General features: G+C 63.2%; 40 protein-coding genes and 2 pseudogenes. 21 read left to right on the plus strand and 21 right to left on the minus strand.

Going from position 1 to position 48949, the window contains the following annotated elements:
• Positions 1–582 precede the first annotated feature (582 nt).
• The 3 genes from PG892_RS09710 to PG892_RS09720 all read left to right on the plus strand — a co-directional run bounded on the left by PG892_RS09710 (position 583) and on the right by PG892_RS09720 (position 4540).
• The gene (locus PG892_RS09710) at positions 583–2124 is read left to right on the plus strand and encodes a TerC family protein (RefSeq protein WP_045524375.1); all 1542 of its coding nucleotides are present in this window, start codon (positions 583–585) and stop codon (positions 2122–2124) included.
• Between the two features lie 175 nt (positions 2125–2299).
• On the plus strand, positions 2300–3409 hold the full coding sequence (locus tag PG892_RS09715; RefSeq protein WP_043155144.1) for an alkene reductase: 1110 nt from the start codon (positions 2300–2302) through the stop codon (positions 3407–3409).
• A gap of 144 nt (positions 3410–3553) precedes the next feature.
• Positions 3554–4540 carry a zinc-binding dehydrogenase gene (locus tag PG892_RS09720; protein WP_043155141.1) on the plus strand — a complete coding sequence of 329 codons (987 nt, stop codon included), beginning with the start codon at positions 3554–3556 and terminating at the stop codon, positions 4538–4540.
• A gap of 74 nt (positions 4541–4614) precedes the next feature.
• On the opposite strand, the gene PG892_RS09725 is transcribed toward PG892_RS09720, so the two are convergent.
• Complete coding sequence (locus PG892_RS09725; RefSeq protein ID WP_124813362.1) at positions 4615–5634, minus strand: adenosine deaminase; 1020 nt, start codon at positions 5632–5634, stop codon at positions 4615–4617.
• Positions 5635–5835: 201 nt separating this feature from the next.
• Here PG892_RS09725 and PG892_RS09730 point away from each other — a divergent pair, with 201 nt between their 5' ends.
• The 5 genes from PG892_RS09730 to PG892_RS09750 all read left to right on the plus strand — a co-directional run bounded on the left by PG892_RS09730 (position 5836) and on the right by PG892_RS09750 (position 10385).
• Positions 5836–6585: an HAD-IIA family hydrolase gene (locus tag PG892_RS09730; protein ID WP_005337281.1), complete on the plus strand. Its 750-nt coding sequence runs from the start codon at positions 5836–5838 to the stop codon at positions 6583–6585.
• A 141-nt stretch (positions 6586–6726) separates the two neighbouring features.
• Positions 6727–7095, plus strand: a complete 369-nt coding sequence (locus tag PG892_RS09735; protein ID WP_119197600.1) for a cupin domain-containing protein — start codon at positions 6727–6729, stop codon at positions 7093–7095.
• Between the two features lie 205 nt (positions 7096–7300).
• The gene (gene asnB, locus PG892_RS09740) at positions 7301–8965 is read left to right on the plus strand and encodes an asparagine synthase B (RefSeq protein ID WP_010675117.1); all 1665 of its coding nucleotides are present in this window, start codon (positions 7301–7303) and stop codon (positions 8963–8965) included.
• A 167-nt stretch (positions 8966–9132) separates the two neighbouring features.
• The gene (locus PG892_RS09745) at positions 9133–9633 is read left to right on the plus strand and encodes a thioredoxin family protein (protein ID WP_010675118.1); all 501 of its coding nucleotides are present in this window, start codon (positions 9133–9135) and stop codon (positions 9631–9633) included.
• Positions 9634–9761: 128 nt separating this feature from the next.
• Entirely contained in the window at positions 9762–10385 is a 624-nt protein-coding gene (locus PG892_RS09750) for a glutathione S-transferase family protein (protein WP_010675119.1), read from the plus strand.
• 72 nt (positions 10386–10457) lie between these two features.
• Here PG892_RS09750 and maiA read toward each other — a convergent pair whose 3' ends face one another.
• The 6 genes from maiA to PG892_RS09780 form a co-directional block, all read right to left on the minus strand.
• Positions 10458–11096 (minus strand): maleylacetoacetate isomerase, encoded by a 639-nt coding sequence (maiA, locus tag PG892_RS09755; protein WP_010675120.1) that lies wholly within the window; start codon positions 11094–11096, stop codon positions 10458–10460.
• A gap of 69 nt (positions 11097–11165) precedes the next feature.
• Positions 11166–12164: a fumarylacetoacetate hydrolase family protein gene (locus PG892_RS09760; RefSeq protein WP_119197599.1), complete on the minus strand. Its 999-nt coding sequence runs from the start codon at positions 12162–12164 to the stop codon at positions 11166–11168.
• Positions 12165–12174: 10 nt separating this feature from the next.
• Positions 12175–13323, minus strand: coding sequence for a homogentisate 1,2-dioxygenase (locus PG892_RS09765; RefSeq protein ID WP_119197598.1), 1149 nt, complete (start codon positions 13321–13323; stop codon positions 12175–12177).
• Positions 13316–14470: a 4-hydroxyphenylpyruvate dioxygenase gene (hppD, locus tag PG892_RS09770; protein WP_052814552.1), complete on the minus strand. Its 1155-nt coding sequence runs from the start codon at positions 14468–14470 to the stop codon at positions 13316–13318. The genes PG892_RS09765 and hppD overlap by 8 nt, the downstream gene beginning before the upstream one ends.
• Before the next feature lie 239 nt (positions 14471–14709).
• A complete protein-coding gene (locus tag PG892_RS09775) occupies positions 14710–15363 on the minus strand; it encodes a haloacid dehalogenase-like hydrolase (protein WP_119197597.1) in 654 nt (217 codons plus the stop codon).
• Positions 15360–16004, minus strand: coding sequence for a TIGR01621 family pseudouridine synthase (locus PG892_RS09780; protein ID WP_119197596.1), 645 nt, complete (start codon positions 16002–16004; stop codon positions 15360–15362). Before PG892_RS09780 ends, PG892_RS09775 begins: the two co-directional genes overlap by 4 nt.
• Positions 16005–16092: 88 nt before the next feature.
• Here PG892_RS09780 and PG892_RS09785 point away from each other — a divergent pair, with 88 nt between their 5' ends.
• Positions 16093–17685, plus strand: coding sequence for a GGDEF domain-containing protein (locus PG892_RS09785; RefSeq protein WP_270825372.1), 1593 nt, complete (start codon positions 16093–16095; stop codon positions 17683–17685).
• 103 nt (positions 17686–17788) lie between these two features.
• Here the strand turns inward: PG892_RS09785 and PG892_RS09790 are convergent.
• Positions 17789–19341, minus strand: a pseudogene (locus PG892_RS09790) (methyl-accepting chemotaxis protein).
• Positions 19342–19723: 382 nt separating this feature from the next.
• On the opposite strand from PG892_RS09790, the gene prpB reads away from it, so the two are divergent.
• The 4 genes from prpB to prpF all read left to right on the plus strand — a co-directional run bounded on the left by prpB (position 19724) and on the right by prpF (position 25820).
• Positions 19724–20623 carry a methylisocitrate lyase gene (prpB, locus tag PG892_RS09795; RefSeq protein ID WP_119197595.1) on the plus strand — a complete coding sequence of 300 codons (900 nt, stop codon included), beginning with the start codon at positions 19724–19726 and terminating at the stop codon, positions 20621–20623.
• Positions 20624–20687: 64 nt separating this feature from the next.
• Positions 20688–21845 (plus strand): bifunctional 2-methylcitrate synthase/citrate synthase, encoded by a 1158-nt coding sequence (gene prpC / locus PG892_RS09800; RefSeq protein ID WP_010675128.1) that lies wholly within the window; start codon positions 20688–20690, stop codon positions 21843–21845.
• Positions 21845–24463, plus strand: coding sequence for a Fe/S-dependent 2-methylisocitrate dehydratase AcnD (acnD, locus tag PG892_RS09805; protein ID WP_258057330.1), 2619 nt, complete (start codon positions 21845–21847; stop codon positions 24461–24463). Before prpC ends, acnD begins: the two co-directional genes overlap by 1 nt.
• A gap of 157 nt (positions 24464–24620) precedes the next feature.
• A complete protein-coding gene (gene prpF / locus PG892_RS09810) occupies positions 24621–25820 on the plus strand; it encodes a 2-methylaconitate cis-trans isomerase PrpF (protein WP_043155113.1) in 1200 nt (399 codons plus the stop codon).
• A 104-nt stretch (positions 25821–25924) separates the two neighbouring features.
• Here the strand turns inward: prpF and PG892_RS22630 are convergent, their stop codons facing one another.
• The 3 genes from PG892_RS22630 to PG892_RS09820 all read right to left on the minus strand — a co-directional run bounded on the left by PG892_RS22630 (position 25925) and on the right by PG892_RS09820 (position 29622).
• A complete protein-coding gene (locus tag PG892_RS22630) occupies positions 25925–26185 on the minus strand; it encodes a DUF6719 family protein (protein ID WP_039038793.1) in 261 nt (86 codons plus the stop codon).
• A gap of 136 nt (positions 26186–26321) precedes the next feature.
• Positions 26322–27368, minus strand: coding sequence for an alpha/beta hydrolase (locus PG892_RS09815; RefSeq protein WP_043155111.1), 1047 nt, complete (start codon positions 27366–27368; stop codon positions 26322–26324).
• 97 nt (positions 27369–27465) lie between these two features.
• A complete protein-coding gene (locus PG892_RS09820) occupies positions 27466–29622 on the minus strand; it encodes a TonB-dependent siderophore receptor (RefSeq protein ID WP_043155109.1) in 2157 nt (718 codons plus the stop codon).
• Between the two features lie 130 nt (positions 29623–29752).
• On the opposite strand from PG892_RS09820, the gene PG892_RS09825 reads away from it, so the two are divergent.
• The 4 genes from PG892_RS09825 to PG892_RS09840 all read left to right on the plus strand — a co-directional run bounded on the left by PG892_RS09825 (position 29753) and on the right by PG892_RS09840 (position 34299).
• On the plus strand, positions 29753–30691 hold the full coding sequence (locus tag PG892_RS09825; protein ID WP_043155107.1) for a helix-turn-helix transcriptional regulator: 939 nt from the start codon (positions 29753–29755) through the stop codon (positions 30689–30691).
• Positions 30692–30854: 163 nt separating this feature from the next.
• Positions 30855–31511 (plus strand): Bax inhibitor-1/YccA family protein, encoded by a 657-nt coding sequence (locus PG892_RS09830; RefSeq protein ID WP_010675134.1) that lies wholly within the window; start codon positions 30855–30857, stop codon positions 31509–31511.
• Positions 31512–31690: 179 nt separating this feature from the next.
• Positions 31691–33832, plus strand: coding sequence for a YccS family putative transporter (gene yccS / locus PG892_RS09835; RefSeq protein WP_270825374.1), 2142 nt, complete (start codon positions 31691–31693; stop codon positions 33830–33832).
• A 122-nt stretch (positions 33833–33954) separates the two neighbouring features.
• Entirely contained in the window at positions 33955–34299 is a 345-nt protein-coding gene (locus tag PG892_RS09840) for a TusE/DsrC/DsvC family sulfur relay protein (protein WP_039038798.1), read from the plus strand.
• Between the two features lie 105 nt (positions 34300–34404).
• On the opposite strand, the gene dedD is transcribed toward PG892_RS09840, so the two are convergent.
• The 7 genes from dedD to PG892_RS09875 all read right to left on the minus strand — a co-directional run bounded on the left by dedD (position 34405) and on the right by PG892_RS09875 (position 43314).
• Positions 34405–35208, minus strand: a complete 804-nt coding sequence (dedD, locus tag PG892_RS09845; protein WP_270825375.1) for a cell division protein DedD — start codon at positions 35206–35208, stop codon at positions 34405–34407.
• A 179-nt stretch (positions 35209–35387) separates the two neighbouring features.
• Positions 35388–36647 (minus strand): bifunctional tetrahydrofolate synthase/dihydrofolate synthase, encoded by a 1260-nt coding sequence (gene folC / locus PG892_RS09850; RefSeq protein WP_199769646.1) that lies wholly within the window; start codon positions 36645–36647, stop codon positions 35388–35390.
• A 2-nt stretch (positions 36648–36649) separates the two neighbouring features.
• Entirely contained in the window at positions 36650–37513 is an 864-nt protein-coding gene (gene accD / locus PG892_RS09855; protein WP_010675139.1) for an acetyl-CoA carboxylase, carboxyltransferase subunit beta, read from the minus strand.
• Positions 37514–37632: 119 nt separating this feature from the next.
• Complete coding sequence (truA, locus tag PG892_RS09860; RefSeq protein WP_182721631.1) at positions 37633–38442, minus strand: tRNA pseudouridine(38-40) synthase TruA; 810 nt, start codon at positions 38440–38442, stop codon at positions 37633–37635.
• Positions 38443–38608: 166 nt separating this feature from the next.
• On the minus strand, positions 38609–40735 hold the full coding sequence (locus PG892_RS09865) for a FimV/HubP family polar landmark protein (protein ID WP_270825376.1): 2127 nt from the start codon (positions 40733–40735) through the stop codon (positions 38609–38611).
• Between the two features lie 293 nt (positions 40736–41028).
• Positions 41029–42045 (minus strand): aspartate-semialdehyde dehydrogenase, encoded by a 1017-nt coding sequence (locus PG892_RS09870; RefSeq protein WP_041214974.1) that lies wholly within the window; start codon positions 42043–42045, stop codon positions 41029–41031.
• 147 nt (positions 42046–42192) lie between these two features.
• Positions 42193–43314 carry a 4-phosphoerythronate dehydrogenase gene (locus PG892_RS09875; RefSeq protein ID WP_270825377.1) on the minus strand — a complete coding sequence of 374 codons (1122 nt, stop codon included), beginning with the start codon at positions 43312–43314 and terminating at the stop codon, positions 42193–42195.
• Positions 43315–43564: 250 nt separating this feature from the next.
• Here PG892_RS09875 and PG892_RS09880 point away from each other — a divergent pair, with 250 nt between their 5' ends.
• On the plus strand, positions 43565–44287 hold the full coding sequence (locus PG892_RS09880; protein ID WP_069651435.1) for a phosphatase PAP2 family protein: 723 nt from the start codon (positions 43565–43567) through the stop codon (positions 44285–44287).
• Positions 44288–44341: 54 nt separating this feature from the next.
• Here PG892_RS09880 and PG892_RS09885 read toward each other — a convergent pair whose 3' ends face one another.
• On the minus strand, positions 44342–45163 hold the full coding sequence (locus PG892_RS09885; RefSeq protein WP_041214971.1) for a MetQ/NlpA family ABC transporter substrate-binding protein: 822 nt from the start codon (positions 45161–45163) through the stop codon (positions 44342–44344).
• Positions 45164–45501: 338 nt separating this feature from the next.
• On the opposite strand from PG892_RS09885, the gene PG892_RS09890 reads away from it, so the two are divergent.
• From PG892_RS09890 to PG892_RS09900, 3 genes are all read left to right on the plus strand, one after another.
• Positions 45502–45888 carry a VOC family protein gene (locus tag PG892_RS09890; protein ID WP_109113224.1) on the plus strand — a complete coding sequence of 129 codons (387 nt, stop codon included), beginning with the start codon at positions 45502–45504 and terminating at the stop codon, positions 45886–45888.
• 69 nt (positions 45889–45957) lie between these two features.
• The gene (locus PG892_RS09895; RefSeq protein ID WP_270825378.1) at positions 45958–46497 is read left to right on the plus strand and encodes a hydrolase; all 540 of its coding nucleotides are present in this window, start codon (positions 45958–45960) and stop codon (positions 46495–46497) included.
• 5 nt (positions 46498–46502) lie between these two features.
• Positions 46503–46739: a hypothetical protein gene (locus tag PG892_RS09900; protein WP_270662248.1), complete on the plus strand. Its 237-nt coding sequence runs from the start codon at positions 46503–46505 to the stop codon at positions 46737–46739.
• On the opposite strand, the gene modF is transcribed toward PG892_RS09900, so the two are convergent.
• Entirely contained in the window at positions 46712–48166 is a 1455-nt protein-coding gene (gene modF, locus PG892_RS09905; protein WP_270825379.1) for a molybdate ABC transporter ATP-binding protein ModF, read from the minus strand. The genes PG892_RS09900 and modF overlap by 28 nt on opposite strands.
• A 118-nt stretch (positions 48167–48284) precedes the next feature.
• A pseudogene (locus PG892_RS09910) lies at positions 48285–48872 on the minus strand (putative PEP-binding protein); the annotation flags it as partial.
• Between the last annotated feature and the right edge of the window lie 77 nt (positions 48873–48949).

Here is a 48949-nt window from a genome sequence, read left to right on the forward strand (position 1 = left end):
ATCTGCTCCATGCGGGACAAGAAAATCTCTTTTCTGGTCTGACGGCGCTTACTGCTGAATTCACTGTCGGCGAAGGTGAGCTGATGACTCATGATGAACCCTTTTTCATGGCTCCAGATGACAAACATGATCTCATATCAGGGACTTGTTCGCACCTTCCCTAGATCTGTACAAATAATGGATATATATGAGCCTGATGAATCCGGTTGTTGGTATCAGATCGTTTATTTTCCTTGTTCAGCACCTATATTTGTGATCGTGTCAATGTGTCGCTCTTTTATCTCCAGTCAAACTTGGCTGCGCATCAATGCCCCTTTCCCTTGCCTCCCCCGTCGGCAATCCCCTCGTCGCGTCCCCCTGACAGCCCCCTTGCCAAATGGCGGCGAGTCGTTATCATCAGGGCTCACTTTTGACCCGAGGTTTTATTGCCCATCATGGACAATCCCCGAAGTAGCCCTTCGTCTTTTCCCATCAAAGCCTATCTGTACCTGCTCAACCAACGCCTCTGAAGCGATCGTCTCCGTCACCACGGCCACGCCGTGACCACGATTCACTGCATCTGTCTTCATTGAGGTCAATCACATGGAATTCTTGCTGGACCCGTCAATCTGGGTCGGTCTGCTTACCCTGATCATCCTGGAAATCGTTCTCGGGATAGACAACCTGGTCTTCATCGCCATCCTGGTGAAAAAACTGCCCCCCGCCCAGCGGGACAAGGCGCGCATCATCGGTCTCTCCCTGGCCCTGCTGATGCGCCTGGGACTGCTCACCATCATGTCATGGCTGGTCACCCTCACGGCTCCTCTGCTGCACATCTGGGATCACCCCTTCTCCGGTCGGGATCTCATCCTGATGGGAGGCGGCCTGTTCCTGTTGTTCAAGGCCACCTCCGAGCTGCATGAGCGACTCGAGGCCAAGCCCGAGGAACAAGGCGGCACCGGCGTCTATGCCGGGTTCGGGGTGGTGATCGCCCAGATCCTGGTGCTGGATGCGGTCTTCTCCCTGGACTCCATCATCACCGCCGTCGGCATGGTGGATCACCTCGGCGTCATGATGGCGGCCGTAACCATCGCCATGGTAGTGATGGTGCTCGCCTCCAAGCCCCTGACCCGCTTCGTCAACGCCCACCCCACTGTGGTGGTGCTCTGCCTGAGCTTCCTCTTGATGATCGGCTTCAGCCTGGTGGCGGAGGGCTTCGGCTTCCACATTCCGAAGGGCTACCTCTACGCGGCCATCGGCTTCTCGGTGCTCATCGAGTTCTTCAACCAGCTCGCCCAGCGCAGTGCCCTGCGCCATGAGGCGCGCCAGCCCCTGCGCGAGCGCACCACCGCCGCCATCTTCAAGCTGATGGGGGGGAACAAACGCTCAGCCCACCCGCAGGAGGACGAAGAAGAGGTGCAGGCTCAGCCCCTGCCCCCTGGTTTCGGTGAAGAGGAGCGTTACATGGTGAGCGGCGTGCTGTCGCTGGCCGAGCGTTCCATTCGCACCATCATGACCCCGCGCTCCGAGATGGAGTGGATCGACGTGAGCGACAGCGAGGACGAGATCCGCGCCCTGCTGCAACGGGCCCCCCACAGCCTGTTCCCGGTCTGTGACGGGGAGCTGGACGAGATCATCGGGGTGGTCAAGGCTCGGGATCTGCTGTTTGCCCTCAACGAGGGGCAATCCCTGGCAGCACTAGCCAGACAGAACGAGCCCGTCATCGTGCCCCAGACCATCAACGTGATCCGGCTGCTGGCGGAGCTGCGCCAGGCCAGGGGCAGCCTCATTCTGGTGGCGGACGAGTTTGGCGTCATCCAGGGGCTGGTCACCAACCACGATCTGCTGGAGGCCATCGTCGGCGAGCTGCCGGACGAGGACGAGACCCCCGATGTGGTGCGCGAGGGCGAGCATTGGCTCATCCACGGCACCACCAACATCCATCAGGTGGAGCAGGCACTGAACTGCGACGGGCTGGTGAGCGAGAGCGACGAGTACGTGACCCTGGCGGGCATGCTGCTCTCCCACTTCGGCAGCCTGCCAGACGTCGGTCAGCAGTTGCACCTCGGCCAGTTCCGCTTCGAGGTCATGGCCGTGAGCGAGCGGCGCATCGAGCGAGTACGGGTCACCCCACTCTCCCCCTGATCATCGGTGGCAATGCAGCAAAAGAGGGCCTTTGGCCCTCTTTTTTCTGGCGCGAGCCAGGCCCCTCCCGGGCCATTGTTGCGATAACGGCAATTCTCTTCTGCAATACCCCCTCTTTTTCACAATAACAATCCCCTCTAGAGTCACCTCACTCCCAAAGATTGAGGAATCCATCATGCACCACGATCCCCTGTTCTGCCCCCTTCGCCTCGGCCAGCTGCACCTTGCCAACCGCATCGTCATGCCCCCCATGACCCGCTCCCGCGCCAGCCAGCCCGGGGACGTGGCCAACGCCATGATGGCGACCTACTACGCCCAGCGTGCCGGGGCCGGCCTCATCATCAGCGAAGGCACCCAGATAGACCCCCTGGGCAAGGGCTACGCCTGGACGCCGGGCATCCACAGCGCCGAGCAGGTGGCAGGCTGGAAGCAGGTAACAGACGCGGTCCACGCCGAGGGGGGCATCATGTTCGCCCAGCTCTGGCACGTGGGCCGGGTCACCCATCCTGACAACATCGGCGGCGCCCAGCCCCTCTCCTCCTCCGCCATCCAGGCCAAGGGAGTGAAGGTGTTCGTCGACAACGGCAGCGATGCCCCGGGGTTTGTGGAGACCGTCACCCCGCGCGCCATGACCCAGGCCGACATCGACGCCGTGGTGGGGCAGTTTCGCCAGGCCGCCCGCAACGCCATGGAGGCGGGCTTTGACGGCATCGAGTTGCACGCCGCCAACGGCTACCTCATCAACCAGTTCCTCGACTCCGAGTCCAATACCCGCACCGACGGCTATGGCGGTTCGCTCGAAAACCGGCTGCGTTTCCTCAAAGAGGTGACCGAGGCGGTCTGTGACGAGATCGGTCCCGACCGGGTCGGGGTACGCCTTGCGCCGCTCACCACCCTCAACGGCACCGTGGATGCCAACCCCCAGGAGACCTATCTGGCCGCCGCGCGCCTGCTGGGCCAGCTCGGCGTGGTCTATCTGCACGTCGCCGAAGCGGACTGGGACGACGCCCCCCTGATGGCGGAGAGCTTCAAGCAGAGGCTGCGCGACGCCTTCCCCAACACCCTCATCTACGCCGGCAAGTACGATGGGGAACGCGCCCGCGCCGCCATCGAGGCGGGCTGGGCCGACATGATTGGCTTCGGTCGCCCCTTCGTGGCCAACCCCGACTTGCCGAACCGCCTGCGCCACGGCCATCCGTTCGCCCCCCATGATCCCGCCACCCTGTTTGGCGGCGGCGAGAAAGGGCTGACGGACTACCCCGTCTATGGGGCAGAGCGGGCATAAGGCGGCTGGCGCCGAACCTCTTCCAGGGCGGGCCCTCCAACAGGGGGCTCGCCTTGTTGTCTTGCCAGTGCAACAGTAATTCAAGGCATTGTTACGCCATGTAATTCAATCAAGGCACCCACCCCTCTCATCCAAGGAGTCACCATGACCCATACCCAGGCCTGGTGCTGGCACGCCCCCGGCGAACCGGACCAGCTCACCCTCACCCGGCAAGCGCTCCCCACCCCCGGGCCCGACGAGGTCCTCGTCGCCAACCGGATCATCGCCTTCAATCCGGTGGACTGGAAACTCATCGAACAGGGTCATCCCCACTGGCAGCCAGGCCATGTGCCTGGCGTCGATGGCATGGGCACCCTGGTGACACTGGGGGCCAACGTCACCCACCTGCGCCCCGGCACCCGGGTCGCCTATCACACCGACCTGCACCACGGCGGCAGCTTTGCCCGCCACACCCTGGTGCCGGCTCGCGCCCTGATGCCGGTGCCCGATGCCCTGAGCGACGAGGCGGCCGCCGCGCTCCCCTGCCCCGGCCTCACCGCCTGGCAGGCGCTGGCCAAGCTGCCGCACCTGCACGGGGAGGCCCTGCTCATCACGGGGGCTGGCAGCAGTGTCGGCCGCTTCGCGGTGCAACTTGCCCTCCAGAAGGGGGCCCGCGTCTTTGCCAGCGCCAGCCCGCGCCACCACCAGTGGCTCAAACAGCTAGGCGTGCAGGGGGTGGCGGACTATCGGGATCCCGACTGGCTGGCCCAGTTGCAGGCCGCCAACGGCGGTGAACCCTTCGAGGGGATCATCGATCTGGTCTCCAGCCAGCAGGCAGAAGCCTTGCTGCCTGCCCTTGGCTATTACGGCCACATGGTGACGGTGCTCGGGCGCATCGCGCGCAACCCGCTGCCCGCCTTTAGCCATTGCCACTCATTGCACGAGATTGCCCTCGGCGCCCAGCACGCCTTTGGCTCGGACAAACAGTGGAGCCGTCTGGTGGCGGCCGGTGTCGCCATGATGGCGCAGATGACGAGCGGCGAGCTGACCCTGCCGCCGCTGGTGGTGGGCGACTTCGACGCCCTGCCCTCCCTTCTCACTCGCGTCAAGCAGGAGGGACAAGGGGAAAAGTATCTGGTGAGAGTGGGTTGATACCCGCCCAACGATGGCACAAAGAGGCCCGCCATGGCGGGCCTCCTCCATTCAAGGTGTGCAAGGCGGCCTGCTCAGTGCAGGCTCACCCCGTGCAGGGCGGCATGGAGGCGAATGTCCCGGGTCAGACGCACCTTGTCCGCGAGGCTCAGCCAGCTCGCCTCCACGGCATTGAGACTGAGGCGGCACAGCTGCTCCTGGCTGGCGCCAAGCCCGTCGGCCAGGGCCTGAAAGTTGGCCCCCAGGTATCCCCCGAAATAGGCGGGATCGTCGGAGTTCACGGTGACGCAGAGCCCCTGCTCCAGCAGCCTCAGCACATTGTGATGGGCCATCTGGTCAAACACCCTGAGCCGCACGTTGGAGAGGGGGCAGACGGTGAGGGGCAGCCGGGTGTCGGCAAGATAGCTCAGCAGCGCGGGATCCTCGACGCAGCGCACCCCGTGATCGATGCGTTGCACTCCGAGCTCCCGGATCGCCTGCCAGATGTAGTCCGCAGGTCCCTCCTCCCCCGCGTGGGCCACCACCGGCAGCCCCAGCTCGCGGCAGCGAGCGAAGACCCGGGCGAACTTGCTGGGCGGGTTGCCCTGCTCCCCCGAATCGAGGCCGACCCCGTGCAGGCGCGCCAGGTACGGCGTGGCCTCTGCCAGGGTGGCGAATGCCGCCTCTTCACTCAGGTGGCGCAGGAAGCTCATGATAAGCCGCCAGCTGATGCCAAAGGCTGCTTCGCCAGCCTGCAACGCCCGCTCGATGCCCCCCAGCACGGTGGCAAAGGGCACGCCGCGGGCGGTGTGGGTCTGGGGGTCGAAAAAGATCTCCACGTGCACCACGTGATCGGCAACGCAGCGCTCGAGATAGGCCCAGGTGAGGTCGAAGAAATCCTGTTCGTGGATGAGCACGCTGGCACCGAGGTAGTAGAGATCGAGGAAGGATTGCAGGCCGTCGAACTCATAGGCGGCGCGCAGGCTGTCGACATCGGGCCAGGGCAGCGCCACCCCGTTGCGCTGACCGAGGGCGAACATCAGCTCGGGTTCGAGGGTCCCCTCGATATGCAGGTGCAGTTCCAGCTTGGGCAAGCCGGTAATAAAGTGCTCCATGATGACGGCTCCATCGTCAGACTCCGTGCGGACACCACCGGGGCGGCGCCCTCCCTTCGCCTTCATTGTGCACCCATCTGGCCCGCCGGAGGAGACTTGTCATCAAAGGGCCTTATAATGGCGGCACAAAAACCATAACCGATTGAAGAGACGAACAGAGGGATGCCCTGTCCCCGCTCTTGCGCCCTACAAGGAGAATTCATGAAGAAAAACGTCATCTGTGACATTGACGGCGTCATCCTGCACAACAACGATCTCATTCCCGGCGCCGACCGCTTCGTCCACCGCCTGCTGGAGCAGGGCAGCAAGCTCCTGTTCCTCACCAACTACCCGGCCCAGACCCAGAAAGATCTGCAAAACCGCTTCCGCTCCGCCGGAATAGAGGTGCCCGAGGAGTGCTTCTACACCTCCGCCATGGGCACCGCCGACTTTCTCAAGCGCCAGGATGGCAAGAAGGCCTATGTGATTGGCGAAGGGGCCCTGACCCACGAGCTCTACAAGGCCGGCTTCACCATCACCGATATCGACCCGGACTTCGTGGTGGTGGGGGAGACCCGCAACTACAACTGGACCATGATGCAGCAGGGCGCCAAGTTCGTGGATCAGGGGGCCCGCTTCATCGCCACCAACCCCGACACCCACGGCCCCATGATGCACCCGGCCTGCGGCGCCCTGTGTGCCCCCATCGAGCGGATGACCGGCAAGAAGCCCTTCTATGTCGGCAAGCCGAGCGCCTGGATCATTCGCGCGGCCCTCAACCGGATGGAGGCCCACTCCGACGACACCATCATCATCGGCGACAACCTGCGCACCGACATCCTGGCAGGCTTCCAGGCTGGTCTCGAGACGGTGCTGGTGCTCTCCGGGGTGAGCAAGGTGGCGGACATCGACCGCATGCCGTTTCGACCGAACCACATCTTTGACTCCGTGGTGGACATCGACATCGTCTGATCCCGGGTGCCGCCCTTCCGGTAGCCTTCAGCCTGTACGGGCCCCCTTGGCAAAGGGGGCCCGTTTCGTTTAACGTAAGCGCAATATCGTTAAACAAACTAAACGGGAGCAGGATGCTCCTTCGCCACTCAAGGACGCACCATGAAGAGCCTGAACGACTGGATCCTGCTGGACAAGCACACTGTCTCCCCCACCCCGATGATGCCAGCCCCCGAGCGCATCAGGACCGGAACGCCGAGCCAGACGGCATGGAACCACTACTCCGACCCTAGCCAGCAGTTTCACGTGGGCTTCTGGGCTTGCGAGCCGGGCTGCTGGGCCGTTCACTATACCGAACACGAATACTGCCAGATGCTGGAAGGGGAGGCGGTGATCCACGACGAGCAGGGCGGCTGGCTGCACCTCAAACCGGGGGATCAGTTCGTCATTCCCGCCGGTTTTGTCGGGCAGTGGGAGACCCTCACCCCTTGTCGCAAGCTCTATGTGATCTTCGAACCCGCCGCGACTTGACGCGCACGTCAACCCTGACCCTCTCTCTTCAGGCGGCCGGACGGCCGCCATCCCCTGCGCAACTTGACGCTTACGGCATGATTTTCTGCGGTTTTCCCGCTTGCAAAAGGGTTTTCCGCTAGGCATTGTGATTGGCGAGGAATGTAAATGGAATTTCGAGCCCAAACGTGGGGGGCTCATATAAAAATCAAGAGGATTACCGCCAATGTGTTCTATTTTCGGCATTCTGGACATCAAGACCGACGCCACTGCCCTGCGCAAATCGGCCCTGGAGATGTCCAAGCGACTGCGTCACCGCGGGCCTGACTGGTCCGGCGTCTACAGCTCCGACAAGGCCATCCTGGTGCACGAGCGCCTGGCCATCGTCGATCCGGGCAACGGCGCACAGCCTCTCTACAATCCCGAGCGCACGCACGTATTGGCCGTCAACGGCGAGATCTACAACCACAAGGAGCTGGAGAAGAACCTCAAGGTCGACTTCCAGTTCCAGACCCACTCCGACTGTGAAGTGCTGCTGGCCCTCTACAAGGAGAAGGGCCCGGCGTTCCTGGACGATCTGAACGGCATCTTCGCCTTCATCCTCTATGACGCCGAGCAGGATGCCTACCTGATTGGTCGCGACCACATGGGGATCATCCCCCTCTATACCGGCCGCGACGAACACGGCAACTTCTATGTCGCCTCCGAGATGAAGGCCCTGGTGCCGGTCTGCAAGAGCGTCGAGACCTTCCCGCCGGGACACTACCTGTGGAGCAAGGATGGCGAGCTTAAACAGTGGTATAAACGGGACTGGATGGAGTACGCGCCGGTCGAGCACAACGTCAGCGACAAGGCCGAGCTCAAAGCGGCCCTGGAAGCGGCGGTCAAGCGCCAGCTGATGTGCGACGTGCCCTACGGCGTGCTGCTCTCCGGTGGTCTGGATTCGTCCGTCATCTCCGCCATCACCAAGCTCTATGCCGCCCGCCGGGTGGAAGACGATGGCAAGAGCGAAGCCTGGTGGCCCCAGCTGCACTCCTTCGCCGTCGGCCTGGAAGGGTCGCCGGATCTCGCTGCCGCCCGCAAGGTGGCCGATCACCTCGGCACCATCCACCACCAGATCCACTTCACCGTGCAGGAAGGGCTGGATGCCCTGCGGGACGTCATCTATCACCTCGAGACCTATGACGTCACCACCATCCGCGCCTCCACGCCCATGTATCTGATGGCCCGCTACATCAAGGCGATGGGGATCAAGATGGTGCTCTCCGGCGAAGGCTCCGACGAGCTGTTCGGCGGCTACCTCTACTTCCACAAGGCCCCCAACGCCCGCGAGTTCCACGAAGAGAACGTGCGCAAGCTCGCCTCCCTGCACCTCTATGACTGCCTGCGGGCCAACAAGTCCATGGCCGCCTGGGGCGTGGAAGGCCGCGTGCCCTTCCTCGACAAGGAGTTCATGGACGTGGCGATGCGCCTCAATCCCGCCGACAAGATGTGCGGCAAGGGCAAGATCGAGAAGCACATCCTGCGGGAAGCCTTCGAGGATCTGCTCCCCCACGAAGTGGCGTGGCGCCAGAAGGAGCAGTTCTCCGACGGCGTAGGCTACTCCTGGATTGACAGCCTGAAAGCCATGGTCGAGGAAGAGGTGACGGATCAGATGTTCGAGGCGGCCGCCTTCCGCTTCCCCGTCAACACCCCGCTCACCAAGGAGGCGTACTACTACCGCGCCATCTTCGACGAGCACTTCCCGCTGGAGTCCGCCGCCCGCACCGTGCCCTACGGCAAGTCGGTCGCCTGCTCCACCCCGACCGCGCTCGAATGGGATGCCAAGTTCAAGGAGATGGCCGATCCCTCCGGTCGCGCCGTGATGGACGTCCACCAGCAGGGTTACTGATCGCCCCTGACCTGAATACAAAGCCCCTCTCGAGGGGCTTTGTTGTTTTCTGCCATTCCATTGCCGCTTTTTGCCTTCCCCTTCCCTGTTTGCGGCTTGGCGCAGGAAACGCCTCGTGTCACATTGTCTGCGCCTGGAAGCAAAGATAACGACACAAGGAAGAGACCATGAAACGACTGTTACTGCCCCTGATACTGGGCACCCTCCTTTTCAATGGCGCCGCCTGCGCGGGCGACCACCTCTGGAGTCAGAGCCTGCCCGATTACAGCCAGGGTTATGACGAGACGCGGGATCCGGCCCGCGATCTCGCCGCCGCTACCGCCAAGGCCAGTGCCGAGGGCAAGAAAGTCCTGTTGCTGGTGGGGGGCGAATGGTGCAGTTGGTGCCAGGAGATGAACCGCTTTCTGGACCGGGAACCCGATCTCGCCGGCCAGCTCAACCGCACCTTCGTGGTGGTCAAGGTGAACGTCAGCGAGCAGAACAAGAATGAATCCTTCCTGAAAGACTATCCCGAGTATCTGGGGGTCCCCCACTTCTACGTGCTGGATGCCAAAGGCAGGCTGCTCGAGTCCTTCAACACCGGGCTGCTGGAGAAGGGGAAGAGTTACGACGGGGAGAAACTCGGCAAATTTATCGCCTATTTCCAGCCCAGGACCACCCACGGCTGACTCGCCAGTCAATCAAACAGGGCCCCGCACGGTCAGTGACAGTACAGGGCCTTGATGGAAGCGCAAACAGGGAAGTGGCATGTCTGCGACAAACAGGCCATCCATCACCCCGGACAAGGACGAAAAAGATGTTGCGAATACTGGGCAAGGCGTCGTCAATCAATGTGCGCAAGGTACTGTGGACCTGTGCCGAGCTGACCCTCCCGTTCGAGCTGGAGGAGTGGGGATCCGGCTTCAAACCCACGGACACCCCGGCGTTTCTGGCGCTCAACCCCAATGCCATGGTGCCCGTCATTCAGGATGAGGATTTTACGCTGTGGGAGTCGAACACCATCATCCGCTACCTGGCGACGCGCCATGGTGCCAATGCACTCTATCCCGCCGAGGCGAGAGCCAGGGCTCGGGTCGATCAATGGATTGACTGGCAGGCATCGGACTTGAACAGCGCCTGGCGCTACGCCTTCCTGTCGCTGGTGAGGCGCTCCCCCCAGCATCAAGACCATCAGGCCCTTCACGCAGCTTGCCTGCAGTGGTCTCACTGCATGGAGATCCTGGAGAGACAGCTTCAAACAACCGGAGGATATGTGGCCGGTCCGCACTTCTCGCTGGCAGACATTCCCATCGGGCTGTCAGTCAACCGCTGGCTGGAGACGCCCTATGATCGCCCGTCGCTACCCGCCGTGGACGACTACTACCAGCGACTGAAAGAGCGGCCGGGGTTTCGACGCTATGGGGCCAATGGCACGCCCTGAGGCGAGCAAGATAACCCGGGCAAGGAAAGAGATGGCAGACCGGGCCAACGCGCTGGCCCGGTCTGCACAGCTTCAGGGCTGGGCATCCGGCTGATTGGCGGGGGCCGCCTTGATAAAGGCCTGCAACTGCTCGCAGTTGGCGACGATGCGCGCAATGGTGGGGTAGTCATCCAGGGTCATGTCGAAGCGGCGGGCGTTGTAGACCTGGGGCACCAGCATGCAGTCCGCCAGGGTGACCTCGTTGCCCACGCAATAGATGCCGGCGGTGGTCATGAGAAGCTGCTCCAGCGCGGTGAAGGTCTCGTCTATCCAGTGGCGATACCAGGCATCCCGCGCCATCTTGCTCTGCCCCAACTCCTGCTCCAGGTAGTGCAGCACGCGCAGGTTGTTGAGGGGGTGGGTGTCACAGGCGATCATGTTGACTATCTGGCGCACCCGGGCACGTTCGATGGGCGCGGAGGGCATCAGGGGGTAGGCGGGATAGGTCTCGTCGAGGTACTCCATGATGGCCACCGACTGACCCAGATGCACGTCATCGTCCACGAGAAACGGCACCAGTCCCTGGGGATTGACCCGGCGGTAGGCCTTCTCCTTCTGCTCACCCTGCCGCAAGTTGACCGGGTGCTGCTCATAATCGAGCCCCTTGAGTTGCAGTACCAAACGCACGCGAAAGCTGGCCGATGAGCGCCAATATCCAAACAACTGCAGCATAGTGTGTCCCTGTGGTGGCAGGTGTCTGCCACCTGCCGTGTCGCCCGCCCCTCCAGGGGTCGGGCTCTCCTAGCTCGCCCGCTCGGCCGTTGCTTGCGTGACCCGCTGCAAAATGGTGCCAAACAGACTCATCCCGTTGCGATCCTGCATCGCGATGGACACTGTATCACCAAAGCGCAGAAAGGGTGTAGTGGCTTGACCTGACTCGATAATTTCCAGCATCCGCCGCTCGGCAAGGCAGGAGGATCCCCGGCTTCTGTCGTAGTTGGAGACGGTGCCCGAGCCGATGATGCAACCCGCCCCAAGCGGCCTTGTCTTGGCGGCATGGGCAATCAGCTCATCAAAGTTGAAGGTCATGTCCACCCCGGCGTCGGGTTGCCCGAACAGGGCGCCGTTGAGGTGGGTCACCAGGGGCAGGTGGACCTTGCCATCGCGCCAGTCATCCCCCAGCTCGTCCGGGGTGATAGCCACCGGCGAGAAGCTGCTGGAGGGCTTGGACTGGAAGAAGCCAAAGCCCTTGGCAAGCTCCCCGGGAATGAGGTTGCGCAGGCTCACGTCGTTGACCAGCATCAAGAGCTTGATGTGGCTCGCCGCCCCCTGCGAACGGGTGCCCATGGGCACGTCGTCGGTGATGACGGCCACTTCAGACTCAAAATCGATGCCCCACTCCTCGGAGCCCATCACGATGGGGCCACGGGGCGGCAGGAAGCTGTCAGAGCCTCCCTGATACATCAGGGGATCGTGCCAGAAGCTTTCTGGCATGTCGGCGCCGCGGGCCTTGCGCACCAGCTCCACGTGATTGACGTAGGCACTGCCGTCAATCCACTGGTAGGCGCGAGGCAGCGGGGAGAGGCACGCCTCCTCATCGAAGGGGAAGGCGTCGGGGCAGGCGCACTCGTTGAGTCGCTGATAAACCTTCGCCAATTGCGGCGCCACTTCTCCCCACTGGTCGAGGGCCGACTGCAGGGTCGGGGCAATGGTCGTCACGTGGACGGCGCGCGCCAGATCGCGGCTCACCACCACCAGGGCGCCGTCGCGCTTGCCATTGTTCAGGGTTGCCAGTTTCATATCGAATTCCTTATTTGCCGAGCGTCTCTGGACGCTGCCAGCTGGTGACATAACCGGGGTGTTCGACCCCTTCGCAGATCGGGCCGACGGCCAGGGCATCACGGGTGTCGAGCATCACCGCCACCTCGTCGGTGAAGGTCTTGGCATGGGCCTGCCCCGCCGCAAAGGCCTTGGGATGGGGACCATGGGTGAAGCCGGCAGGGTGGAAGGTGACCATGCCCCGCTTGATGTTGTCCCGGCTGAAGAAGTCCCCGGCGTGGTAGAAGAGCACCTCGTCGAAGTCGTCGTTGCTGTGGTAGAAGGGCACCCGCAGGGCGCCTGGGTCGCTCTCGATGGGACGCGGCACGAAGGTGCAGACCACGAACCGGCTCGCAACGAAGGTGGAGTGAGCCGAGGGAGGCAGGTGGTAGCGGTGGCTCATCAGCGGGCGGATATCCCGCCAGTTGAGGCGCACCACGCACAAGTCCCCGTGCCACCCTTGTGCATCCAGCGGGTTGAACGGCCAGGTGACGACCGAGACCTGATCGTGGCGCTTGATCTGCAGCGACCAGGGGTTTTCATCCTGCTGGGCTAGGAAGCGCTCGTTGATGGCGGGCACGTCCAGGGCCGCCGGATCGAAGATGGCGTGATTGCCCACCAGTCCCTTGTCCGGCAGCTGATAACTGTCTTCCGTCGCCTCGATCATCAGGATGAAGAGGGGTGCGGTGGGCTCGATGCGCCACATGGTGCCACGGGGGATCACCACGTAGTCCCCCTCCCGCAGGGTCAGATGGCCGTAGTCGCAGAAGAAGTCGCCTCCCCCCTCGTGAATGAACAGGAGCTCGTCGCCATCGGCGTTGCGCACCAGAAACGGCATCCTCTCGCTCAGGCGCCAGATGCGGTAGCGGCAGTGGGGGTTGCTGAGCAGATCCGGCATCACCCAGGGGGAGAGGGAGCTCACCTCCTCCTGCAGATCGTTCAAGTCAAACGCCCGTGGCCGAAGCGGCCCTTCCCAGTTGACCCAGTCGGTGGGAGCGTGCTTGTGGTGCATGTGGGTGGCCGGACCGAAGAAGCCCAAGCGCCCCAGCTCGCGCTCATAGATGGCCTGCTCCGGCAGATCGGCATGGGCCTGGCGGGAGTGGGTTCCCTCCCGATGGGGGAAGCTTATCCAGTTACGCATCGCTCGGTTCTCCGTTTTTCTGGCCCTGCGCGGCACTGTTCACCTCCCCTTGCGTGGATCCGTCCAGCACGCCACGGCGGATCTGATCCAGCTCGATGGATTCGAACAATGCCTGGAAGTTGCCCTCACCAAAGCCCTCGTTGCCCTTGCGCTGGATGATCTCGAAGAACACGGGACCGATGACGGTGTCGGTGAAGATCTGCAGCAGGATGCCGTCCTTCGTCGGCGAGCCGTCGATGAGGATGCGCAGCGTCTTCAGCGCGGCCAGATCCTCCTGATGACCCGCGACCCGGCTGTCCACCTTCTCGTAGTAGGTGTCCGGCGTCGGCATGAAGCCGGTTCCCCGCCCTCTGAGCGTGCGGATGGTGTGATAGATGTCGGCAGAGGCGAGCGCGATGTGCTGGATCCCCTCCCCCTTGTACTGGCGCAGGTACTCCTCTATCTGGGACTTGTCGTCCGCCGACTCGTTGATGGGGATGCGAATTTTGCCGCAAGGGGCCGTCATGGCGCGCGAGTGCAGTCCTGTCAGCTTGCCCTCGATGTCGAAGTAGCGGATTTCCCGGAAGTTGCCGATCCGCTCGTAGAAATTCGACCAGAGGTTCATGTTGCCGCGATGGACATTGTGGGTCAGGTGGTCGATCTCATAGAGCCCCGCGTCCACCTCGGCCATGCGGGCCTGCCAGTCGGGGTAGAAGATAAAGTCCACGTCATAGATGGAGCCCCGCTCGCCATAGCGATCGACAAAGGAGAGGGTACTCTCGCCGATGCCGTAGATGGCGGGGATGTTGAGCTCCATGGGGCCGATTTTGCCCACAAACGGCTTGGCCCCCTGGCCAATGGCGTACTGCTGGGCACGGCCGGCATCGCTCACCCGAAACGCCATGCCGCACACGCTCGGACCATGGGCCCGCGCAAACTCCTCCGCCTGGGAGTGGGGCTCGGCATTGACCACGAAGTTGATGTCCCCCTGGCGATAGAGCCAGCACTGCTTGTGCCTGTGCTTGGCCACTTCGGCAAAGCCCAGTGAGACGAACAGCGCCTTGAGGGCCGCAATGCCCTTGAGATCCGGCGCCGTGTACTCGACAAACTCAAACCCGTCGGTGCCAAGGGGGTTGATGGTGTGAGTACGGGAAGAAGGGGTGGTCATAATGCGCTCCTTGCGATGAACTGATAACGAAACGGGTCACGCCGCAAGGGCTCGACAGGCAGCCCGCACGGCTTTGTTAACAACTTGTTTCATTAGAGTGGCGAGCGCAGGGAATGAGAAGGGGCGGCGTTCAGATAGTTTGGCGGGGATCCGCGCCAAAAAATGTAAATGAAATGTGACGTCACAGCCTCAACCTTGCACTGCGCTCGTTAGCGTCCCGCAAGGCTGTCAGCTTTGCCTTACAGAGACCAATAACGGGGTTCGATATGGGGCAGCACCGCCCTCGCTTTTAGCAATCGAGTCCTTTGCGGGTTGATGAGCCAGGCCTGCTCCCCCAACGCCAGCAGGGGCAGATCGTGCAAGCTGTCACTCAGGGTGAGTGCGGCCTCCAGGGTCAGGAGCTCGGGCAGCAGCTTGTGCCTGCCATGGCAATAGAAGCGCGGCACCAGGCCGCCGAAACGGTAACCCATCCGCGAGCCGATGATGCGGTGAGGGAGCCTTGGCAGTTGACGATGGATCTGGGCACGGACCAGGGAGCGGGGACTGGCGGAGATAACCCAGCAGCGGTGCCCCTCCCCCGTCAGGAGGGCTCGCGCCTCCCGATACAGACCGGGCCGGGTCAGGCTGTACTGCCGTACCAGGGCGCGCCAGGCCAGGGGGGATAGCCCGAGGGTGATGGCCCACCAGATGAGTGCAATGCCGCGACTGCGCTGACCTGGCAGCAGATAGATCACGGCACCGAACGCCATCAGTGGCCACAGCAGCAGCGGCCAGATACGGCGGCGCAAGATGAAACGCAGCAACCCTGCATGGCTGTCATCCGGCGCCAGGGTGTCATCGAAGTCGGCCAGGATCCAGCCGCGGGCTGAGACACTCGCAGTTGCAGCGCTCATTCGGTGAGTTCTGCGATGGCGGCATGCAACTCGGGCAGGAGGAACAGTGTCCCCTCATCGGGCGGACAGACGAGATCGAAACTCTCACCTGCCAGGGTGAAGGCGAGGCGCCAGGCGTGCAGATAACCGCGATCCGCCGCCGTGCCGCCGTAACGCTCATCTCCGAGGATGGGGGCTCCCACGCTCTTCAAGGCCACCCGGATCTGGTGGGTCTTGCCGGTCCGGGGCTTGATGCGATAAAGGCGCAGCCCCTCGCGCACCGAAACGGAGTCGAACCAGCTGATGGCCGGGTTATCCTGGGTGCGGCTCAGCATCCAGCTGCCGCCTCGCCCTTTCTCCATGTCACCCTTCACCCAGCCCTGCTTCTTCTTCGGCTTGCGATCGGAGAGTGCCAGATACTGCTTGCTCACTTCCCGCGCCGCGAAAGCCATGCTGAGGGCGCGATTCGCTTCGGCGGTGCGGGCCAGCAGCACCAGCCCAGAGGTCATCTTGTCCAGTCGATGGACCGGATAGAGGTCAAGACCGGTATCCATTCTGACCCGATTGACGAGACCCGGCTCGCCCGCATCATCGTGCATGCCAATGCCCGGACGCTTGTTGATCACCATGAAATCTTTGTGCTGCAATTGTATCCGGTACATGTATAACCCTTTAGAATGTTATTTGTTAACCACTTGAATGCAGGCCTGCAGGCCATCTTCATGGACCCTCAGCACAAGAATCGCACGAATGAAAAAATGCCTGTTTTGGCTGTTGTTGCTTGGCATCACTTGCTTCTCGCCCCTCCAGGCCAGTGAACGGACACGTGATCTGCCGGAGAAGGTGGTATTGCAGTTGCGCTGGCTGCATCAGCCCCAGTTTGTGGGCTATCACATGGCCAAGGCCAAGGGGTATTACGCCGACGCTGGTCTGGATGTCGAGATAAGGCCAGGTGGCAAGGGAATAAGTCCGGTTCAGGAGGTGCTGGCCGGACGCGCCGACTTTGGCGTCGGCAACACCGAGGTGCTGACCCACTACGCCCAGGGCAAGCCACTGCTGGCGCTGGCCAGCGTCTACCAGCACTCTCCCTCCATCTTCCTGGCACGCCGCGACAGCGGCATTCTCACCGTTGCGGACATGCGTGGCAAACGGATCATGATGTTTCCGGGTCATCAGGATGCCGAACTGCTGGCCACCCTCTACTATCAGGGGCTTCACGAGCGCCAGCTCATCCCGGTACCCACTTCGGTCAACATCGACGATCTGATCGCCGGCCGAATAGACATCTTCAACGCCTATCTGAGCAATGAGCCCTTCTATCTGGAAGAGCGCGGCATCTCGGTGTCCGTCATCAACCCTCGCAACTACGGCATCGATTTCTACAGCGACATTCTCTTCACCACCCAGGCACAGGAGCGGCTCAATCCGGAGCGGGTGGCACGTTTTCGTGCAGCCAGCCTCAAGGGATGGCGCTATGCCCTCACCCACCCCGAGGAAGCCATCGCCCTGCTGCGCACGGAGTATGGCGTCAACCGCAGCCAGGCCCACATGGAATACGAGTTGCAGATGAGCAAGGAGATGATCCAGCCGCTCTATGTGGAGATCGGGTATATGAATCCGGATCGCTTCGCTCACATCATGCGGCAGCTGGTGGAGATAGGCCTCCTTGCCAAACCGGTCTCCCTGACCCGTTTCCTCTATCAGGTCCCCTCAGAACAGTGGATCTTCTGGCGTCCATGGTTCCTGCTGAGCCTGGGTGTTGGTGGTCTCATCCTGCTGCTCTCCCTCTATCTTCTGATGAGCAACAAGCGGCTCAACCAGGAAGTGGCCCTGCGCAAGCAGCAAGAGCAGGAGATACTGCAACTGGCCCGCCTCGATCCCCTTACCGGGCTGCCCAATCGACTGAGCCTGATGGAGCAGTTGAAACACCAGGTGCAAAGCGACAATCCGGGCTGCCTGCTGTTTTGCGATCTCAATGACTTCAAGCGCATCTACGACAACTTCGGCCACAGCCAGGGGGATGCCATCCTCTGCCAGCTGGCCCGACGGATCCACGGCGCCATCGGCCACCAGTGCTATTTTGCCCGCTTGGCGGGGGACGAGTTCATCCTGCTGCTGCCGGGCTACGATATCCGTCAGGCAGAGGAGGTCACCGCCGTGATCCGCCAGGCCATGCAGGCCCCCTTCGTGGTCAATGACCAGCCGATGCAGGTGGGCATCAGTATCGGCGTCAGCCACTACCAGCATGACTGGAGCCCGGAGCAGTGGCTCATCCAGGCCGACAGGGCCATGTATTGTGACAAGGGTGGCCGCGTCATCACGCTGGCGGAGCAGTCCGGCTGACTTGCTCATCTCCCGGCACACAGATCCGATACCCCCGTGAAACCGATAAACAGGAAGGCCACCCCAGGGGTGGCCTTCCTGCATTGCATGAGTCTGACCGCTCTTACCCGAAGGTCTGCCCCAGGGATTTGAGCTGGCGAGCCTTGGTGAGCAGGATGTCGCTCGAGGCGTCCATGTCCTGCATCTTGTTACTGTTGGTGTGGGAGTGCTGGGAGATGGCGTTGACGTTGCGGCTGATGTCCTCCACCACCGCCTGTTGCTCCTCTGCCGCCGTCGAGATCTGGGCCGAGAGGTCCACCACCCGTTCTATTTCCGCCAACACCTGATGCAGGCTCTCTGATCCCTGGCGGGTCAGGGTCACGCAGGATTGGGTCTGTTGCAGGTTCTGCTGCATCATGCCCTTCCAGCCGTTCAGGGTACGCTGGATCTGGCCTATGCTGCTCTGGATCTGTTCGGTCGCCTTGTGGGTGCGCGTGGAGAGGGTTCGCACCTCGTCCGCCACCACCGCAAAGCCTCGCCCCTGCTCCCCTGCCCGCGCCGCTTCGATGGCGGCGTTGAGCGCCAGCAGATTGGTCTGATCCGCAATGCCCTGGATCTCGCTCATCAGCACACCGATGCGGTCCGACTCCTCCGCCAGTGCCACGGCGGCCGTGAAGGCATGCTCTGCCTGGGTGGCCAGCTCCGTCACCCTGTGCTGGGTATCTTCCAGTTGCTGATCGGTGTGTTGGCAGTGCGCCTTGGCCTGGGCTATCTGGTTGTCCGTCTCCAGGATATTGCGGGCAATCTCGTGGGCTGTCGCCGCCATCTCGGTGATGGCCGTCGCCACCTGCTGGGTCTGGACATCCTGTTCGGCGATGTCGGCGCTCGCCTCGCTGGAGGCTGTTTTCAGATGCACCGCGAGATCCTGCAGGGAGAGGGTCGCATCGTCCACTCGTCCAAGGACGGTACGGATCCTGGCCTGCAACAGCTTGATGTGGAAGTCTGCAATGGCACTGGCATCCTCCCCCGAATAGATGAGCCGGGTCAGGCTGTCATATTCGTCCGCGAGCTGTCGCAGATAACGGGGGGTAGTGATGAGGGTGTCACGATAGATCAGGGCCAGCCACAAGAGAGGCAACAGGGTGAACAACGGCCCCCAGGGCCCCATCAGATAGCCCCCCCCGCCAGCATCAGCAAGAGACCGACGATGGCCAGCCCATGGCGCATCGGGCGCAGGCTCAATCCGCCCTTTCGCTCCCCCCGCTCCACGCTCTTCAATCTGGCATAGGTGCGCCCGGCCACGGCTTTCATCTCCGGCGCGGCGCGACTGCGGACCGACTGGTAGCCATTGATCCGCCCCTGCTCGAAGATGGGGGTGACATAGGCATCCACCCAATAGTAACGCCCATCCTTGCAGCGGTTTTTCACCATGCCGCGCCAGGGTTTGCCCTGCTTGAGCTTGCCCCAGAGGTCAGCAAAGGCGGCCTTGGGCATGTCCGGGTGGCGCACCATGTTGTGGTGCTGGCCGATGAGCTCGGCCCGGCTGTACCCCGCTACCCGGCAGAAGTGATCATTGGCGTAGGTGATCACACCCTGCAGGTCCGTAGTGGAGACCAGCTGTTCATTGGCAGGAAAATCCACCTCTTCGTCGATGAGATGAACCTGGCTTTTCTTCATGGCGCACACCCCTTGTTTGATCACCCACTGAGCGCAGCCAAACGCCTACGGGCAAGCAACGCAGAGACCCAGTCGGGGAGGATGGCTGAGACACAATTTGCATCCTGTTTGACGCCGCGCAAGATTTTGACCCCAAAAGCCCAGGTTTGGCCAAAAAACACTCGGCATTTTCCCAGGTTCACCGCTCTCCCACACGATGCATCACACCAAAAAATGGTTCCAACGAGTCTGTGGTACTGGCATTGCCAGGGGTCCGTCAGGGGAGAGCACACTTGATACGACCTTGGACCTAAGCATAATTGACGTTAACGTAAACGTAGTGTGAGATGATACCGTTCACCCTACACATACAGCAGACACGCACCCCATGAAAGGAGTCACCATGTCCAACCTCTCCCCCTCGGCCGGCAGGCGTTTTCGCACGGCCCTGGCCAACGAAAAGCCCCTGCAGATTGTCGGCACCATCAATGCCTACATGGCGCTGATGGCAGAGCGCAGCGGCTTCCAGGCCCTCTATCTCTCCGGCGCCGGGGTGGCGAACGCCTCCTATGGCCTGCCGGATCTCGGCATGACCTCCATGAATGACGTGCTCATCGATGCCGAACGCATCACGGCTGCCACCCAGGTGCCACTCTTGGTGGACATCGACACCGGCTGGGGGGGCGCCTTCAACATCGCCCGCACTATCCGCGCCTTCGAGCGCGGCGGTGTGGCCGCCGTCCACATGGAAGATCAGGTGGCCCAGAAGCGTTGCGGCCACAGGCCCAACAAGGCCGTGGTCAGCGTCACCGAGATGGTGGACAGGATCAAGGCGGCGGTGGATGCCCGCCAGGACGAGAGTTTCGTCATCATGGCCCGCACCGACGCCCTGGCGGTGGAAGGGCTGGGCTCGGCCCTGGAGCGCGCCGCCGCCTATGTGGAGGCGGGCGCCGACATGATCTTCGCCGAAGCGGTCACCGAGCTCGAGCAGTACGACCGTTTCAGGCAGGCGGCCGGGGTGCCGATCCTCGCCAACATGACCGAGTTCGGCAAGACCGAGCTGTTTGACAAGGAGGCGCTCGCCGCCCACGGCGTGGACATGGTGCTCTACCCCCTGAGCGCCGCCCGCGCCGCCAACCAGGCCGCCCTCAACGTCTATCAGACGCTTCGCCGCGACGGCCACCAGCGCGCCGTGGTCGACACCATGCAGACCCGGGAGTCCCTCTACGATTTTCTCGGTTACCACCACTACGAGCAGACCCTGGACAGGCTGTTCACCCAGGATCTGTCGACCAAGGAATAAGACGGCGACCGGCCGCCTTATGCTGGCGGCTGGCGCATCAACGGACTGAATGAGGAAACATGTGATGAGCGCCCTGCCCGAAACCACCGGCTTCAAGCCCAAGAAATCCGTCGCCCTTTCCGGCACCGCCGCCGGCAATACCGCCCTGTGCACCGTGGGCCTCAGCGGCAACGATCTGCACTACCGTGGCTACGACATCCTGGACGTGGCCACCAGCTGCGAATTTGAAGAGATAGCCCACCTGCTGGTGCACGGCCATCTGCCCAATGTGGCGGAGCTCGCCGCCTACAAGGCCAAGCTCAAGGCCCTGCGCGGCCTGCCCACTGGGGTCAGGACCGCCCTGGAGCAGTTGCCTCCCTCCGCCCACCCCATGGACGTGATGCGCACCGCCGTCTCCGTGCTGGGGTGCCTGTCGCCGGAGAAGGACGATCACAACCACCCGGGCGCCCGGGACATCGCCGACAAGCTGATGGCCTGTCTCGGCTCCGTGTTGCTCTACTGGTACCACTTCAGTCACAACGGTAAACGCATCCATGTGGAGACCGACGACGACTCCATCGGCGGCCACTTCCTACACCTGCTGCACGGGCACAAGCCACGCGACTCCTGGGTTCGCGCCATGCACACCTCCCTCATCCTCTACGCCGAGCACGAGTTCAACGCCTCCACCTTCACCGGCCGCGTCATCGCCGGCACCGGCTCGGACATGTACTCCTGCATCACGGGAGCCATCGGTGCCCTGCGCGGGCCCAAGCACGGGGGCGCCAACGAGGTGGCTTTCGAGATCCAGAAGCGCTACGAGAACCCGGACGAGGCGGAGGCCGACATTCGCGCCCGCATCGAGAAGAAGGAGGTGGTCATCGGCTTCGGCCACCCGGTCTACACCGTCTCCGATCCCCGCAACAAGGTGATCAAGGAGGTGGCGCGCGAGCTCAGCCAGGAGCAGCACAACACCAAGATGTTCGACATCGCCGAGCGGCTGGAGTCCACCATGTGGGAGGCCAAGAAGATGTTCCCGAACCTCGACTGGTTCAGCGCCGTCAGCTACCACATGATGGGGGTGCCCACCGCCATGTTCACCCCGCTGTTCGTCATCGCCCGCACCTCAGGCTGGTCGGCCCATGTCATCGAGCAGCGCATCGACGGCAAGATCATCCGCCCGAGCGCCAACTACGTCGGCCCGGAGGATCTCCAGTTCGTGCCGCTCAAGGAGCGCAAGTGATGATCAACACGCAATATCGCAAGCCCCTGCCCGGCACACAGCTTGACTACTTCGACGCCCGGGAGGCGGTGAACGCCATCGCCCCCGGCGCCTGGGACAGGCTCTCCTACACCGCCCGCGTCCACGCCGAGAACCTGGTGCGTCGGTGCGATCCGACCATCCTCGGCGAGTGCCTCGGCCAGATAGTGCACAACAAGCGCGATCGCGACTTTCCCTGGTTCCCGGCGCGGGTGGTGTGCCACGACATCCTGGGGCAGACCGCCCTGGTGGACCTCGCGGGCCTTCGCGACGCCATCGCCGAGCAGGGGGGCGATCCCGCCCAGGTGAACCCGGTCGTGCCGGTGCAGCTCATCGTCGACCATTCCCTGGCCGTTGAATGTGGCGGCTTTGACCCCCAGGCATTCGAGAAGAACCGCGCCATCGAGGATCGGCGCAACGAGGATCGCTTCCACTTCATCGACTGGACCAAGCAGGCGTTCAAGAACATCGAGGTGATCCCGCCGGGCAACGGCATCATGCACCAGATCAACCTGGAGAAGATGTCCCCTGTCATCCACGCCGATCGCGGCCTCGCCTACCCGGATACCTGCGTCGGCACCGACAGCCACACCCCCCACGTTGACGCTCTGGGCGTCATCGCGGTGGGGGTGGGTGGGTTAGAGGCCGAGAACGTCATGCTGGGGCGCGCCTCCTGGATGCGGCTGCCTTCGATCGTCGGCGTGGAGCTCTCCGGCAAGCCGCAACCCGGCATCACCGCCACGGACCTGGTGCTGTCGCTCACCGAATTCCTGCGCCAGCAGAAGGTAGTCGGGGCCTATCTGGAGTTTCGTGGCGAGGGCGCCGCCGCCCTCACCCTCGGCGATCGGGCCACCATCTCCAACATGGCACCGGAATACGGCGCTACCGCGGCCATGTTCTTCATCGACCAGCAGACCCTCGACTACCTCAAGCTCACCGGCCGTGACGACGAGCAGGTCAGGCTGGTGGAAACCTATGCCAGGGAGGCCGGCCTCTGGGCCGATGCCCTGGCGAGCGCCCAGTACGAGCGGGTGCTGCACTTTGACTTGTCGAGCGTGGTGCGCACCCTGGCGGGCCCCTCCAACCCCCATCGCCGCCTGCCGGTCTCCGCCCTGGCGGAGCGCGGTATCGCGGTGAATCTGGACAAGGCTCGCGCCCAGGAGGCGGACGGCCTCTTGCCCGATGGCGCCGTCATCATCGCCGCCATCACCAGTTGCACCAACACCAGCAACCCGCGCAACGTGATTGCCGCGGGCCTGTTGGCCCGCAACGCCAACCGGCTCGGTCTGGTGCGCAAGCCCTGGGTCAAGTCGTCCCTGGCCCCCGGATCCAAGACAGTCGCCCTCTACTTGAAAGAGGCGGGACTGGACGAGGAACTTGAGCGGCTCGGCTTCGGCGTCGTGGCCTTTGCCTGCACCACCTGCAACGGCATGTCCGGTGCCCTGGATCCCACCATTCAGCAGGAGATCATCGAGCGGGACCTCTATGCCACGGCGGTGCTGTCCGGCAACCGCAACTTCGACGGCCGCATCCATCCCTATGCCAAGCAGGCGTTTCTCGCCTCCCCGCCCCTGGTGGTGGCCTACGCCATCGCCGGCACCATCCGCTTCGACATTGAAAAAGATGTGCTGGGGGTGATGGACGGCAAGGAAATTCGCCTCAAAGACATCTGGCCGTCTGATGAAGAGATCGACGCCGTGGTCAAGGCGTCGGTCAAGCCGTCCCAGTTCCACCAGGTCTATATCCCCATGTTCACCCAGGAAGAGGATCAGGGTCCCAAGGTGACGCCCCTGTACGACTGGCGTACGCAAAGCACCTATATCCGTCGCCCGCCTTACTGGGAGGGGGCACTGGCGGGCGAGCGCACCCTGCGCGGCATGCGGCCCCTGGCGCTGTTGCCGGACAACATCACCACAGACCACCTCTCCCCTTCCAACGCCATCCTGCCCGGCAGCGCGGCGGGGGAATACCTGGCGAAGATGGGCCTGCCGGAGGAGGACTTCAACTCCTACGCCACCCACCGCGGCGATCACCTGACCGCCCAGCGCGCCACCTTCGCCAACCCCCAGCTGGTCAACGAGATGGCGGTGGTGAACGGCGTGGTGCAGAAGGGGTCCCTCGCCCGCGTCGAGCCGGATGGCAAAGTGATGCGGATGTGGGAAGCCATCGAGACCTACATGGCACGCAAGCAGCCCCTCATCATCGTGGCCGGTGCCGACTACGGTCAGGGCTCGTCCCGGGACTGGGCGGCCAAGGGGGTGCGCCTTGCCGGGGTGGAGGTGATCGCGGCGGAAGGCTTCGAGCGTATTCACCGCACCAACCTCATCGGTATGGGGGTGCTGCCGCTCGAGTTCAAACCGGGCACCACCCGCCTCACGCTGGGCCTCGATGGCACCGAGACCTATGACGTGGTGGGGGAGCGCCAGCCGCGCACCGATCTCACTCTGGTGATCCGCCGTCGCAGCGGCGAAGTGATCCAGGTGCCCATGACCTGCCGCCTCGACACCGCCGAGGAGGTCTCGGTCTATGAGGCAGGTGGCGTGCTGCAACGCTTCGCCCAGGATTTCCTGGCGTCAGCTGCGCAAAAGGCCGCAAGCTAAATCGCAACCCCGCTCCGCCCCTTTGAAAAAGGGGAAGGCATAAAGCACCCTCTCCCTTTGAGAGAGGGTTGGGGTGAGGGGACATCCCCCTCATTCGCCCTTCGGGCACCTTCTCCCAGAGGGAGCAGGATCTATGACTCTTTTCAGGACACTCTCTATGGCCCACATACCACAAGTAAAAATCCCGGCCACCTACCTTCGTGGCGGCACCAGCAAGGGGGTCTTCTTTCGCTTATCTGACCTGCCCGAGCGCTGCCAGCAGCCGGGCCCGGCACGGGATGCCCTCTTCCTGCGGGTCATCGGCAGCCCCGACCCCTACGGCGCCCACATGGACGGCATGGGGGGGGCCACCTCCTCCACAGCCAAGTGCGTGATCCTCTCCAAAAGCCAGCAACCCGATCACGATGTGGACTACCTCTACGGCCAGGTCGCCATCGACAAGGCATTCGTGGACTGGAGCGGCAACTGCGGCAACCTCTCCACCGGCGCCGGGGCCTTCGCCATCCACGCCGGCCTGGTGGACCCGTCCCGCATCCCGGAGCACGGCACCTGTGAGGTGCGCATCTGGCAGGCCAATATCGGCAAAACCATCCTCGCCCACGTGCCGGTGACAAACGGCCAGGTGCAGGAGACAGGCGATTTCGAGCTGGACGGGGTGACCTTCCCCGCCGCCGAGATCGTGCTGGAGTTTCTCGACCCGTCCGACGAGGGTGAAGACGGCGGCGCCCTCTTCCCCACCGGCAATCTGGTGGACGATCTGGAGGTACCCGCGTCTGTTGTAAAGAGCGGCGTACTGAAAGCCACCCTGATCAGCGCCGGCATCCCCACGGTGTTCGTCAACGCCGAGGACATTGGTTATGAGGGCACCGAGCTGCGCGAGGCGATCAACACAGACCCGCAAGCGCTCGCCCGTTTCGAGGCGATCCGGGTTGCCGGTGCCCTGCGCATGGGGCTCATCAAGCGCCCCGAAGAGGCGGCCACTCGCCAGCACACCCCGAAAATTGCCTTCGTCGCACCCGCCAAGGATTACCGCACCGCCAGCGGCAAGGAGATTATTGCCGGCGAGATCGATCTGCTGGTGCGGGCCCTCTCCATGGGCAAGCTGCACCACGCCATGATGGGCACCTGCGCCGTGGCCATCGGCACGGCGGCGGCCATTCCCGGCACCCTCGTCAATCTGGCCGCCGGGGGCGGCGAGCGCGAAGCGGTGCGCTTCGGCCACCCCTCCGGCACCCTGAGAGTCGGAGCCCAGGCAGAGCAGGTAGCGGGACAGTGGACGGTCACCAAGGCGGTGATGTCCCGCTCCGCCCGCATCCTGATGGAAGGCTGGGTGCGGGTCCCTGGAGATGCCTTCTAGCCCGCTGCGGCATCACACCGACCAGGCCAGCCAGACGAAAAGAGCCCCAAGGCGACTGCCTCAGGGCTCTTTTTTGGATGTTTCAGGCTGTGAAAATCACATCATCATTGCGGTCTTGCCACACACTCCACCTTTCTTGGCACATTGTGCTTCGCGTCCCCGCCGATGAGCCGCTTGACCTGCCCTGGTGGGCAGCGACCGTCATCCACATAGGCGGTCTCCCCAAGGGGCAGCCTGCCTGGGGGTGGATCCTGACTCAGATAGGTGACGGGAATGGGCGCAGGCGCAAACCCACTGCACCCCGACATCAGGAGTGCGCCGCACCACAGAGCCAGCATGCCTCCCCTCTTTCCTGCAACCGCCATCGCTCACTCCCTGCCTCTGTCGGGGCACCGACCCGGCGCCCCTCGTTTCGGCAGTGTACCCAGGGATGGCGCCGGACCGACACCCGTCTCCGGCGCCGTTGTGACGATTCCAGACACAGACAAAAATATCGGCTTTTCACGGCTTCGACCCGTAGTAGTGGGTCAGCAGGGCATCGGCCTCGTCCACGGAGATCGCCATCTGCGGCCAGCGCGCGGCCTTCTCCCTGATGTCCCGCAGGCTCCCCAGCTCCGGGCGTAGTGCGCTGCCGAGGTGGCGGTTCAAGGCATCAAAGCGGGCGATCACCCCCTGTCGGCTGAAGTGCCCGGGCGCCAGATCCATCCGGTAGCCCTGAAACAGCCACTGGAGTCCCTGATAGACGGCGGGGTGGTAGACGCTGTGATGATCCTCCTCCTCGAAGTAGCGGCTGGTGACGTGCAGGTTTGCGCCGGGTGCCCCCACTACCTGCCGCGCAAACTGCTGCAGGCGATCCCGGTGAAACGCCGAGCGCCCGAATCCCGGGGTGAAGGGGTTGTTGGCCACCGCCATAAACAGCGAGGAGGCGTGCTTGAGCGGCCCGGTCAACTCCGACGCGATGCGCTCGTAATTGCGGGGGTAATCGAACCAGAGGCTGGCGTCGATGGCGATCACACCCTGGAACTGGCCGCCGTCTTGCGCCTGTGCATCGAGCGCCAGCAGGCCGCCGAGGGAGTGGCCCACCAGCAGGGCCGGCGCCCGGGTCCGAAACCTCTCCTCGATGAGGGGGCGCAGCTCCTCACTCAGATAGCGCAGGAACCGGGGCCCGCCCCCCGTCACGGCATAGCCGGGCCCCGCCGGTGCCCCATTTGGCAAGGTCATGGTGTGGCTCGGGGTGTAATCCCGCATCCGGTCGGTGTTGTGGACCGCGACGATGATGAGGGGGGGAATAGCCGGATTGAGCCCGGCCCGCAGGGCCCGGGTGATGCCGACAACCTCCAGCAGGCTCTTCTCCCCGTCGAGCAGATAGAGCACGGGGAACCGAGCCCCGGGCTCGCGTTCATATTCCTGGGGCAGGGAGACGCTGTATTGCCGCGTCTCCCCCAGCAGGGCCGAATGGTGGGTGAAGCGCTGTGCGTAGTGGAGCATGTCTGCCTGGGCAGAAGAGAGTGTGATCATGGTGAGCAGCAGGATGATGAGTCTTGTCATGGGATGAACCAGGATTGTGTCGCCAGCCTTGGGGATCCCCCGTAGGGCGGCGCACAGAGACGGTAGCAGGGCCCGCAGGCCCTGCTGTCGTCGGTCGTTACAGCTTGTAGGTGAAGCCTGCCATCAGGTTCGCCAGCTCGCCGTACATGTTGAAGGTGCTGGTGGAGCCGACCCGGTAGAAGTACTCCCGGTCGAGCAGGTTGTAGAGGTTCAGGGTCGCCTGCATTCTGTCGTTGATCTCGTAACGCACCGCCGCATCGAACAGGGCATAGCCCCCCTGGTGGGTCTCGACCCCCTTCTGGTTGAAGCCGTAGTCGCTCACCGCCGTCATCCCGGCCCCGAGGTGCAGCCCCTGCACCCAGTCGGCCAGGTGGTAGTCGGTCCAGAGGGAGAGGGCGTGACGGGGAATGGTGTCGAATTTCGGGTTGTGATCCCCGGCCTTCTCCTCGATGTCGGTGAAGGTATAGCCGGCCATCACCATCCAGTTCTGGCTGAGATAGCCGCTCGCCTCCAGCTCCACCCCTTGCGTCTCCACCTTGCCGGTAGCCCAGTAGGTGTTGGTGATGGCGATGCCCTGATCGTCGTAGGCCTGGGCCGCGATGTTGTCGTCCTTCATCAGGAAGAGGGTCGCCCGGGTGTTGAGCAGGCCGTCACGCAGCGAGGACTTGATGCCGGTCTCCCACTGGCTGCCCTCCCGGGGCTTGAGCAGGTTGCCGCTCTCGTCCTGGCTGGTCTGGGGCTTGAACACCTTGGAGTAGCTGGCATACCAGGCGTGTTCGTCGCTCAGGTCATAGACGGCCCCCGCGTAGGGGGTGAGCTTGCCGTTGAACGTACCGGACTCGCCGCTCTGGGCTCCGGAACTCAGGGTCGTGCTGACGGCATCCAGATCGTACCAGGAGACGCGGGCCCCGGTGATCACCGCCAGCGGCTCCAGCAGACGCCAGGTCACCTTGCCATACAGACCGAGCTCCGACTGCTCCTCATGGTCATTCTTGGTGTAGCTGTAGTCCGGCTTGGCGACCCGGGTCGGGTCGAAATCGAACACATTGATCTTGCCGAGGTTGCGGTTGGTGTAGGTCTGAATGTCCGACTCGTAGCGCTTGTAGTCGGAGCCCAACACAAACTCGCTCTTGTGCCCCAACAGATCGAACATCTGACTGTAGTTGGCATCGAAGGCCATGTTCTTCTGCTGGTTTCCCTGGCCGTTGAACATCAGCCCGGTGTTGCCCGCCGCGTCCACGGGGCCGTTGGTGAAGGTCTGCTCCAGCCGCATGTCGTGATCCATGTAGCGGGCCGAGACCTGACCCACCCCGCCGTTGGCAAAGGCGTGTTGCAGCGAGGCCCCCACATCCGTGGTGTCGGCGTCGAAGAAGTCTTCAGCCGACCCCAGGTAGGTGCTGCGGCCGATGTCGAGCAGGGAGCCGTCCTTGTACGCCGGCAGGCCGTTGGTGGGCAGGATGTCCTTGGTCTGGTGCAGGGCGTAGACGGAGAGGCGGGTGCGATCCGAGAGATCGAACTCCAGGGTGCCGTAGTAGGTACCGTTGTCGTTGTTGTTGTAGTCCACCTGGTTCTTGATGTCGGCGTTGGCCACCACGACGCGGCCGCGCAGGGAACCCTCGTCGTTGAGTGCGCCCCCCATGTCCGCCTCCAGGTAATGCCTGTCCCAGCTGCCATAGCGCGCCGTGACCGAGCCCTTGAAGGCGTCGGTCGGACGCTTGAGCACCATGTTGATCACGCCCCCCAGCTCGCTGGTGCTGTTGAAGAGGCCGGAGGGGCCCCGCATGATCTCCACCCGATCCACCGCCGCCAGCGATGGCAGGGTGCCGTACTTGCTCTGCATGGGCGATGGCAGGCCGTTGAGGTTCACTTCGTCGTACTCATAGCCACGGGAGAAGATGGAGGAGCGACCGCTGTCGTTGACCAGGGTGCGCAGACCCGGCGTGAACTTGGCCAGATCGTCCACCGCCACGAAGTTACGCTCCTCGATGTAGTCGTTGGTCAACACGGTGATCGACTGGGGGATGTCTTTGAGGGCCGTCGGCGTCTTGGTGCCGACGGTGGCCGAGTCGACCCCATAGCCTCCCGTCTCCTCCGACGGCGACATCCCGTAGAGTGGATTGCCATAGACGACCAGGGTTTCGTCCGGCTTGATGTCCGGTGTGTGTGCCCCTGCCGGGGCGGCAAAGGTGACGGCCAGAGCGGCAGAGATGGCCAGAGCCAGCGGGCTTCGCGCTTTATCCTTCAAGACAACCATAGTAAGAGTGATCCCAAGATAGAGATGACAATCATTTTCATTTAATTTTCCGGGGGCTAATATATCACTCCATCTTCCGCCGCAGTTTTGCGGTGTGGTCATTTCACTCTTCGACATGGTCAAATTGCACATGACTGACACAGTGGCAAGGGATACCAGCGCACGCCAGCGAGGCCGCTTCACCGGCAGGGTGGAGAACCTGGTGATCCAGGAGGGTCTTCGCTTTCACAACAAGGACATCGTTCACAAGGCAGACTTCGCCACCGAGCGGGAGTTGCCGCCGCAGTTGATCATCGCCATTCCCCTCGAGAGCCGGGCCCTGATGACCTATGGCGCCACTCACAGGCTCAAGGGGTGCCGCTTCCACGAGTCCGACCCCATAGTGGCAACCGCCATCCTCTATACCGAGCCCGACATCGTGCAGGGGGCGGCCAAAGCCCAGGTGCGCAGCCGCAGCATCGTCCTTTCCCTGGACCACACCTGGCTCGCCCACAATCTGGCACAGGCGCATCGCAAGGCTTTCGCACAGACCTTCAGCCGCCATCTGAGCCGCGTCGACTGGACCCTGCCCGCTGCCCTTGGACAGATTGCGGAAGCGCTCAATCTCACCAGCAGCCAGAACGCCTCCGAGATGCTGATGCGCAAGGCCTTTGCCCTCAGTGTCTGGGAGAGCCTGATGACCCACCTCCAGCAGGCCGCCTCCCCCTGCTGCCAGCGCCAGAACGAGCAACCGACGCGCCTCAAGATGCTGCTCAGGGATGAAAAAGTGGACGAGATGACCCTGACCGAGATCGCGGCCACCCTCGGCATGAGCGTCTCCACCTTGCAGCGAGCCGCAAAAAAAGAGCTGGGCATGAGCCTGCAGCGCTACCTTCGCCAGCGAAAGCTGCAAGAAGCGCGGGCCAGGCTGGAGGCGCGCAGCCTCTCTCTGCAAGGCGCCGCCGCCCACGCCGGCTATGACCATGTGGCCAATTTCATCACGGCGTTTAGAAAGCAGTTCGGCTTCTCGCCGACGCGGATCGCCAGACAGGGTAATGAGCAGGAGCTGGCGCCCTCTGCAACGCCTTGAGCCTCCTTGTTCATGCACAATACATCTTTGCTCTGGGATAGTAGGCACCACGCAGGTGGGGTGGCGCTTGAAATCAGCGCTCGTCATCCACACATTCAGTGCATACAATGCGTTAACGAAGCACAAATGGTCGCTTCACCCCGGAAATCAAGAGGACATCAAGATGGATACCCGTTCTATCTACACTGGCACCCAGGGTGCCGTGCGCGACACCAACAAGGTGCTGCGCAACACCTACATGCTGCTCTCCCTCACTCTTGGCTTCTCAGCCGTGGTAGCCGGGGTAGCGACCGTCATGAACATGCCGCCCCTGCACTGGGCCGTGTTCCTCATCGGTGTCTACGGCCTGATGTTCCTGACCGAGAAGAACCGTGACAACGGCATGGGGCTGGTGTTCACTTTCGCCCTGACCGGCCTGCTGGGCTATAGCCTCGGCCCCATCATCAACATGTACATGAACAACGGCGGCGGCGAGATCGTGATGACGGCGCTGGGCGGTACTGCGCTCACCTTCTTCGGCCTGTCTGCCTATGCCCTGACCACCAAGCGGGATCTTTCCTTCCTCGGCGGCATGCTGTTCGTCGGGTTCTGGGTACTGCTGGTAGCCATGGTCGCTAACATCTTCCTGCAGATGAGCGCCCTGAGCCTGGCCCTGTCCGCCATGTTCATGCTCTTTTCCTCCGGCGCCATCCTGCTGACCACCCAGCAGATCGTGCGCGGCGGCGAGACCAACTACATCTCTGCCACCGTCACCCTGTATGTCTCCATCTACAACATCTTCCTGAGCCTGCTGAGCCTGCTTGGCGGCAACCGTAACTGATGGATGCTTAAGATGCACAAGACCCCGCTTCGGCGGGGTTTTTATTGGCGCCCATTTCTGTCAGGATAAGTTGCAAATCAAGGATATGAAGCGAAGTGGCCCTGATCCAAATCAGGGCCGTTTCGTTATCGACGGGTTATGCTGTTGCTTTCGTTTCGCTCAAGGGTTGCCTTCATCCCATGCCCATGGACTTCTCAGGTTTATTGCGCCGTCTGCTGACCGACAGCCACATCTATTTCGCCCTCAAAGTCCTGCTCGCCATCGCGGGGCTGCTCGCCTTCGCGCTGGCAACCGGTGACATCCAGCTCACCGTGCTGCTCTCCCTCGGGGTGGTGGCCGGTGCCATCGCCGAGACCGACGACAGCCTCTGGGGCCGGGTCAAGAACCTCGCCATGACCCTGCTCTGCTTCCTGTTCGCCTCATTGTGCGTGCAGTATCTCTTCCCCACTCCCTGGCTCTTTGCCATCGGGCTCGCGGGCTCCACCTTTATCTTCGTCATGGTGGGTGCCCTCGGCCAACGCTACGCCACCATCAGCTTTGGTTCCCTGCTGATTGCCATCTACACCATGCTGGGGGCCGCCAAGGCGCCGGATCTCTTCTATCAGCCGCTGGCCCTGTGCGCCGGGGCCCTCTGGTACGGCCTGGTGTCCCTGGTCTGGCTCTGGCTGCTGCCCTACAAGACCCTGCACGAGCAACTGGCCCAGAGCTACTTCGCCCTCGCCCGCTATTTGCAGGAGAAATCCCGCTTCTTCCCGGCGGATGAGCACGGCGCCCAGGCCATCCGCCACAATCTGGCCCAGCTCAACATCAACTTGGTCAATGCCCTGAACCAGGCCAAGACGGCGCTCAATGCCCGTCTTCATGCCCCCGGCCGCCACGGGGTTGCCCCCGAGCTCGCGGGCCTGCTGCGCCTCTACCTGCTTGCCCTGGAGATCCAGGAGCGGGCCACCTCCAGCCACTACCCCTACAGCAAGCTGGAAGCGGAGCTCAAGCAGGGCATCGTCCTCGACGGCTTCCAGGAGGTGCTGTCACAGCTTGCCCACGCCTGTCAGCAGCTTGGCTACGCCATCCTGGTGCACAAGCCCTACACCCACCACAAACGCATTCACTGGACCCTGGAGGCCCTCGGCGATCAGCTGGAGTTCACCCACCTCAAGCAGCACTACCCCAAGACCCTGCTGACACCGATGAAGTTCCTGCGTCGCAACCTGGCCAGCATCAACCAGTTGCTGCAAAGCGCCGAAGAGCTGCAAAACCCCGCCGCGCCCCCCACCAGCCTGCCTCCCCTGGCACGGCCGGTCGCCCTGCCCCTGCTGGCATTGCTCAGGCAGCACCTGACCCCGAACTCCATGGTGTTTCGCCATGCCCTGCGGCTCTCCCTCGGGCTGGTCGTGGGCTATGGCATTCTGCAGGCGTTTCACCTGGACAAGGGGTACTGGATCCTGCTCACCGTATTGTTCGTCTGCCAGCCGAGCTACAGCGCAACCCGCCGTCGCCTGGTGCAGCGGATGCTCGGCACCTTCGCCGGTATCCTCATCGGCGTGCCCGTGCTCTGGTTCTTCCCCGAGCTGCACCTGCAACTGGGGATCATGGGGCTTGCCGCCTTCCTGTTTTTCACCCAGGTGCGCAGCAACTACAGCGCCGCCGTCTGCTTCATCACCCTCTACGTGCTGATGGCGTTCAACCTGCTGGATGGCATCGGCTTCGCCATCCTAGGACCCCGCCTGCTCGATACCCTGCTCGGCTGCCTGCTTTCCTACGCCCTGGTGGCCTGGCTCTGGCCCGACTGGCAATACAAGCGGTTGCCGACCCTTATCGCCAACTCCCTGTCCGCCAATGCGAAGTACCTCTCGGCGGTACTCGCCAGCCTGCATCGCCAACGGGATGAATCCCTGGACTACCGGGTGGCCCGCAAGTGTGCCCACCTCGCCGACAGCGAGCTGGCCATGGCCTGGCAGAGCATGCTGGTGGAGCCGAGCAAGCGCCGCCGCTTCCTGGATCTCTGCTTCACTCTCACCTGGCGCAACCATGCCCTGCTCTCCTATATCTCGGCACTCGGGGCCCATCGCGACAAACTCGAGCCCATCGAGGGGCTGGAGGAGATAAGCCGCCACATCAGCCAGACCCTGGAGCAGGCCGCCGGTCACCTGGCGGGGCAGATGCCGACGCCGCTCGCGGGAGCCTGTCCGGCCATCGCTCCGGAGAGCAGCGAGGAGCAGCTGATGCTGAGCCAGCAGCTCTCCCTCATCAGCCAGTTGGCAGACGAGCTGTTGGTGCTGGCCAACGACGGCCAGTTGCTGACAGGTCAGGGTCGGACCTAGCCGGACATAGCCGCCGGGCCGATCCCGCCCGAGACAGGTGCCAAGCGCCGCCCCGGTTGCCGGACGGGACGCAAGGCGCTACCATGCCCGCCCCATTGAGATAGCCTTTTCGAGGAAGCGTCATGTCCGAGCCACACCATTTGCAGTTCAACGGCCAACTCATCGAGACCGATGCCCAAGGCTATCTGCGCCACAGCGAGCAATGGAGCGAGGCGCTGGCCTTGGTGCTGGCCGAGAAAGAGGGGATAGTGCTGGAGGATCCCCACTGGGAAGTGGTGCGTTTCGTACGGGCCTTCTATCTGGAGTTCAACACCTCCCCCGCCATCCGCGCCCTGGTCAAGGCGATGGAAAAGCAGTACGGCCCGGAGAAGGGCAACAGCCGCTACCTCTACAAGTTGTTCCCGGAAGGCCCCGCCAAGCAGGCCACCAAGATCGCAGGGCTCCCCAAGCCGGTGAAGTGCATCTAGTCCTCCTCGGCAGCCCGATAGCCACACTGCCTCCCCCGTGTTGGACACAAAAAAAGACCGCGCCCATGTTGCCATGAGGCGCGGTCTTTTCATTTCATCGTCCTGTCAGGGGTTGTAGGCCACCACGGAGCCGCTCAAGCCCGTCATCTGGCTGATCCGGCTCTGCATGCCCTGCAACTTGGCCTTGGAGACATCCGGCCCGATGAAGACCCGGTTGATCTGCCCCTGTACCGGGGTTCTCGGCGACGTCTGGGCCGAGTAGCCCGCCGCCCTCAGCTTGCTCACCAGGGCATTGACGCTGTCTGCATTCTTGAAGGCGCCAAGCTGCAGGATCCAGCTCCCCTGAGCCGGGGCTGCTGCCGGTGCCGTAGTCGGCTGGGCCATCTTGCTCGCGATGAGATCATCCATGGTCTTGATCTGGCCCGCCTGTGGCTTGGCCTCCACCGGTTTTTGCACCTCTACCGGCTTGGTTGGCACCGGCTTGGGTTTGGGCTGCTCCACCGGTTTCTTGGCGATCACTTCCGGCTTGGGCTCGGGTTTGGGCTGGGGCTTGGGTTGCGCCACGGCCTGTACCGGCTGCTGCTGGGTGATGGGAGCCTGACTGGCTCCCGCTGGATTGGCTCCCCCCTGATTGACCAGGGTCACGGTATCGCCAATCTCCTCTACCTGCCACTGGGTCGCGGCAGAGGCCTGCTGCTGACTCGCCAGATGCTCGGCCGGCAGGGTGCTCGCCGCCGAGACCTGAAGCGCAGGCTTGGCGGGCTCCAGCTCCGGACGCAGGGGGATCTTGGCGAAGGCCTCGTCCTTCTGCTCCAGCTTGTTGCCGTCCATCAGGTCCGGCAGAAAGATGACCACCAGGGCGACCAAGATGACGGTCCCCACCAATCTGTTTTGAAACTTCGAAGCCAAGTTAATTTCCACCCATGTTACTTAGGATCCATTGCAATCTTGCACACTTCGCAAAGAACGCCTCCCCTCACGCCGGCTGGCGAAGCCGGGTCCCTCGCCACCCACTTGGCCTGAAAGGGGATTATCCAGTGCAAAACCCGGCCCGTCGTCACGTTGACGGAGCCAGGGGAGCGAACGGCTCAGACCGAGCCCAGAGCCAGCACGTCGGCGACAGTGTAAAACGAGCCGAACACAATGACCATATCGTCAGGACTCGATGCGGCCAAGGCGGCGCCGTAGGCATCCCCCACGCAGGCAAAGGTGAGCGCCACGCCCCGGCCGCCGCCAAGGGCCGTCGCCAACTGGTCGGCCGTGGCCGCGCGCGGGCCGTGGAGGCTTGCCAGGAACCACTCGTCAATCAGACCGCCAAGCTCGGCCAGCGACCCCGCCATGTCCTTGTCCTTGAGCATGCCAACCACGGCGCGGCGCTTGCCCTTGCCGGGGAGCTGGCGCAACTGGCTGGCGAGATAGGCGGCAGAGTGGGGATTGTGGGCCACGTCGACGATGACCAGCGGCGAGGTTTGCAACTGCTGCATCCGGCCAGCAAGGCGAGCATTGGCCAGGCCGTCGCGAATGGCGGACTCCGCCAATGGCAGACCGAGGGACTCCAGCGCCGCCAGCACGGTGACCGCATTCATCAGCGGCAGGGCCGGTTTGGGCAATCCCGACCAGTGGTGCAGGCCGTGATAATCCCAGTCACCTTCATGCTCGTCACCACGAAAATCGATGCCGACCTGACGCAGGCAGGCGCCGAGGCGCGCCGCTTCGCTTGCAATGGTCGACGGCGGATTGGGCTCCCCGCTGATGGCGGGTTTACCTTTGCGATAGACGCCAGCCTTCTCCACCGCCACCGCCTCCCGGGTATCCCCGAGCCAGTCGCAGTGATCCAGGGCAATGGAGGTGATCAGGGCGACGTCCGATTCCACCACATTGGTGGCATCGAGCCGCCCCCCCAGCCCCACTTCCAGCAAGAGCACATCGGGCGCGGCGCGGCGAAACAGCCACAGACCCGCCAGGGTGGCGAACTCGAAGAAGGTGAGGGCGATGTCGCCCCGGGCGGCTTCCACCTCGGCAAAGGCCGCGCAGTGATCGCCATCGTCCAGCTCCTGGCCATTGACGCGCACCCGCTCGGTAAAGCGCAGCAGATGGGGGGAGGAGTAGACACCGACCCGGTAGCCGGCGGCCATCAGGATGCTGGCCGCCATGGCGCAAGAGGAGCCCTTGCCGTTGGTGCCCGCCACCGTGATCACCTTGAACGGCAGTTCGGTGAGGCCCATGCGGCGGGCAACCGTGCCGACCCGCTCCAGCCCCATGTCGATGTTGGCCGGGTGGATCTGCTCCAAATAAGAAAGCCAGTCGACCAGCGACCGGCTTTGGGATTGTTGCATGTGTGAACTCATCTTCAGTCTTCGATGACCTGAGTGTTCATCAGCTTGGCCAGCAGACCGGCCAGACGGTTGCGCATTTCGCGCCTGTCGATGATGAGATCGATGGCACCCTTCTCCAGCAGGAACTCGGAGCGCTGGAAGCCTTCCGGCAGTTTCTCGCGCACGGTCTGCTCAATGACGCGGGGGCCGGCAAAGCCGATCAGCGCCTTGGGTTCGCCTACGTTGATGTCACCCAGCATGGCCAGACTCGCGGAGACGCCACCCATGGTGGGGTCGGTCAGCACGGAGATGAAGGGCAGGCCCGCCTTGGTGAGGCGATCTAGGGCCGCACTGGTCTTGGCCATCTGCATCAGGGAGAACAGGGCTTCCTGCATCCGCGCACCACCGGAGGTGGAGAAGCAGACCAGGCCGCGGCCCTCCTTGATGCTCTCCTCGACGGCGCGCACGAAGCGGGCACCGACCACGGAGGACATGGAGCCCCCGATGAAGGAGAACTCGAATGAACAGGCGACGACCGGTACCCCCTTGAGGGTCCCCTTCATCACCACCAGCGCATCCTTCTCGCCCGTCTCTTTCTGGGCGGCAGACAAACGATCCTTGTAGCGCTTGGAATCCTTGAATTTCAGGATGTCTTGCGGCTCCAGCTCGGCCGCGACTTCGCTGCGTCCCTCGGCGTCGAGGAAGCTCTCGAGACGGGCACGTGCGCTGATGCGCATATGATGGTCACACTTGGGGCACACTTCGAGATTGCGCTCCAGCTCTGCCCGGTAGAGCACCTGTTCGCAAGCAGTACACTTGGTCCACACCCCTTCCGGAATGTTGTGACGACGCGGTGTGGTGATCTTGCTCTTGGGAAGGATCTTCTCAAGCCAGCTCATGGAATTCCTTAATGCATTTGTGCCTGACAAAACACATCGAGCCTTGATTGTTCAATGACTTAACGGCTCGATGGCAATAAACGACGGATCATTAAACCACAAATTTTCGGGCCCAGTTACTAAAAACTGGTCGTACCCGGTGCCGAGTCCGGCAGCCACAGCGGGCCGAGGGGCGGCCGGGGCAACCCGAATTCGGCCGGGTAATCCACATCCACAAGATAGAGGCCGCCCGCCTTGGCGGTCGGGCCCGCCAGGTTGCGATCCTTCGCCGCCAGCACCTCGGCAATCCACTCCACCGGTTGAAGCCCCTGCCCCACCAGCAGCAGGGAGCCGGTGATGTTGCGCACCATGTGATGCAGGAAGGCGTTGGCCTTGATGTCGAGCACGATGTAGGGGCCGGAACGGCTGACACACAGGTGGGTCACATTGCGCCAGGGGGTGTTGGACTGACAGGCGACAGCCCGGAAGGTGCTGAAGTCGTGCTCCCCCAGCAGGCTCTGGCCGGCCTGGTGCATCAGCGTCGTATCGATGGCTTCGTGGTAGTGGCTGACGCCTTGGCCCAGGATCGCCGGGCGGTAGTTGTGGTTGTAGATGACGTAACGGTAGCGACGGGCGGTGGCGCTGAAGCGGGCATGGAAATGCTCGTCCACCTCCCTGACCCAGCGCACGGCGATGTCAGGGGGCAGGTTGGAGTTGAGCCCCAGGGTCCAGGCGCCTTCTGCGCGGTTCGACTCGGTATCGAAGTGGATCACCTGGCCGGTGGCATGCACCCCCGCATCGGTGCGACCGGCACACTGGATGGAGACGGGGTGGTTGGCGATGCGGCTGAGGGCTTTTTCCAGTTCCTCCTGGACGCTGATCACTTCGCGCTGGCGCTGCCAGCCGAAGTACCGGCTGCCGTCATATTCAATACCAAGGGCAATTCGCATGGGTAACGGTGTCTTCTGATGAAAGGATGCAGTGAAAGAAACGGGGCGGATTATACGCGCTCGAGCTCAAAAGTCCCAGACCGGGCGAGGCCGCGGTGCGGGGCCCCCAAAGAGAGAGGGCAGCCTGCGGGCTGCCCTCTCTGGTGCATGGATGACAAGGGCCTGCCTAGCCCAGGCGCTTGAGCAGCTTCTGCGCCTCGCTGCGCTGGTGCTCGCTGCCCTGGGCCACCGCCTCTTCCAGCAGCTCGCGGGCGCTCTCCTTGTCGTCGATCTCGAGGTAGGCCCGGGCCAGATCCAGCTTGGCCCCCACCCCGCCGTCATCGGCATCCACATCAAAGCCGTTGGACTCCGGCAGCACCTCGGGGAAACCGTCCAGCCCCACATCCAGGGAGAAGCCCTGATAGGGTTCCTGCTCCGTGCTGCTGGCATCGGCATCGGCCAGCAGCTTGTCGATTTCAACGAAGTCGCTGTCTTGCACCTGCTCGCGGGGCTTCACCTCCCCCTGATGGGACTCCACCTCGGCGAAAGCATCCTCGAAGTCCGCCAGGGCCAGCTCGCTGGGATCCCACTCGGACGCCGCCGGCTTGGTGGGCTCCAGCCCGAGCTCGGCCAGCATGTCGTCCACATCGTCCTTGCCAAACCCCGTCTCGTCGATGTGCGGCGCCTTGGCGGCCAGCTCATCGTCGGTCGGCTCGCCAAACCCGGTCTCTAGATCGCTCAGATCGAAGTTGGCCAGTGTCTCGTCACGCTGGCTGCGGCTCTCCTCCTGGGCCTGGGCCAGATCCGCTTCCAGATCCGCGTCCAGCTCGGCAAACAGGGCGGCCTGCAGCTCCTCCTCGGTCATGATCTCGTCATGACCACGAGCAGAGGAGCTGGGCTCGTCGGAGAGATCGAGTTCCGGCACCACGGGCAGATCGAAGTCACCCTCATGGGCCAGATCCAGCTCGGGCACCAGATCCGGATCCCGGTTCGCCGTCGTCACCGCAGGCTCCACATCAAAAGCGGAGAGCGCCGTCTCGTCATCCCGGAAGATGACATCGGCGGCAGCACTGGCGCCATCTTGCTTCCTGATCACTTCCGGCTCGTTGAGATCCGGCATGCCATGGAGGGGCTCGTCATCCGCGATGCCCACCGTCATCAACTGCTCAAACTCGCTGTTCTCGTCTCCCATGACCATGGAGGTCGACTCGGAGAGGCTCTTCTCCTGCTCTTCCAGCTCGCGGCGGGCACGAGCACGCAGCCAGAGCGTGACCAGGGCAAGCACCAGGAGTACCGGCAGCAGGATGATCATGGCGAGATTGAGCGGCGAAGAGAGCAGCTCCATCAGCCAGCTCTGTTTGGGCACCGGCGCCACCACAGGAGGCGTCGGATTGGCCTTGAGTTCCGCCACCTCTTTTTGCAGGGCGGTTTGATCCTGCAACTGGGCCTTGAGGGTCTCCACCTCTTCGGTCAGGGCTTGCAGGCGCAGCTTGAGCCTGTGGTTCATCTCGGTGACCTGGCCGAGCTGGGCGTTGGCATCTTCCAGGGCCAGCGCCATCTCGGTGGAGGGTTTGCCCACCGCAGTGGCGGGCAGGGGCGCCGGCGCCGTGCTGGCGGTGCTGCTCGCAGCAGCGCTCACCACCACGGGGGTGGAGACAGCCGCCTTGGCGGTCTCCTTCACCTCGGGGGCAGGAGCCGTCGCCTTGGGTGCCGCCGGGATCGGCGCCGCCTTGGGCGGTGTATTCTTGGCCACCACAGCCGGCTTGGCCGGAGCAGGCTTGCTCACCACCGGCTGGGCGACGTGGGATTGCTTGTTGGCCAGGTATTTGGGGCTCAGCCCCTTCCAGCTCGCGTTGTCGCTGTTGAAGCGACGGCGTGCTTCGGCATCCGTGATGCGCCCCGCCTCTGCGGCGGTGGGCAGCAGGATGTGGGAACCCACCAGAATATGGTTGATGTTGCCGTCTGCGAAGCTTCGGGGGTTCTTGTCATAGATGGCCACCATGGTCTGGTAGACACTTACCCGGTTGGACGGGCGATGCTTGCTCGCCAGACTCCAGAGGGTATCGGTGGGACGCACGGGACCATAACTGCCAGCCGACGCAGCAGGCACCTGACGCACGATGGGCTGGGCTCTGGGCAGGGTGACGGGCGCCACGGGCTGGGCCCGGGGCTCTGGTTGCACCGCGGGGGGCGGTGAGCCATCCGGTCCCTTGAGTTCGACAAAGAAGGGTTCTCGCGCCCCCTCTTCGGCCTGAACCGTGCCCAGAAGCCCCAATGCGAGTAGCGTTGCCAGCGTTATGCGGGAATGTCCCATATTCGTTCCTTCGTATGACGGCCCTATCACATTGAAAAATCTGGATAGTTACCCCAAAACAATCGGCTCAATATAAATCAGGCGCCGGTCTCAAGCCAGCGATCCGACATATTTCGCGCCCGGCGGCGACCAGAAAGCAGCCCCAGACGCGAACCAGAGTGTAGAAAAAAACCTAGTCCACTGATATCACACGGTATTCCAAAAACCGGAGAGTGGGTTCCCGGTCACATCCCGGGGCCAGGGCGCCCACATCAAGGCGGGGTTCCCTCCCCGCCCGGGGCCGACATCCGGCCTCAGAGGTAGTCGCGTACCAGCAGTTCGGCAATCTGCACGCTGTTGGTTGCCGCGCCCTTACGAACGTTATCGGCCACGATCCACATATTGATACCACTCGGATGAGAAATATCCTGGCGTACCCGCCCGACCATCACGTCATCCTGACCGGTGGCATCGCGCACCGGGGTCGGGTAGTCCCCTTCATCATCAAACAGGGTCACCCCCGGGGCATTGCGCAGCAGCTCCTTGACCTGCTCGGCGTCCAGCGGCTGGTGCAGCTCCACATGGACTGCCTCGGCGTGACCGTAGAAGACCGGCACCCGCACGCAGGTGGGGTTCACGGCGATGCTGGCATCCCCCAGGATCTTCTGGGTCTCCCACACCATCTTCATCTCTTCCCGGGTGTAGCCGTTGTCGGTGAAGGCATCGATCTGCGGGATCAGGTTGAAGGCGATCTGCTGCGGATAGAGGGTCGGCTCCACCGGACGGCCGTTGAGCAGGTGGGCGGTCTGGCCCGCCAGCTCGCTCACCCCTTCCTTACCGGAGCCAGAGACGGACTGGTAGGTCGCCACGTTGATGCGACTGATGCCCACCTCGTCGTGCAGGGGCTTGAGGGCCACCAGCATCTGGATGGTGGAGCAGTTGGGGTTGGCGATGATGTTGCGGTTGCGAAAATCGGCCAGGGCGTCCGGGTTCACTTCCGGAATGACCAGGGGGATGTCCTCGTCGTAGCGGAAGCAGGAGGTGTTGTCGATGACGATGCAGCCGTGCTCGGCGGCGATGGGCGCCCATTTGGCCGAGACCTCGGCACCGGCGGAGAAGAGTGCAATCTCCACCTGGCTCCAGTCAAAGGCCTCCACATCAAGGATGTCGACGTTCTTGCCGCCAAAACGCACCGTGTCCCCAGCGCTGCGACTGGAGGCGAGCGGATAGAGGGTCGCTACCGGGAAGGCGCGCTCCTCCAGGATCTCGATCATGGCCTGACCCACGGCGCCGCTGGCACCCAATACCGCTACGTTGAATTGCTGACTCACTGATCTGTTCTCCTGTGATGCGGCCCGTCGGGGCCGGGCATGAGGGCCCCGGCTGGCACGCGTATCGGTTTGATGACAGGCCCGCCATGATGCCGGGCCGGGGGGAAGCGCCGCCTGGGCAAGCCCCTCCCCTTGTTGAAATCGGGTTTATTGCTTCGAGACGGCAAAGCCCAGTCGGGCCAGTCTGTCGTCGGCGAAGGGCCCTTTCAGTTGCAAGGCGCCCAATTCGCGCCGCTCGGGGTAGCGCTTGCGCTGCTCATCGAAGCTGCCGGGCAGCCCGATCCGGTTGCGAAAACGGGCGTCGTCACGGCGCACGTCATAAACAAGGTGGACAAGCTGCTTGATGAGCGCCTGATCCGCCGGCTGCCCCGGCGTCAGCTCGCGCACCTCTGGGGCAGGCAGCAGGGATTGCAGATCCTGGCGCGGGGTGCGCCCCAGTTGCCGGCACAGCGCCTCATAGAGCATCCAGGTGCCACGGGCCTTGCCTTCCAGGCTGTAACCGGCGATGTGCGGGGTGGCCAGCTCGGTATGGGGCACCAGTTCCTTGAGAGGCTCCGGCTCTCCTTCCCACACGTCCATCACCAGTCGCAGGGGATGGGGCCCCTGCTGGCGGACAAGCAGGGCACGGTTGTCCCACACCTCGCCGCGGGAGGCGTTGATGAGGATCTGCCCGGCCGGACGCTCGGCGATCTCCTCGGCTCCCAGCAGGTGGAAGGTGGCCTCATCCCCTTCACGAAGATAGGGGACATGGAAGCTGACGATGTCGGCATCCAGGGCAGTGCGGAAATCCACGAAGTCGCCAGCGGCGCCGCTACGGGCCAGGGGCGGGTCGCAGCGCAGCACCTTCATCCCGAGCGCCTCGGCCTTGCCGGCCACTCTCTCGCCGGTGTTGCCGGCGCCGATGACGGCGAGGCTCATCTCGCTCAAGGTCAGCTCATGGCGTTCCGCCAGAACCAGCAGGGCGGAGAGCACGTAGTCCCCCACCGACACCTTGTTGCAGCCGGGGGCGCTGAAGAAGGGGATGCCCCGCGCCGCCAGCAGCCCCTGATCGATGTGATCCGTGCCGATGGTGGCCGTACCGACAAACCCCAGCCTGGGGCAACTCGCCAGGAGCGCTTCGTTGACCCGGGTCACGGAGCGCACCAGCAGCACATCCGCCTCTTGCAGATCCGCGGCCTTTATTTCTCGTCCCGGCAGGGGAACCACTTCACCAAATTCCGCAAACAGCTCCACCGCATGGGGCATATTTTCATCAACGACGATCTTCATCGGCACGCATCTCGTCCACAAGGGCCACAGGCGCGCCATTCTAGCCCAAACGCGACGGATTTTCAGAGGCTTGTTGGCAGACCGCTCTGCGGCCATCTTTTCGCCTCCCGGCCTCAGGTGCGGGCACGATGCCCGGCAGCATCATATGTAACAGCCTGTTGCCCTCGCCCCCTTCGCCTTGACCAGAGCAACCTGACTGGCACAATGACGCCTCTTTCTAGCCGCTCGCGCCACCGAACCGGACCCCTTGATGCCGACTCACTCCTCTTCGTTGCCACGCCGCAAGGTGCTTCATTTCAATGCCCTCCTGCTCCTTCCCCTGCTATTGCTCGTCTGCCTGCCCTGGCAGCCGTTCATGACCCAGGCCCTGCAATCGGGCTGGCTATGGTGGCCCTACGCCCTCACCCGCATGGTGGACTTGCCGGGGCTGGTCTTCACCATCGCCGCCCTGCTGCTGCTCACAAGACACAAGCTGACGCTGGACAGTCGCGCCCTGCTGGCGCTGGCTGGCGCCCTCTTTGCCGTGCTGGCGAGCGACTGGGTCATCAAGAGCCTCATCAAGCTGCTGACCGAGGAGCCCAGGCCCTACCTCATCTGGCTGGAGAGCCAGGAGCTGATCCCCGCCATCCGCCAGTTCTATGGGGGAAGCCAGGCCCTTCGCAGCGAACAGGTCCACGCCGCGACCCAGTTGCTGGCGCTGCCCGCCTGGCTCGGCCAGCACTGGCAGGCAGAGGTCAACTATGCCTTTCCCTCCGGTCACAGCATCGCCGCCATGAGCCTCGCCCAGTTCTTCGGCCTGATCTGGCTGGCCCGGGCACCCGCCGGGGCCTGGCTGCTGCCGCTCTGGGCCATCGGGATTGGCCTCTCGCGCACCCTTATCGGCATGCACTGGCCCCTGGATGTGCTGGCAAGCGCCCTGCTTGGCAGCCTCACCGCCCTCCTGGCCGCCCGCTGGTGGTTGCGCCACTACTGACGTCCAATAAAAAACGGGCACCTGGGTGCCCGTTTTTTATCGCTTGTACGCCACTCACCCCTTCTGCTGCCAGCCCTCGGGATACTTGTAGCCGACGAAGCGCTTGGCGGCATAAGCCTTGAATTCGGGGGAGTTGTAGGCGGCCGCCACATCCTTGGCGAACGGCTTGCCCGCATCGGCGCTCTTTACCACCACCCAGTTGATGAAGTCATAGCTGCGCTCGAGGAAGAGGCCGGAGCTGAACGGGATCCCGCTTGAGGCGGCAAAGTTGCCGTTGATGACGGAGAAGTCCACATCCTCACGGGAGCGCGGCAGCTGCGCCGCCTCCAGCAGCACCAGCTTGAGGTTGTGGGGGTTCTTCACCACGTCGAACTCGCTCGCCTTGAGAGGATTGATCCCCTCCTTGAGGCTCAGCCAGCCCAGATCCTGCAACATCAGCAGTGCCCGCGCCTGGTTGGTGGGATCGTTCGGGATGGCGACCGTGCTTCCCTCTTTCACCGCCTTCAGATCCCCCAGCTTGCCGGCGTAGAGCCCCATGGGACCGGTCGGTACCTGGGTGATGGGCGCCAGAGAGAGACCCCGGTCTTTGGCGAAGCTCTCCAGATAGGGCTTGTGCTGGAAGCAGTTGACGTCAAGCGACCCGTCCGCCAGGGCGATGTTGGGGGTCACGTAGTCGGTGAACTCCACCAGCTTGACCTTGTAGCCCTTGGCTTCGAGCTGCGGCTTGATAGAGTCGGTCACCATGTCGGCAAAGTCGCCAACCGTGGTGCCGATGACGATCTCTTTCTTCGCCTCATCGATGGCAAAGGCGGACAGCGGCAGGCTGCTGGCGAGCAGCGCCAGGGCGGAAAGGGTGAAGAAGGAACGACGTTGCATAAAAACTCCCTGTCAACATGATCATCAAAACGGTGAACGGTCGGGGGCGAACATGCAGCCACCACACAACCATCTAGCCATCCAAACGGCTAATTTAGCACACCATAACAGAGCTCGTAGCCTTCGCCAAGCAACAAAACCGGGCAAGCTTGGCCAGCACGAAGCAAAGCGCATCCCGCAACTGGATGAAAAATCTTTGACGGAGCGCGCAGTTATGCGCCTTGCCCTCTCCCTGCCTGGCGTCAAACTGGCTTATTGTGGTCATTCGATACCCATTTCAACGGTTCCCATGAGGGCCTGATGGGCTGCTCTACACCCAGACAACACAAGGAGTCACCGTGTTCGATCATGTTGAAATCAAGGTGGTGCGTTTTGACTCCTGTCAGCACTTCTACGCCACCGTACTGGCTCCTCTTTTGATAGAACTCAAATGGTCTGATGAGGCGGCGGCCGGTTTTGGCCTGATGGGCCGCGATCACGTGGGCTTTCTGATTGAGCGGGGGCAGCAGGGCGCCTCCTGCCATCTCGCATTCAGGGCCGACGACACGACACAGGTGGATGCGTTCCATCACGCGGGGATCAAGGCAGGTTTTGCCTGCAATGGGCTGCCGGGACTGCGTTCCCACTATGCCCCCAATTACTACGCCGCCTTCCTGCGCGATCCCGATGGCAACAACATCGAGGCGATGACCTACCTTGAATGCCCAGACACGGCAAGCGAGTGAAGCAGCGCCACTCAGTCAGCCAACGAAAGCCTTCAGGCGAGGCAGTCCGCCACAGACAAGGAGACATTCATGCTTGAGCAAAACACCACCGGCCTGCTGGTCGTCGATATCCAGGGCAAACTGGCCCGTCTGGTCGAGGAGAGCGACACCCTGATTGCCAATACCGCCAGGCTGGTGCAAGGGGCCAGGGTGCTGGGGCTGCCGGTTGTCTGGCTGGAGCAGAACCCGGACAAGCTCGGTGCCACCGTGCCCGAATTGCAATCGCTGCAGGCAGGCGATCTTGTGCTGCCCAAATACAGCTTCGGCGCCCTGGGGGAGCCCACTGTGGCGACCGCGCTGGCCGAAAGCGGGGTAGAGCATTGGCTGGTATGTGGCATCGAGACCCATATCTGCGTCTACCAGAGCGTGTTGGGACTTCTGGCCAGCGGCACCCGGGTCTCGCTGGTGGTGGATGCGGTGTCGTCTCGCTCCGCTGCCAACCGGGATCTCGCCATCGGCCAGCTTGCGGCCAGGGGAGCTGCGCTGACGTCGGTGGAGATGTGCCTCTATGAGCTGATGGGGGACTGCCGCCATCCGGCATTTCGCCAGATCCTCTCCCTGGTGAAATGACCGCCATGATGGACAATATGGCGCCCTTTCTGTTCGCCCTCATCGCCTTCGGGGCGGCACTCATGGTGACGGTGACGGGGATGGCCGCCACCCGTCACTATCTGGCCTGGCTCTGGCTGGGGATCATGCTCTTCTTCGGGCTGTGGTGGACGCTGCTGGGATGCCGCCGCTCCTCGCCGAACCGGCCCCTCTCTGACCATGCCGCCCGGACGGCTCAGCTCCCCAGACGCTCCTGCAGATAGTCGTATCCTTCCCCCTCCCTTGGCACGAAGCTCAGCCTGTGGGTCAGACCGGGGGGCGCATCATCGGCATGATGGGAAACGAACAATAGCTGGGTTCCCTCGCCCACGAGGCGCGCTACCATCTCCCGCACCAGGTGACGGTTGAGGGGATCCAGTCCCTGCAGGGGTTCGTCCAGGATGAGCAGCGGCGGATGCTTGACCAGGGCACGGGCGATCAGCACCAGTCGCTGCTGACCGAAAGAGAGAGAGTGGAAAGGCTGCGCCCCCTGATCGGCCAGCCCCAGCAGGGCCAGCCACTGGTTGGCCAGCGCCAGCTGACGATCCCCCGGCCGGGTATAAAGCCCGATGGAGTCGTAGAAACCGGAGAGGATCACTGTCTGCACCGGGCAGCTGACACGATAGTCCAGATGCAGCGCCGGGCTCACGAGCCCGATGTGGCGCTTGATCTCCCAGATGCTCTCGCCGCTGCCCCGCCGCCGTCCGAACAGATGGAGCTCATTGTTGTAACCTTGCGGGTGATCTCCGGTGATGAGGGAGAGCAGGGTCGACTTGCCAGCGCCATTCGGTCCCACCAGTTGCCAGTGCTCCCCCTCGTCAATGGTCCAGTCGAGCCCATCGATGATCACCTGATCCCCGTATGCGATACGCATGGCTTTCATGACGACCCGAGGGCCGGGAGGCAGGGGCTCGGGGGTCGTCAGCGGTGGCGGCAAACGGGGGGATACCGTTTCGGCGCGTGCCAGCTGGGCCACCTCCTGGCTACCGAGCACCGCCTCGCGCTCCCCCGCCAGCAGCAGACGACACTCGCCGAGCAGGCCGAGGTGAGTGGCAAAGGGCGGGATCTCGTCAAAACGGTTGACGATCACCACCAGGCGCAGCCCCTCTGACACCAGGTCGGCCAGCAACATCATCAAAGAAGCCCTGGCCCCCTGATCCAGGCCATCGAAGGGTTCGTCCAGCACCAGCAGCTCGGGCCGCCCCAGCAGGGCCCGGGCCAACAGCAGCTTGCGCCCCTCCCCGCTCGAGAGGTAGCGATAGGGGCTATCCCACAGGGATTCAATGCCAAAGCGGGCCAGCAGCGCGCGGGCCTCATGCTCCTCGCCCCCCGCCTCCAGCATCAGGGTCGATACCCGATACCCCGCCTCCTCCTCTTCCCCCAGCATGTCGGTATTGCGCCGCTGCCAGTCCAGCTCCCCCAGCTGTTGCTGCGACTCGAACGAGAGTCGCTCGGCCCGGACTCGGCCCGATACCGCTCCGGCACGCACGACCAGCTCGCCGCACAGGGCCGACGCCAGCGCCGTCTTGCCGCTGCCGTTGCTGCCGACGAAGGCCCAGCAGGCCTGCGGGGTGAGACAGAGTTCGGGAATAACCAGGGTGTGGTGGCCACGCAGGGCCAGGGTGGCGGATTGCCACTGCAATGAGGTCATGGGATCGTCCTGTGATGGGTGCGGAGCGCCTTGCGCATTCCCCTTGTAACAGAAAAAGGGGGGCGCAGACAAAAACGGCGCCATTGCGGCGCCGTGTCATCAAAAAGCGGGGACGGGTTTAGCCGGCCTTGTGCTGCTCGGCCAGATAGAGCCAGGTGTCGACCACGGTATCGGGGTTGAGCGACACGGAATCGATCCCCTGCTCGACCAGCCAGGCGGCGAAGTCCGGGTGATCGGACGGCCCCTGGCCGCAGATCCCCACGTACTTGCCCGCCTTGCGGGCGGCGGCGATGGCCATGGCCAGCAGTGCCTTGACCGCCTCGTTGCGCTCGTCGAACAGGTGGGCGATGAGCCCGGAGTCCCGATCCAGCCCAAGGGTTAACTGGGTCATGTCATTGGAGCCGATGGAGAAGCCGTCGAAGTGCTCGAGGAATTTGTCCGCCAGCAGCGCATTGGAAGGCAGCTCGCACATCATGATGACTTTCAGGCCGCGCTCGCCACGGCGCAAGCCGTTCTCAGCCAGTATCTCCACCACCTGCTCCGCCTCACCCAGGGTACGCACGAAGGGGATCATCACCTCGACGTTGGTCAGCCCCATGACATCCCGCACCCGTTTCATTGCCTCGCACTCGAGGGCGAAGCAGGGGCGGAAGCTGTCGGCGATGTAGCGCGACGCACCACGGAAACCGATCATGGGGTTCTCTTCTTGACATCCTCCCCCACCTTCGCGCTTCGCGTCTCAGGAGGGGGATTCCCATTACTGGGTGATAGCTGCTCGCGCAG

Origin of the sequence: Aeromonas sp. QDB68 (assembly GCF_027707405.1) — a bacterium.
Lineage (GTDB): Bacteria > Pseudomonadota > Gammaproteobacteria > Enterobacterales > Aeromonadaceae > Aeromonas > Aeromonas caviae.

Excerpts from the sequence above, each read along its gene's own strand:
- acnD (WP_258057330.1), top strand. The coding sequence starts at position 21,845 with ATGATCAACACGCAATATCGCAAGCCCCTGCCCGGCACACAGCTTGAC.
- PG892_RS09780 (WP_119197596.1), bottom strand. The coding sequence starts at position 16,004 with ATGTACCGGATACAATTGCAGCACAAAGATTTCATGGTGATCAACAAG.
- PG892_RS09735 (WP_119197600.1), top strand. The coding sequence starts at position 6,727 with ATGAAGAGCCTGAACGACTGGATCCTGCTGGACAAGCACACTGTCTCC.
- PG892_RS09830 (WP_010675134.1), top strand. The coding sequence starts at position 30,855 with ATGGATACCCGTTCTATCTACACTGGCACCCAGGGTGCCGTGCGCGAC.
- PG892_RS09815 (WP_043155111.1), bottom strand. The coding sequence starts at position 27,368 with ATGACAAGACTCATCATCCTGCTGCTCACCATGATCACACTCTCTTCT.
- folC (WP_199769646.1), bottom strand. The coding sequence starts at position 36,647 with ATGAGTTCACACATGCAACAATCCCAAAGCCGGTCGCTGGTCGACTGG.
- PG892_RS09745 (WP_010675118.1), top strand. The coding sequence starts at position 9,133 with ATGAAACGACTGTTACTGCCCCTGATACTGGGCACCCTCCTTTTCAAT.
- hppD (WP_052814552.1), bottom strand. The coding sequence starts at position 14,470 with ATGACCACCCCTTCTTCCCGTACTCACACCATCAACCCCCTTGGCACC.
- PG892_RS09710 (WP_045524375.1), top strand. The coding sequence starts at position 583 with ATGGAATTCTTGCTGGACCCGTCAATCTGGGTCGGTCTGCTTACCCTG.
- PG892_RS09720 (WP_043155141.1), top strand. The coding sequence starts at position 3,554 with ATGACCCATACCCAGGCCTGGTGCTGGCACGCCCCCGGCGAACCGGAC.
- PG892_RS09840 (WP_039038798.1), top strand. The coding sequence starts at position 33,955 with ATGTCCGAGCCACACCATTTGCAGTTCAACGGCCAACTCATCGAGACC.
- maiA (WP_010675120.1), bottom strand. The coding sequence starts at position 11,096 with ATGCTGCAGTTGTTTGGATATTGGCGCTCATCGGCCAGCTTTCGCGTG.
- PG892_RS09760 (WP_119197599.1), bottom strand. The coding sequence starts at position 12,164 with ATGAAACTGGCAACCCTGAACAATGGCAAGCGCGACGGCGCCCTGGTG.
- yccS (WP_270825374.1), top strand. The coding sequence starts at position 31,691 with ATGCCCATGGACTTCTCAGGTTTATTGCGCCGTCTGCTGACCGACAGC.
- PG892_RS09900 (WP_270662248.1), top strand. The coding sequence starts at position 46,503 with ATGATGGACAATATGGCGCCCTTTCTGTTCGCCCTCATCGCCTTCGGG.
- accD (WP_010675139.1), bottom strand. The coding sequence starts at position 37,513 with ATGAGCTGGCTTGAGAAGATCCTTCCCAAGAGCAAGATCACCACACCG.
- PG892_RS09825 (WP_043155107.1), top strand. The coding sequence starts at position 29,753 with ATGACTGACACAGTGGCAAGGGATACCAGCGCACGCCAGCGAGGCCGC.
- PG892_RS09730 (WP_005337281.1), top strand. The coding sequence starts at position 5,836 with ATGAAGAAAAACGTCATCTGTGACATTGACGGCGTCATCCTGCACAAC.
- PG892_RS09880 (WP_069651435.1), top strand. The coding sequence starts at position 43,565 with ATGCCGACTCACTCCTCTTCGTTGCCACGCCGCAAGGTGCTTCATTTC.
- prpB (WP_119197595.1), top strand. The coding sequence starts at position 19,724 with ATGTCCAACCTCTCCCCCTCGGCCGGCAGGCGTTTTCGCACGGCCCTG.
- PG892_RS09775 (WP_119197597.1), bottom strand. The coding sequence starts at position 15,363 with ATGAGCGCTGCAACTGCGAGTGTCTCAGCCCGCGGCTGGATCCTGGCC.
- PG892_RS09885 (WP_041214971.1), bottom strand. The coding sequence starts at position 45,163 with ATGCAACGTCGTTCCTTCTTCACCCTTTCCGCCCTGGCGCTGCTCGCC.
- PG892_RS09765 (WP_119197598.1), bottom strand. The coding sequence starts at position 13,323 with ATGCGTAACTGGATAAGCTTCCCCCATCGGGAGGGAACCCACTCCCGC.
- PG892_RS09750 (WP_010675119.1), top strand. The coding sequence starts at position 9,762 with ATGTTGCGAATACTGGGCAAGGCGTCGTCAATCAATGTGCGCAAGGTA.
- modF (WP_270825379.1), bottom strand. The coding sequence starts at position 48,166 with ATGACCTCATTGCAGTGGCAATCCGCCACCCTGGCCCTGCGTGGCCAC.
- truA (WP_182721631.1), bottom strand. The coding sequence starts at position 38,442 with ATGCGAATTGCCCTTGGTATTGAATATGACGGCAGCCGGTACTTCGGC.
- PG892_RS09725 (WP_124813362.1), bottom strand. The coding sequence starts at position 5,634 with ATGGAGCACTTTATTACCGGCTTGCCCAAGCTGGAACTGCACCTGCAT.
- PG892_RS09895 (WP_270825378.1), top strand. The coding sequence starts at position 45,958 with ATGCTTGAGCAAAACACCACCGGCCTGCTGGTCGTCGATATCCAGGGC.
- PG892_RS09785 (WP_270825372.1), top strand. The coding sequence starts at position 16,093 with ATGAAAAAATGCCTGTTTTGGCTGTTGTTGCTTGGCATCACTTGCTTC.
- PG892_RS09875 (WP_270825377.1), bottom strand. The coding sequence starts at position 43,314 with ATGAAGATCGTCGTTGATGAAAATATGCCCCATGCGGTGGAGCTGTTT.
- PG892_RS22630 (WP_039038793.1), bottom strand. The coding sequence starts at position 26,185 with ATGGCGGTTGCAGGAAAGAGGGGAGGCATGCTGGCTCTGTGGTGCGGC.
- PG892_RS09715 (WP_043155144.1), top strand. The coding sequence starts at position 2,300 with ATGCACCACGATCCCCTGTTCTGCCCCCTTCGCCTCGGCCAGCTGCAC.
- prpF (WP_043155113.1), top strand. The coding sequence starts at position 24,621 with ATGGCCCACATACCACAAGTAAAAATCCCGGCCACCTACCTTCGTGGC.
- PG892_RS09820 (WP_043155109.1), bottom strand. The coding sequence starts at position 29,622 with ATGGTTGTCTTGAAGGATAAAGCGCGAAGCCCGCTGGCTCTGGCCATC.
- prpC (WP_010675128.1), top strand. The coding sequence starts at position 20,688 with ATGAGCGCCCTGCCCGAAACCACCGGCTTCAAGCCCAAGAAATCCGTC.
- asnB (WP_010675117.1), top strand. The coding sequence starts at position 7,301 with ATGTGTTCTATTTTCGGCATTCTGGACATCAAGACCGACGCCACTGCC.
- PG892_RS09865 (WP_270825376.1), bottom strand. The coding sequence starts at position 40,735 with ATGGGACATTCCCGCATAACGCTGGCAACGCTACTCGCATTGGGGCTT.